The following is a 57671-nucleotide window of genomic DNA, read 5'->3' as shown; positions in this document are numbered from 1 at the left end:
GAGCGTCAGGGAGGACGTGGTTTCCCTCCCTGACGATGAGAAATTACATATCCATGTCGTCCATGCCGTGGCTGCCGCCGGGCGCGGGTGCGGCATCCTTCTTGGGGAGGTCGGCGATCATGGCCTCGGTGGTGATCATGAGCCCCGCGATCGAGGCTGCCGACTGGATGGCAATGCGCACCACCTTGGCCGGATCGATCACGCCGCGCGCCACCAGATCGGCATATTCATCGGTCTGGGCATCGTAACCGAAGTTGCCCGAGCCGTTCTCGAGCACGTTGTTGATCACCACCGACCCCTCACGACCGGCGTTTTCGGCGATGATGCGGGTCGGTTCCTCGAGGGCGCGACGCACGATGCGCACCCCCACATCCTGATCCGCGTTGGCGAGTTTGAGGCTCTCCAGGGCCTTGGCCGAGCGCAGCAGCGCCACGCCACCACCGGGCACGATCCCCTCCTCGACGGCGGCACGGGTGGCGTGCAGGGCGTCGTCCACCAGATCCTTGCGCTCCTTCACCTCGATTTCGGTGGCTCCGCCCACATTGAGCACGGCGACGCCGCCCGACAGCTTGGCCATTCGCTCCTGGAGTTTTTCGCGGTCGTAATCCGAGGTGGTCTCCTCGATCTGACGTCGGATCTGGGCGATGCGGGCATTGATCTGCGTCTTGACGCCCTGGCCATCGACGATGGTGGTTTCGTCCTTGCCCACCACCACCGATTTGGCCCGACCGAGCATGTCCAGGGTAGTGTTTTCGAGCTTGAGGCCCAAGGCCTCGGAGACCACCGTGCCACCGGTCAGCACCGCCACATCTTCCAGGATCGCCTTTTGGCGGTCGCCGAAACCGGGGGCCTTGATGGCGCAGATCTTGAGGCCGGCGCGCAGTTTGTTGACGATCAGGGTGGCCAATGCCTCGCCTTCGACATCCTCGGCCACGATCAGCAGGGAGGATCCGGAGCGGACCACACCTTCGAGAATTGGGATCATCTGCTGGAGATTGCTGATTTTCTTCTCCACCAGCAGGATGTAGGGGTCTTTGAGTTCGCACACCATCTTTTCGGGATGGGTGACGAAGTAGGAGGAGAGATAGCCGCGATCGAACTGCATCCCCTCGACCACATCCAGGGAGTTGGCCAACACCTTGGCCTCCTCCACGGTGATCACCCCCTCCTTGCCCACCTTGTCCATCGCCTCGGCGATCATCCGGCCAATCTCCTGGTCACCGTTGGCGGAGATGGTGCCGACCTGCGAGATTTCCTCGGACTTGGTGACCGGACGGGCCCGTTTTTTGAGTTCATCCACCACCACCTGGGTGGCGGCGTCGATGCCGCGACGCAGATCCATGGGGTTCATGCCGGCGGCCACCGCCTTGAGACCCTCGCGGGCGATCGCCTGGGCCAGCACGGTGGCGGTGGTGGTGCCGTCACCCGCCGCGTCGGCGGTCTTGGATGCCACCTCGCGCACCATTTGCGCGCCCATGTTTTCGAATTTATCCTCCAACTCGATCTCCTTGGCCACGGAGACCCCATCCTTGGTGACGCGCGGCGCGCCCCAGGATTTGTTCAACACCGCGTTGCGCCCTTTCGGACCCAACGTCACCTTGACGGCATTGGCCAGGGTGTTCAGCCCCTTGATCATGGACGCGCGCGCGTCCAATCCGAATTTGATCTCCTTGGCAGCCATGTTCAACGCTCTCCCTCGATGCTCGATCCCGAAGGATCCTTGATATGGATGATGTTATCCGATCACGCCCATGACGTCGGTTTCCCGCAGGATGACATATTCATTGCCCTGCAATTTCACATCGGTTCCGCCGTATTTTCCGAACAGGATGCGGTCGCCAACCTTGACCTCCAGGGGACGGATGGTGCCATCGTCGTGCACCGCGCCACGGCCCACGGCCAGCACTTCGCCCTGGAGCGGTTTCTCCTTGGCCGTGTCCGGGAGGAGGATGCCGCCGGTGGTTTTCTCCTGTTGTTCGACCCGCTTGACCAGAATGCGATCATGCAGGGGTTGGAATGGAATGGTCATGAGGTTTTTCTCCTTGAAATCAATCTTGATTTGTGATGCCTGAACCGCGGGTGCCGTGCCTTGGGCGCCGGTTCAACCGGCGTGACGCGCGAGTGCCCTTTGATGATTTTTCGTAACAGATGGATACGAGTCCGCCATTGTGCAAGAGGGGAGATCGGGAAATTTTCCCTTCCTCGATTGTTAATGTTTGTTTACGATTCGGCGAGATTTGCGAGATGAGACATTGAAAGTCAGCTTCTTTGGTGTATGATAGGTCCAGGTGGCAATTTTTTGCATGATGGGGGAACGCCCCTTCATCCCCACCGTGAATCTCCCCTTGGAGCGTCGCACGGGAAAACAGGGATGTTCGAGTCGAATCAAAGGCCGCTAAGAGTCCATGCTTGAATGGGGAGGTCGTGACCATGGTCATCGCGAATCTAGCCGATGTGATCCGGGAAGCCATCGACGAGACGGTGGTTGCTTTTTTCACCACCGACATCGGCATCAAGGCCGGTCCGTCGGTTTCCACGACTGCGGATGAGACCTATGTGCCACCGCAGGCCGATGTCACGGCGGTCATCTCCTTCAACGGCGCCATGGAGGGAGGGGTGCATGTTTCGGCGCCGTTCCACTGCGCGGTGGGACTGGCCGCCGCCTTCTCCGGCGATGAGCTTGAAACCTTCAACAACACGGCCAAGGACGCCATCGGCGAATTGGCCAACATCATCGCGGGCGCCGTCAAGAGTCGCATCTGCGAGGACATGATCAATCTCACCCCACCCCAGGTGATCGTCGGACGGGATCACCAGATCGGCTACACCAAGCCCCTGGGCAGCACCAAGTGCTATTTCCGCACCGACAACGGTCCGTTTTTCGTCGAGGTGTTCTACCGCGCCTGAACATCGGTCGTTTCAGCTCAACGGAGTGTTCGCGTCTTCTCCATGGCGCGCATGACGTGTGCCTGGGCGGCGTTGAGTTGCGCCCGCACGGCGGCGGGGTCGGCGAACTCCCCGCGATCGTTTCTGGCCAGCCGTTCCAGGGCGTCCAGGGCCTGTCTGGCCTTGGTGGCTTGATCCAGAATCTCTTCCGTCAGCTTTCCCGCGATTTTCGGCATCGTTTTCTCGCTCCTCTCTTCCGGCGCATCGGTTGTTCCAGGGGATTCGGATTGTCAAGGTCGCGCGGAGATGGCGTGGTTGCAGCTCTCGATGGAACCGTTCTCTTCCTGGCATTTTTTCTGTTCAAAGGCCCGGTAGACCGAACGTCCCACCTCCTGGGAGGTGCATGCGGGAAGCGTGGCGACAAGCAGGAGCAGGACGAGGATCGACGGGGACAACATGGAGCGGCGCGGAGGATGATGCCGGTTTGATGCGCACGAACGGTCTTGGCTGGGCATGGTGACTTTCCACGGGCGGTTCGGGTGATGGAGCGGGGGAGGGCGTCGTCACGCCCGGCCTGGTCGGGGATCCCGGATCGATCCCGCGACCAGCCGGCGGTTTGACGCACGAGGAGATGATACGACTTCAAGCCCCGTTTGGGAACCGCTTTCTCCCGCCCTCCCGATCACCCGCCCGTCACTTCAAGCTCCGTTTGGGAACGGTGTCTTTTCCGGCCACCTCCTCATCACCCGCCCATCATGCGGGTGCGCATGTATTCGGCCATCACCGAAAAGCCCGTTCCCACCACCCCACCGCCGATCATGCCGTTGACCGCCGCCTTGCGTTCCACGCGTCGCAGACGATCATCGAGTCTGGCCATCCAGTCGGTCTGGTGCTCCTGTTGTTGCTGGATCGCCTCAAGACTGCCCTGCACCTTGCCCATGCTCAACAGCAGATCATGCAGCAGGGCATCGAAAGGGTTGCCGGTGCCGTTCATGGGCGGGTATCCCCGGTCAATACGCCGATCAACCCCGATACCCCGGCGCCCACGGCCACCACGTCGTTCACGGTGTCCGGCGAGATCGAAATCCCGAACGCGGTCATCAGCATCACCACCCCGCGCCAGGTCGAGGGTTCGCGAAAACGTTCGATCCAGAGAGTGTTCATACCTTCTCCTCCACATGGAGATGCCAGTTGTGAATGAATTCCGCTTCGGTTCCGGCTCCGAGCGGGGTGTTGTAATGTTTTTTCCAGTAGCGGGCCAGGCCGGGCAGATCCTCGGCGGCGGGCAGGGGTTCGCGTACCCGCCGATAGTGGATCCGACACATGACCGCAGCCAGCATCAGGTCGGTGATCATGCGTTCGGGAAGGGGCGGGGTGGGCCACCATCCGCGCATCCGCTGGAGCATCGCCGGTTGATGGTCGAGAAAATTCTCCCAGATATCCCGATAGGTGGCGGGTTCCATCTGGAATACCCCGAGGGCCGGTCCTCCGCCCACCTGTTTGAGGTGGCGTCCCATGCCCGACTCTTGCGCCGCCGTGCCCATCAAAAGCGCCTCCGCCGCCGGCGACTCCATGGCGACGAGGGCCAGGGCGGGTCGAACGACCTGCTCCCGGAACTGTTTGGCTTGCATGCTCATGATTCTCTCCTTGTGATTTTTCATTCACATCCGTGGGGTCTGAATGGCTGTTTCATATCTCACATTAAATTATTAAAATTGTCATGATGTTGAACTTCATCAAATTGTTTCGTAAGTGTATATTATTTTAAGAATATTGTAGTCTCTTGAATATAAAGATGTTACATCTTAAATTATTCGTATGAATAATTTTTTCGTGATAAAAAATGCCACTGCAAAGGAAAAAAAAATCATTGAAACTTTACATGGAATCTGTAACATCTTGGCCAGAAAGGAATTCAACTTTGATTCAACATCAGATTCACCCATGAGTCGTGAATGCTTGCTCACATTCTTGACTGATTCGTGAAATTTGGTTTGAATTCCACTTCAACTTGCACTACGGAGACTTTTTGATGCCAGAGCTATACTTTCAGGTCCGCGGCGAACGAGGGGTTCCCCTGGAAATCGTTGTCCGCAAAACCGGGAAAAACCTCACCGCCACCTGCTCCTGCTCCGCGGGAGTCGATGACATCTGCCAACACCGGATCACCCTGCTCTCCGGTTCCAGCAAGGATGTCATCAGCAACAATCCCGAGGATGTCAAAAAGGTGGTCTCCTGGATCGCGGGCACCGATGTCGGCAGGGCGCTCCAAGACATGGTTGACGCGATCAAGCAGCTCGAGAATGCCCGAGAGGATTTTGCCGACGCGCGCAAACGGCTGATCAAGGCCCTGAAAGATTGATCAACGCCACGCCATGGAACTCCCGAGGAGCTTTTCATGGCGATAGGGGGTGACGAGGATTCACTCCCGACATACCCGCTGGCCCCATTTCATGGAAATCTGAGGATCTCATCCGCATGGAAACTTATTTATGGTTGAAACTGTTCCTGATTCTGCTTCTGATCATCGGGAATGCCTACTTCGTCGGTTCTGAAGTCGCGATCACCGGCGCACGACGCAGCAAAATCCGTCATTTGGCCGAAAACGGCAACAAGGCTGCGCAACGGGTGCAAGAGCTTCATCAGGAGCCGGAGCGGTTCTATTCGGTCACCCAGATCGGCATCACCATCGTCTCCCTGGCGCTGGGCGCCATCGGCATGGATACCCTGGCCCTGATCATGGATCCCTGGTTCCAGGGCATCTTCGGTATTTTCGGCTCCAGTGAGGAGTTGGCCAAGACCGCCAGCTTCACCGCCTACATCATCGCCTTCATCATCATCTCCTTCCTGCATGTCGTGGGTGGCGAGCTGGCCCCCAAGATCCTCGCCTTCCACAAGGCCGAGGCCGTGGCCATGGCGGTCTCCTGGTCGGTGAATTTCCAGTACACCATCTGGACCCCGGTGATCTGGGCCATGAAGCACGCTTCCAATTTTCTGCTCTGGACCTGGGGTCAGGGGGATCTGATCGGTTCCCATGGCGAACATTTCACCATGACCCAGGATGAAATTCGCACCATCATCACCGCCAGCGAAGGTGCCGGCGTCCTCAAACCCGAAGACACCCGGATGATCCACGGCATCATCGACATGGGTGAGCGTACGGTTCGTTCGGCCATGGTGCCGCGTACCGACATCCTTGCCTTCAGCAAGGAGACCACCCTCATGGATGCCCTCACCCGGTTCCGCGACGTGCCGCATGCCCGTTACCTGGTGTATGAAAGCAACCTGGACAACATCCTCGGTTACGTGGCCATGAAGGAGCTTTTGAGCGTGATGGCCGAATCCAAGGAGTCCCAGATCGACCGTCCCATCGCCGAATATGTGCATCCGTGCTACATCGTGCCCAACAGCAAGCGGTTGCGGGATCTTCTCAAGGAGTTCAAGGCCAACCGTCAGCAACTGGCGGTGGTGATCGACGAGTATGGCGGGACCGAGGGGATCATCACCCTCGAGGATATCCTCGAAGAGATCGTCGGCGATTACGAGGACGAATTCACCCAGGGCACGCGGCGCGTGAAAAAACTGGATTCCGGTCAGTTTGTGATCGATGCTTCGATGCGCATCTCGGACCTGCGCACGGTCTTGAACTACAACTTCCCGGAAGTGGACGAATACCGGACCATCGGTGGTCTGATCTATCACGAACTCGGTCATGTCCCGAGTGCCGAGGATGCCGTCAATCTGGATGATGTCAAGATTTCGGTATTGGAGATGGACAATCACCGCATCACCAAGGTAAAATTCGAACGCATCGTCAAGCCGGTCAAGGCGGAAGGCGAGGAGGCTTCGGGCACGGAAGCGGCTTCCACCCACGCCCACTGATCCGTCAGTTTGCAGGTTCCACCACGCCCGGCGATGCGTCGCCGGGCGTTTTTATCTGGATTGTCAAACCATTCATGCAGGATCCCTGCATTTTAAAATCAAGGACGAAACCGCGGAGGCGCTGCCTCCGCACTTAAGCCGGGGGACCTTGCGGTCCTTGGACCCCTGCAACGATGGGGGTTCTGAACAACCAATCAGGTATCATTGACTTCGACCAACCCACCATGTCCAGATCCCATTCGCTCCCGTTTTATGACACCCTGAAAACCTATCAACTCTCCTGGTTGCGTTACGATCTCGTTGCCGGACTCACCGCCTGCGTGGTCATGATTCCCTCGGTGATCGCCTATGCCGAATTGGTACACATGCCGCCCATTTCCGGGGTTTACGCGGCACTGGCCGCGTCGGTCGGCTACGCCTTGTTCGCCTCTTCCCGGCATGTGATCGCCGGTCCGGATGCGGCCATCGGCCTTCTGGCCGGCACGGCCATCCTGCCGCTCGCCGCCGGAGATCCGTCGCGGATTCCGGCCCTGGCCGCGCTGCTGGCCCTGCTCTCCGGCACCATCCTGGTCTTCGCGGCCCACTTGCGCATCGGCACCATCGCCGATTTCCTCTCCCGACCGGTTCTGGTCGGCTATCTGAACGGCGCCTCGTTGATCCTGGTCTCGACCCAGCTGGGCAAGCTGTTCGCCATCAAGACCAGCGGCGAGGATTTTTTTCCCCTGCTCTGGCAGATCGCCACGCAGATCCATCAGACCCACGCGCCCACCCTGATCTTCGGCATCGCCACGATCCTGACCCTGATCGTCATCGCCCGACATCTGCCCTGGCTGCCCGGCGCGCTGGTGGTGTCGGTATTGGGGATCCTGGCGGCCCGCTACCTCGGATTGGGCGAAATGGGGGTGATCCTGGTGGGTGCAGTTCCGGCTGGCGCCCCGGCACTGGCCATGCCGGTCATCCACTGGTCCGATCTGCCCGCGCTGGTACCCGCCGCCCTGGCGATCGCCTTTCTGGCCTTTTCCGATGGCATTCTGCTGGCCCAGGTGTTCGCGGACAAAAACCGCTACCAGATCAATCCAAACCAGGAGTTGAGCGCCCTGGGCATGGCCAACATCGGCGCCAGTCTGCTGAGTGGCTTCCCGGTCTCCGCCAGTCAATCCCGCACCTCGATCGTCGATTCCACCGGAGGCAAGTCACAGATGGCGCAACTGGTCGCCGCCGCCGGGTTGTTGCTGTTCCTCTTCTTTTTGACCGATCTGCTCGCCTTCCTTCCCAAGGTGACCCTGGGGGCGATTCTGATCGTCACCGGTTTGGGAATGCTGGAGATTGCCCCCTTGAGGGAACTCCTGCGCCAGGATCGTTTCGAATTCTCCATCTCCATGGCCGTGACCCTGGGGATCCTGATCTCCGGGGTGGTGCCGGGCATCATCCTGGGACTTCTGATCGCCCTCATCGGGCTGATCGTCGAGGTCTCCCGCCCTGGCGATGCGGTGCTCCGTCGGCCTGGACCAGGACGAAAATTCCGCGACTTCGGCGTCAACTCCGTGGAGGGCGAAACCATCGACGGGTTGTTGGTCTACCGGCTCTATGCCCCGTTGATCTATGCCAATGCCCGCCATGTGACCAACCGGCTTCGGCAGTTGATCACCTCGTCCACCGTGCCGATCCAGTGGTTGATCATCGACGCCCAGGCGATCACCGACATGGATATCACCGCCGCGCAACGGTTCGCCGAATTCCTGCGCGAGGTCAACGCCATGGGGATCGAGGTAAAAATCGCCGACACCACCTATCCGTTCCGCCGGCAACTCGAACGTATGGGACTGACCAAGAATCTCGAGCCTGGATACCTGTTCCCAACCGTCAAGAAGGCGGTGGAGGCCTACGAGGCGCTGCTCAGTCCGATCCAGGAGCTGGAGTTGCTCGCCCAGGAGCCGGATTCGGAACCGTTCACCATTCTGTTGCGGCGCGAGGGGTCCAATCTGACGGTTTCGTGTACCTGTGGCGGAAACGACGAGGAGCGGACCTGCGACCATCGACTGGCGGTGTTGCGCGGGGATCTTTCCGCGCTGAATCTGCTCAATACCGAGGAACATGAGATCCGCAACCTCACCCGGATGATCGAGGGCACGGACGTTGAACTGGCCTGGAGTCGTCTGTCCACCACGGAGAAGTTGATGCAGGAGATCCAGAAGGATTATCAGCAGGCCAAGGATGAGATCATCAAGGCGATGAACGATTGATGGGACACGGGGTTCGGATCTCTCCGGCGTGGCGGGATCCGGACCGGAGCGGTTCATGACGGCTGGAAACGGGGCCTGATCGAGGCTATGCTTGCGTGGACCATCTGGGAGAGGGGGCATCCATTCCCGGGATCGGACCCAGCCGCTCTCACCCATTCAGCCTTTGCAGGGAGGGGCCATACCCATGATCAGCGTGGAATGGAAACCGGAGTACGAGATCGGCAATGCCGAGATCGATGGACAGCATCGTTTTTTGTTTGACATCGCCAATCGTATTTTTCAGATCCTGGGCACCGAGGAGCAGATTTTGGTCCTGAGCGAACTGTTCGATGAACTGTTCGAGTACACCCGTCGGCATTTTCGGGACGAAGAGGTGATCTGGCGTCCGCTTGGCGAGGAGATATTCCAGGCGCATCGGAACAAGCATCTTCTGCTTCGAACCCAGCTCGAGGCGATCTGGTTGAGCGATTCGATCTTCAATCGGGACAAGACCGCCCAATCGCTGTATGAATGGGTGAGCGCGCTGCTCCATCACGTCTTGAATTTCGATCGGGGCATGAATCGGAAACTTCTGGAATCGTAACGGTTCGGGCCCCCACGATTGCAGGGGGCTGAATCGTTGCGAAGCTTCACTTCATGAGCCGGTTTTGCCGCGCGCGCGGTCTTCTGCCCGACGCGAACACGCCGGGTTCACGCCAGAACGGAAAGATTCCCTTCCGCATACTCCCCATCCAGATCGGTCAACACCTCGTAGCCGGTCTCGGTGACCAGGATGGTGTGCTCGAACTGGGCCGAGAGCGAATGGTCCTTGGTGACCACGGTCCAGCGGTCCGGAAGGACGCGAATCTCCGCGCCGCCGAGGTTGACCATCGGCTCCACGGTGAAGATCATGCCAGGTTTGAGTTCCGCGCCGGGAGGAAGCTTGCGACCGCTCTTGTCCGTGATGTAATGAAGCACGGCAGGCTCCTCGTGGAACTCCCGACCGATGCCGTGTCCGCAATACTCCCGCACCACCGAACATTGATTCTTCAGGGCCAGCACCTCGATGGCCGCGCCGATGTCGCCGAAATGGCCCTTGGGACGGATCACCCGAATGCCGGCGTCCAGACACTTCTTGGCCACCTGGACCAGACGGACCGCCTTGGGGATGGGGGTGCCGACGTGAAAGGTCTTGTTGGTGTCGCCGTGAAAGCCGTTCAGGTGGGCGGTGACATCGATGTTGATGATGTCACCGTCACGCAGGGTGCGCGGACCGGGGATGCCGTGGCAAACCTGCTGGTTGATGGAGGTGCAGATCGATTTCGGAAAGCCCCGATAGTTGAGCGGCGAGGGGCGGGCGTTGTTGTTCACCAGGAACGCGTGACAGAGGTCGTTGAGTTGCTGGGTGGAAACGCCGGGCTGGACGTGCGGCTCGATCATTTTCAAGGTGAGCGCGGCCAGCTGGCAGGAGGCGCGCATCAGCTCGATCTCTTCGGCGGTCTTTATTTTGATGGCTGGCATGATGGTTCCCGGTTCCTCGGTGACTCGTGATCCGCGTGATCTCGCGGCGCGATGTGGTATGAGGCGCGCCGTTATTGCGCAAAATATTTTTCTATTGCGCAAGAAGAACTTTGCACAATCATGAGACTGCCCGGATCACGGTGGATCCGCGGGGGGGGCGGCCAGTTGGGCCTGAGTGTCGATCAACTGCCCCTTGCGGTGGATGGTCATCTCCACCAGATCGCCGGGCTTGAAGCCGCGCAGCACCCGGGCCATGGCGCGCGGCGAGCCGATCGATTGACCGTTCACGGAGATGATCTGATCCCCGATTTTCAAACCCGCCCGTTCGCCGGGGCCGCCAGGAGCCACGCGGGCGACCGCGACCCCGTTGGGGGCCAGCTCCGGAGCCACCCCCAGCCAGACGGTGGCCGGTGGTTCGGCAGGGTCGGCGGGCATCTCCCGCGCCTGGGGTGGCGCCATCTCTTCCAGGGGAGGCATCCCTTCCGGGGGCATGGCATACGCATCCGGGAGTTGACGGGCCATCTCCGGGGAGAGGGATGGCTGACCCGGCCAGGCTTCGGCGCGGGGGCGCTCGCGCGATGGCTGTGGGCCGCGCGGCTCCTCGTTTCGTCCGTCCGGGGCGATGGAGGGGTGATCGCGGCTGTCGTCCGGAGTGATCTTGATCTCCTTTTCTTCGCCCTTGCGCTGCACGAGCAGGGTCAACTCCTTGCCGGGCTGGGCCGAGGCCAGCGTGGCGAGAAAATCCCGCGTCGAGACGATTCCCTTGCCATCCACCTTCAACACGATGTCGTTGCGGGTCAGTCCCGCCTTGTCCGCCGGTCCATCCTTGAAGATCTCGCCGACCCGTACACCTTCCGGGGGTTGCACCGTGATCCCCAGCCAGCCGCCGGCCATGGCCGGAGAGGCGAGAAGCGAAACGAGCGCGGTCATGGTCAAGACGCGGCGGGTACGGGTCGCGGACATGCGGTCTGCCTCCGAAAGAAAATTAAGGGTCGCGAAGCGCCATCCAATCCGGCATAATGGATCAAGAAACTCCCCAGGTTGGCGTGCCCGTGGCAGGGAGGTGCGAGGTTCCCGCCATCATGCCAGGTTACGAGAAAGCATAGAGGGATTTTTGCGGCGCGTCCACCTGCGTTGACTTTCGGAACACGTCGGGAGTATAAATGGGGATTGATCCGGGTGCCGTGGGGGCCGACCGAAGTTTCACGGTACGGAAAAACGCGGGCATGCCGCGCTCCCTCTTCCCCAGGGAGGCTGGCCCGGATCATGGCATGGGAATTACTCGACGATAAGGATGGTCGCATGGCGAACGATAACGGGCGGGCCGTGCTGGTGCTGGAGGACGGGACGCGCTTCGATGGCTTATCCTTCGGCGCGGGCGGTGAGCAGGTGGGCGAAGTCTGTTTCAACAGCTCCATGACCGGCTATCAGGAGATCATCACCGATCCCTCCTACGCGGGTCAGATCGTCACCATGACCGCGCCGCAGATCGGCAACGTGGGGGTCAACCCCGAGGACATGGAGTCCGAACGACCCCGCATCCGCGGCTTCGTGGTCAAGGAGAACTCCCGGATCGTCTCCAACTGGCGAGCCCGCGAGTCGCTGCCGGAGTTTCTCAAACGGTACGACGTGCCGGCCATCGAAGGGATCGACACCCGGCGACTGGTCAACCACTTGCGCGAAAACGGCGCGCTGCGCGGCGTGCTCTCCACCCTCGACTTCGATACCGCCTCCCTGGTCGCCAAGGCGCGCGCCTGGCCCGGCCTGGCCGGCATGGACCTCACCCCCGAGGTGACCTGCGACACCCCGCACGACTGGACCGATGGCCCGATCCCCTGGAAAAAGGAGATCTGGAGCGCCAGCGATCGCGACGAGTCGGAACGCACCTTTTCCGGCAAACGGGTCGTGGCCCTGGATTTCGGCATCAAACGCAACATCCTGCGCGGTCTGGTCTCCGTGGGGTGCCACGTGAAGGTGCTGCCCCGCGCCGCCACCCTGGACGACATCCTCTCCCGCAAACCGGACGGGGTTTTCCTCTCCAACGGTCCCGGTGATCCGGAGGCGGTCCACCACGCCATCGCCGTGATCCGCCAACTGCTCGAAACCGATCTGCCGATCTTCGGGATCTGTCTGGGCCACCAGATGCTCTCCCTGGCCCTGGGCGCCAAAACCCGAAAACTGAAATTCGGCCATCGCGGCGGCAACCATCCGGTCAAGAATCTCCTGACCGGCCAGGTCGAGGTCACCTCCCAGAACCACGGCTTCGTGGTCGAACCCGACGGCATGCCGAATGACCTCGAGGTGACCCATCTCTCTTTGTTCGATGGCACCGTCGAGGGGGTGCGGTTGAAATCCCGACCGGTCTTCTCGGTGCAGTACCATCCCGAAGCCAGTCCGGGGCCCCACGACGCCCATTATCTGTTCCGTCAATTCGCGTCGCTGATGGTGTGACATGCCAAAACGCACGGACATCCAAAGCATTCTCATCATCGGCGCCGGCCCGATCATCATCGGTCAGGCCTGCGAGTTCGACTACTCCGGGGTGCAGGCCTGCAAGGCCCTGAAAGAAGAAGGGTACAAGGTCATCCTGGTCAACTCCAATCCGGCCACCATCATGACCGATCCGGAGTTGGCCGACCGCACCTACGTCGAACCCCTGACCGTCGATTCCCTCACCTGCATCATCCGCCAGGAGCGCCCCGACGCGCTTCTGCCCACCATGGGTGGCCAGACCGCCCTGAATCTCGCCATGGCCTTGGCCAAGGCCGGGGTGCTCGACGAGTTCGGGGTGGAGCTGATCGGAGCCTCGAGCCAGGCGATCGCCAAGGCCGAGGACCGCATGCAGTTCAAGGAGGCGATGCACCGCATCGGCCTGGGACTGCCGCGCTCGGGGTTTGCCCATTCGCTGGAAGAGGCCCTCGAGGTGCTCGATGAGGTGGGGTTTCCGGCCATTCTGCGCCCGAGCTTCACGCTGGGCGGCACCGGCGGCGGCGTGGCCTACAACCGCGAGGAGTACGTGGAGCTGATCCGTTTCGGCCTGGCCGCCTCTCCGACCCGCGAAGTGCTGGTCGAGGAGTCGCTGTTGGGCTGGAAGGAGTTCGAGATGGAGGTGGTGCGCGATCGCGCCGACAACGCCATCATCGTCTGCTCCATCGAAAACCTCGACCCCATGGGGATCCACACCGGCGACTCGATCACCGTGGCCCCGGCCATGACCCTGACCGACAAGGAGTTGCAGGAGTTGCGCGACGCCTCGATCGCGGTGTTGCGCGAGATCGGCGTGGATACCGGCGGTTCCAACGTGCAGTTCGCCATCCAGCCCCAGACCGGGCGGATGATCATCATCGAGATGAACCCGCGGGTGTCGCGCTCCTCGGCCCTGGCCTCGAAGGCGACCGGTTTTCCGATCGCCAAGGTGGCCGCCAAGCTGGCGGTCGGGTATCTGCTGCCCGAGATCATGAACGACATCACCGGAGTCACCCCGGCCTCGTTCGAGCCCTCCATCGACTACGTGGTCACCAAGATCCCGCGCTTCACCTTCGAAAAATTTCCCCAGGCCGAAGCGATCCTTACCACGCAGATGAAATCGGTCGGCGAGGCGATGTCCATCGGACGCACCTTCAAGGAGTCTCTCCAGAAGGCGTTGCGCTCCATGGAGACCGGCCTGAGCGGATTCGATCCGGTGTTCGACCCGTCGGGCTTCGCCAATACTTCCGACATGGAGGCGGAGCTGGCCTGGCGGTTGAGCCATCCGGGTCCGGACCGGGTGTTGTTGCTGGCCGATGCCCTGCGCATAGGCAAGAGCGCTCAGTGGCTTCACGAGACCACGGTCATCGACCCCTGGTTTCTGGATCAGATCGCCCAGATCGTCGAGGCCGAACAGTCCCTGGCCGGGTTGGATCTCGCCGCGCTCCCCGCCGAGCGGTTGCGCGGCCTCAAGGCCATGGGCTTCTCCGATCAGAGGCTCGGTGCATTGCTGGGGTGTTCCGCCGCCGATGTACGCTCGGAACGACTGGCTAGGGAAATTCGACCGGTCTTCAAGCGGGTCGATACCTGCGCCGCCGAATTCGCCTCCCAGACCACCTACCTCTATTCGAGCTACGATCAGGCGTGCGAGGCCCGTCCGAGCGACCGGCGCAAGATCATGATCCTGGGCGGCGGTCCCAACCGCATCGGCCAGGGGATCGAGTTCGACTACTGCTGCGTCCACGCCGCCTTCGCGTTGAAGGAGGCCGGCTTCGAGACCATCATGGTCAACTGCAACCCGGAGACGGTCTCCACCGACTACGACACCTCGGACCGGCTCTATTTCGAGCCGTTGACCCTCGAGGACGTGTTGGCCATCGTCGATACGGAGAAACCCGAGGGGATCATCGTGCAGTTCGGCGGACAGACTCCCCTCAAGCTCGCCAAATCCCTGGAGGCCGCCGGCGCGCCGATCATCGGCACCTCGCCCGATGCCATCGACATCGCCGAGGATCGCGAACGGTTCCAGGTGTTGCTGCAACGGTTGGATCTGAAGCAACCCGAAAACGGTCTGGCCCGCTCTCCGGAAGAGGCGCGCCTCGTCGCCGAGAGGGTCGGCTACCCGGTGGTGGTGCGCCCCTCGTATGTCCTCGGCGGACGGGCCATGGAGATCGTCCACGACGCGGAAAATCTGGAACGCTACATGGTCACCGCGGTACGCGCCTCCCCGGACCATCCGGTGTTGATCGACCACTTCTTGAACGATGCCATCGAAATCGATGTCGATTGCGTCTCCGACGGCAAGGAGGCGGTGATCGGCGGCATCATGGAGCATATCGAGGAGGCGGGGGTCCACTCCGGGGATTCGGCCTGCTCGCTGCCCCCCTATTCGGTGGGCGAGGCCCTGCTGGAAGAGATCGAGCGTCAGACGCTCCAGTTGGCGGATGCGTTGGGCGTGGTCGGCCTGATGAACGTGCAGTTCGCCATCAAGGACGACGTGATCTATCTGCTGGAGGTCAATCCGCGTGCCTCGCGCACCGTGCCGTTCGTCTCCAAGGCCACCGGCGTGGCCCTGGCCAAGGCGGCGGCGCGGGTCATGGCCGGCGCCACCCTGGATGAGGTGGGGATGCGCCACTATCCCAAACTCGATCACGTCGCGGTCAAGGAGGTGGTCTTCCCGTTCCAGAAGTTCCCGGGCGTGGACACCGTGCTTGGTCCGGAGATGAAATCCACCGGCGAGGTGATGGGGCTGGCCGGCGATTTCGGACGCGCTTTCGCCAAGGCCCAGGAAGGGGCCGGCACGATCCTGCCACGTCTGCCGGCGGATGGCGGGATGGTGTTCATCTCGGTCAAGGATGCCGACAAGCAGGCGGTGATCGCACCCGCGCGCGGACTGTTGGAGCTGGGCTTCAAGCTCTGCGCCACCCGCGGCACGGCCAGCCACCTGATCCGCGAAGGGGTGGCCGTCAAGGTGGTCAACAAGGTCCAGGAGGGGCGTCCCGACATCGTGGACATGATGAAAAACGGCGAGGTGGCCATGGTCTTCAACACCACCCAGGGCAAACGGGCCCTGGCGGCCTCGTTCTCGCTGCGGCGCACGGCACTGATGACCGGCATACCCTATTTCACCACCGTGGCCGGGATGCGCGCCGCGGTTGAGGCCATGACCGCCGTGCGCGCGTGCGAACTTCAATGCAAGGCGTTGCAGGATTATCACGCTTGAGGGGGCTTGAGAAAAAAACATGAACAAGAAAGTACCGATGACCCTCCAAGGGGCGGAAAAACTCAAGGCCGAACTCAAACGCCGCAAGACCGAGGAGCGTTCCCGCATCGTCGAGGCGATCTCCGTGGCCCGCGATCACGGCGACCTCTCCGAAAACGCCGAGTATCACGCCGCCAAGGAGCAGCAATCCTTCAACGAGGGGCGCATCCAGGAGATCGAATCGATGCTGGCCCTCGCCGAGATCATCGATACCAGCCGCATCCGCTCCAACAAGGTGGTGTTCGGCGCCAAGGTGACGGTGGTGGACGAAAAGACCGATACCGAGTCCGTTTACCGCATCGTCGGCGAGGACGAGGCCGATCTGGAGCAGGGTATGATCTCCATCACCTCGCCCATGGCGCGCGGCATGATCGGGAAAGAGGTGGGCGATACCATCGAGGTGCGCGCGCCGAGCGGCGTGCTGCGTTACGAAATCCTCGCCATTCAGTTCTAGGTCGTCCTGTCCCATGGCCAACCGTCGCCCATCCAGCGCCCGTTGGCTGGAAGAACATCGCAACGATCCCTATGTGGCCGCCGCCAGACGCGACGGGTATCGCTCCCGCGCGGCCTACAAGCTCATCGAGATCGATGCCGCCCTGGCCTCCCGCTCCCAGGGACGGGGACTGTTTCGTCCCGGCGACGTGGTGGTGGAACTCGGCGCCGCGCCCGGTGGCTGGACCCAGGTGGCCGCCAGTCGCGTCGGCGATCAGGGCCGCGTGGTGGCCATGGATCTGCTGCCCATGGATCCGGTGCCAGGCGCGCTGATTCTCCAGGGGGATTTTTTGGACGCAACCATCCTGGAACCTTTGCGCGCCGGCATGGGTCCAACAGGTCAGGCGGATGTGCTGTTGTCCGACATGGCCCCGAACATGACCGGATTCAAGGTGGCCGATCAGGGACGCGGTTCGCTGCTGGTCGAGGCGGCCCTCGACTTTGCCGTCGAGGTGTTGCGCCCAGGCGGTCGCATCGTGATGAAACTCTTCCAGGGCCCCGATTTCCACGCACTGGTCCGCTTGACCCGCTTGCATTTTTCCTCCGTCAAGGTGGAAAAACCACCCGCGAGTCGCGATCGCAGCGCGGAGCTTTATCTCATCGGTTCCGGTTTCAAGGGGCGATCCGACCTTTTCAAGGAAAATGACGATTGATTCGGGTTGCGTCAAGAAAACTCGAGTCTCAGGGTATTGTGTAGACATCTCCAGCGTGAGGCATGCCATGCGCGTTATCAAACAGGCTTTGACATTCGACGATGTACTGCTCGTCCCGGCCTACTCGGAGGTGCTGCCGACCACGGTGGATATCTCCACCCGCCTGACCAGAAAAATCCGCCTCAACATCCCCCTGGTCTCCGCGGCCATGGATACGGTCACCGAGGCGCGCGCCGCCATCGCCATGGCCCAGGAAGGGGGCATCGGCATCATCCACAAAAACATGACCATCAAGGAACAGGCCACCGAGGTGCGCATCGTCAAACGGTTCGTCACCGGCCTGGTGCTCGATCCCTGGACCGTCACCCCGGAGGCCACCCTGCAAACCGCCATCGACCTCATGCGGGAAAAAAACATCTCCGGCATTCCGGTCACCGCCGAGGATGGTCAACTGCATGGCATCCTCACCAACCGCGACGTCCGGTTCGCCACCGATCTCACCCAGCCGGTCAAGGGGTTGATGACCCCGAAATCCAAACTGGTGACCGTGCAGCAGGGTGTGGCGATGAGCGAAGCCAAACGATTGCTGCACAAGCACCGCATCGAGAAATTGCTGGTGGTGGATGACACCTTCCGCTGCGTGGGATTGATCACGGTCAAGGATATCGAGAAATCCCAGACCAACCCCAATGCCTGCAAGGATGAAACCGGTCGGTTGCGGGTCGGCGCGGCGGTGGGCACCGGTCGGGATGGTCGTCGTCGCGTCGAGGCGCTGGTGGAGGCCGATGTGGATGTGGTGGTGGTCGATACCGCCCATGGCCACTCCAGGGGGGTGCTGGAGATCGTTTCCTGGATCAAGAATCGCTATCCCCAGGTGGAGGTGATCGCCGGCAACGTGGCCACCGCCGAGGCGACCCGTGCCCTGATCGATGCCGGAGCCGACGCGGTGAAGGTGGGGATCGGTCCGGGATCGATCTGCACCACCCGCATCGTCGCCGGCGTGGGGATCCCGCAGATCACCGCCATCTCCGACTGTTCCGAGGAGGCCGACAAGAGCGACGTGCCGATCATCGCGGATGGCGGCATCAAATATTCCGGCGAGATCGGCAAGGCGATCGCCGCCGGCGCCTCGACGGTGATGATGGGCTCGATGTTCGCCGGCGCGGACGAATCACCGGGCGAGGTGTTCCTTTACCAGGGGCGCAGCTACAAGACCTATCGCGGCATGGGATCCCTGGGGGCCATGGCCAAGGGATCGAAGGACCGCTATTTTCAGTCCGGGGTCGAAACCCGCAAACTGGTGCCCGAGGGGATCGAAGGGCGCGTGCCTTACAAGGGGCCGCTTTCGCTGTTGATCCACCAGATGGTGGGCGGACTGCGCGCGGCCATGGGGTACGTCGGCTGCGCGGATATCCTCTCCATGCGCACCAGGCCGGTCTTTGTCCAGATCACCAGCGCCGGACTCAAGGAGTCCCACGTTCATGACGTGACCATCACCAAGGAAGCGCCCAACTATCAATCGGGATTACTGTAGATGGATGACCTGTTGCACGCCCAGAAGATCCTGGTCCTCGATTATGGCTCGCAGTATACGCAATTGATCGCCCGTCGGGTGCGGGAGTCCGGGGCCTATTGCGAGATCCACCCCTGGAGCATGGAGGCCGAAGAGATTCAAGCCTTCGCGCCCAAGGGGATCATTCTCTCCGGCGGTCATCACTCGGTGTACGACGACGGCGCGCCGGGCATGAACGAGGCTGCGCTGGCCCAACAGGTGCCGATTCTGGGGATCTGCTACGGCATGCATCTGTTGGCCCGTCACTTCGGCGGCGAGGTCTCCCCCTCGGCGACCCGTGAGTATGGCCATGCGCTGTTGCGCGCCACCAGCAAGGGGCGGGAGTTTCCGGGTGGATTCCTCTCCCGTGGCGAGGGACGGGTGTGGATGAGCCACGGTGATCACGTCACGCGGGTGCCGTTCGGCTTCGAAACCCTGGCCATGAGCGACAACGGCATCCTGGCCGCGATGGAACATGTGGATCTGGCGATTCTGGGCGTGCAGTTCCACCCCGAGGTCAACCACACCGAGGATGGCGCCACCTTCATCCAAGGGTTCGTGCGGGATATCTGCGGCTGTTCCGGTCTGTGGACCGCCGGAAACGTGATCGAACACGAAATCGCGCGCGCACGCGAGAAGGTCGGCGCGGATCGGGTGATCCTGGGGCTTTCCGGCGGGGTGGATTCGGCGGTGACCGCGGTGTTGTTGCATCGGGCGCTGGGGGATCAATTGACCTGCGTGTTCGTGGACAACGGCCTGTTGCGCCTGAACGAGGGGGAGGAGGTGATGGCCACCTTCGCCAGCCATCTGGGCGTGAAGGTGATCCGTGTCGATGCCGAGGAGCGTTTTCTGTCGCGTCTGACCGGGGTGAGCGATCCGGAACAAAAACGCAAGATCATCGGTCACACCTTCATCGAGGTGTTCGAGGAGGAGGCCAAGAAGATCGACGGGGCCAGATGGCTCGCCCAGGGGACCATCTATCCGGACGTGATCGAATCCGCCGGAGCCAACACCAAGGCCGCCACCAACATCAAATCCCACCACAACGTCGGTGGATTGCCGGAGCGGATGGGGTTGAAGTTGCTCGAACCCCTGCGCGAACTGTTCAAGGATGAGGTGCGCTCGGTCGGACTGGAGCTGGGACTGCCGGCGCGCATGATCCTGCGCCATCCGTTTCCCGGTCCCGGACTCGGGGTGCGCATTCTGGGCGAGGTGAAGAAACCGTATGCGGATCTGTTGCGCCGCGCGGACGCGATCTATCTTGAGGAACTCTACAACACCGGCCATTACGACAAGATCTCCCAGGCCTTCGCGGTGTTTCTGCCGGTCAAGAGCGTGGGGGTGATGGGGGATGGCCGCAGCTACGACTACGTGGTGGCCCTGCGTGCGGTGGAGACCCGTGATTTCATGACCGCCAGCTGGTATCCCATGCCCCACGACATCCTTTCGCGCATCGCCAACCGCATCATCAACGAGGTCAAGGGGATCAACCGCGTGGTCTACGACATCACCTCCAAGCCCCCCGGCACCATTGAGTGGGAGTGAGGTTCAAGAAATCGTCGGTGACGAGGACGCTCGGAGATGGCCCGGTCACAGGTGTCATCGGTTGTTTCTGGGATCATTGAATCATGGAGACGCATGAAAAAGGAGGCGATGAGCCTTCTTTTTCAGTTTCTGGTCTTGGCACGGATGGGGGACAATCCGGACCATGGACCTCCGGTTCAGGAGTTTCCATAACTTGCATGATGGGGGGGAGATCCCCCCTCACCCCTCACCCCCCGGACCGTGGATCTCTCGTTCAGGAGTTCCCGTAACAAAAAAGGAGGCACGTGAGGTGCCTCCTTTTTTGTCATCGTGATGCGCTTGGTGAAAGCGGCATCACTTCATCGGCTTGAGTTCCACGCGACGGTTCTTGGCGCGGCCATCCGGGGTGGTGTTCGGCGCGACCGGCTTGTTGGCGCCGAAACCGGCGGTGGTCAGACGCTTGGCATCGATGCCCTTCTTGGACAGATACTGCTTGACCGATTCGGCGCGGGCCTTGGCGAGCTTGTCGTTGTGGGGCTTGGTGCCGGTGTTGTCGGTGTGGCCCTGGACTTCGATCTTGACGTTCGGATTGTTCTTCAAGACCGTCACCACGCTGTCGAGGAGCGGGAAGGAGATCGGCTCGATCACGGCCTTGTCGGTCTTGAAGTGCAGGTTGTCGAGCACCCAGCAGCCGACGGCATTGACCTTGGCGCCCAACGGGGTGCCGGGGCACTGATCCTTGGAGTTGAGCACGCCATCCTTGTCGTCGTCACCATCGACCGGCGCGGGAGCCGGCGCGGGGGCCGGAGCTGGCGCGGCGGGCGCGTCGCCATTGCAGAAGAAGCACTGCGTGCCGGCGGCGGCGAGTTGGTTGCTGCTCTTTTGCGGATGCCACTGGGAATAGCCGTTCTTGGCCATCCAACCTTCCTTGACGGAGGCGGGGGTACAGGCCGACAGGCCCAGGGTGACGACGCCGGCCATGGCCAACAGGGTGATATTGGTATGTTTCATGGTGTCCATCGACTCTAAGGTTGGAGGTAAGGAAAGTTGCAATCTACCAGATTCTGGTGAAGTTGTCACTCTTGAAATTTCCGAGGCCGTTTTTTTCTTGAATGCCTTGTTTGGGTGGACTTCATCGATCCTCTGATTAAAAATGAACCTTTATGAAGAAAAAATATTGACAAATTGGCAAACTTGGCAATATGGTGGCATGATATAAATATATTCTTCCATGAATAAAATGGTCAAGGAAAGATTCTCATGAAGCGAATCCGCATCGGTACCAAATTGGCCCTGGCGTTTGTTTTCATTTTGTTGGTCGTCTTCGCGGGGTTTGTGGGAACCTACTGGTCGTTGAACAGCGTCGAGGTGGCCGCGCGGCAGGTCGAGGAGGAGAGCCTTCCCTTCGCGCTTCTGGCCCACGAGATGACCGCCGGGGTGATCAATGTGCAGCAGTTTTTCAGTGATGTGGCCGCCACCCACGAGACCGATGGGCTCAAGGAGGCCGAAGAAGCGGCCAAGGTGTTCAAGGAAGGCGTGGGAAAATTTCAGCGCATGTTCCAGAATGAACAGGATCACGCTGCCCTGGAGAAACTGCGCGACATGGACCGCGCCTTTGATCTTTATTTTGTCAAGGGCGGCGAAATGGCCCATGCCTATCTGAATGAGGGATTGGAGGCCGGCAACGCACTCATGGAGGTGTTTGACGAGGCTTCCACGAACACGCAGAAGAAATTGGCCTGGTTGCGAGATGGCCAAACCATTGAAGCGATTGAGAACACAAAACATATTCGCGACCAGGTGGGCTGGGTGCGATCCATCCTGATCGGGGTGGGCATCTCCATCATGCTGTTGACGCTGGCCATCGGGATTCTGCTGACCCGTGATCTCACCCAACCGATCCGCGCATGCGAACGGAACATCCATCAACTGAGTCAGGGCGACCTCAACGTCAGCTGCACCTTGAATCGTCACGACGAATTCGGCTTGATGATCCAGAGCGTGATCGGCGTGGCGACCAGGTTGCGGGAGGTGATCGCCGGGGTTCAGGATGCCACGGATCATGTCACCTCCGGAAGCGAACAGCTCACCGCCACCGCCCAGGCGTTGGCCGAGGGTTCCACCCAGCAGGCCGCCGCCGTGGAGGAGACCTCCGCGGCCATGGAACAGATGTTGGCCAATATCCAGCAGAACACCCAAAATGCCCAGGAGACCCGCACCCTTTCGTCACGGGCCGCCAAAGACGCCAGGGAGGGGGGCGTGGCGGTGCGGGAGGCGGTGGTGGCCATGAAGGAGATCGCGCAACGGATCGCCATCATCGAGGAGATCGCCCGTCAGACCAATCTGTTGGCGTTGAATGCCGCCATCGAGGCGGCGCGGGCCGGGGAACAGGGCAAGGGATTCGCGGTGGTGGCCGCCGAGGTGCGCAAGCTCGCCGAGCGCAGCCAAGGCGCGGCAGGGGAGATCATGCATCTGGCCGACAACAGCGCGCGCACGGCGGAAAGGGCGGAAGCGATCATCCAGCGGGTGGTCCCGGACATCGAACGAACCGCCGGACGCATCGAGGAGATCGCCACGGCCACCCAGGAGCAGAACAGCGGGGTGGATCAGATCCACAAGGCCCTGCAACAGCTCGATCAGGTGATTCAGCGCAACGCCGGCTCCTCGGAGGAGATGGCCTCCACCGCCGGCGAACTCTCCCATCAGGCGCACCGTCTGGAAGGGCTGGTGGGATTCTTTCGGTTGAGTTCGGTTTCAGCCCGGCTGGGATGATTGCAGGGAACGATACCAGCCTGCTGAATGTGTTGCCGTTCATTGCGGAACGATACCCGTCCGCGCTACCCCCCCACCCGGGCCGGGAACTTCTCGTCCCACTCCTCGGCCAGCATCCGGGCGGCGGTGACCTGCTCCAGGCTCATTTCGCGGGCGATGGTGTTGCGCAGGCTGGCCGCTTCCTCGTTGCCGTAGCGGGCGGCCAGTTCCAGCCAGGCATGGGCGATCGTGAAGTCCTGGGGCACGCCGTGGGCCTTGGCGTACATGGCCCCCAGATTCAACCGCGCGCCGGCATGTCCCTGTTCGGCGGCCTTCAAATACCAGACCAGCGCCTGTTTGTCATCCTTCTGCACACCCAGGCCGTGTTCGTACATGAAGCCCAGGTTGGATTGGGCGTTGGCGTTGCCCTGGTTGGCCGCCTTGCGATACCACTCCACCGCCAGGGTGTCGTCGTGGGGCACGCCGCGACCGATGGCGTACATCACCCCGAGGTTGAACTGGGCGCCGGCATGGCCCTGATCCGCCGAACGGTGGAACCAGTAAACGGTCTGGATCAGATCCTTGGGTACCCCTTCGCCGGTCGAATATTTGATCGCCAGGTTGAACTGCGCGCCGGCGTGACCCTGCCGGGCGGCGCGCTGGAACCAGAAGGCGGCCTGTTTGGCATCCGGTCCCAGCTCCGACCAGTTGTCGCAGGCGATGCCCATGTTGAACTGGGCGATCGGATCGCCTTGTCGAGCGGCCTTGAAAAACCAGGAGATGGCCTGACGGTCATCCTTGGGCACCCCGCGTCCGCTGGCGTACATGAAGCCGAGGTTGAGCTGGGCGCGGGCATTGCCCAGATTGGCGGCCTTTTGATACCAGTGCCGGGCCTGAAGGAAATCCCGAGGCACCCCCTGGCCGTTTTCGAACATCACCCCGAGGTTGAACTGCGCTTTGGCGTGCTCCTGGGCCGCGGCCCTGGTCCAGCAGGTGATGGCCTTGATGGGATCCGTGATGAGGTCGCCGCGTCCGGTGGCGTGCAGGATGCCGAGGTTGAAGAGCGCCTTGGGGTGGCCCTGATCCGCCGCCTTGCGAAACCAGGCCGCGGCCTGACGATCGTCCTTCGGGCCGCTCCGTCCCTGTTCGTGCATCACCCCCAGGTTGTATTGCGCCTTGGCATCTCCCTTGTCGGCGGCGCGCGCAAACCAGTAGAAGGCCTGGAGATCGTCCCGCGGACCGACGCGACCTTGCTCGAACAACAGGCCGAGATTGAACTGCGCGGCCAGATGGTCCTGTTCGGCGGCCAGCCGATACCAGTTGGCGGCCTGTTCGTCGTCACGGGGCAGACCGCCGCGACCGTGTTCGTACATCACCGCCAGGTTGTACTGGGCCAGGGCATCCCCCTGATCCGCCGCGCTGCTCCACCAGAAGACCGCGTGGTCGTCGTTGGCGGTCAATCCCCCGCGTCCGGATTCGTGCATCACGCCCAAATTATACTGGGCCTTGGCAAACCCCTGACCAGCGGCGCGCGTCCACCAGAAAACCGCCTGCTCCTCGTCGATTTCGACCCCGCGACCGGTGATGTACATGCCGCCCAGGCTGTATTGGGCCTCGGCGTTCTGCTGTTCGGCGGCCAGCCGATACCAGGCCACCGCCTGGTCGTCGCTTTGCGTCAGACCTCCCCGTCCCTGGGCGTAAAGAACCCCCAGATTGAACTGGGCGTCCGGAAACCCCTGGCCCGCGGCCAGTCGATACCAGTGGGCGGCCTGTTCATCATCCTTGGGCACGCCGCGTCCCCGTTCGAACAGGATGCCCAGATTGAACCGGGCGCGGGCGTAGCCCTGTTCGGCGGCCTTTTGCCACCAACCGGCGGCCTGTTCATCATCCTGTCTCAATCCGCCGCGTCCGGCCTCGAACATCACCCCCAGGTTGAATTGCGCCTTGGCATCCCCCAGATGGGCTCCCTGGCTCCACCAATAAACCGCCTGGGAGTCGTCGTGAGCCACGCCCCGTCCATCTTCGTACAGGATGCCCAGATTGACGCAGGCGCGCCCCTCGCCCCGTTCTGCGGCCTGACGCCACCAGAAGGCGGCCTGCTCGTCGTCCTTGGGGAGGCCGCGTCCTTTTTCGTACAGAATCCCCAGATTGAATTGCGCGCCAGGATTGCCCTGAGTGGCGGCCTGGCGATACCAGAAGGCGGCCTGGGCATCGTCCTTGGGCACCCCGACCCCTTCTTCGTACATCAGCCCCAGATTCAACTGCGCGCCGTCGTGACCCTGGGTGGCGGCCTGACGGTAGCAGTGGGCCGCCTGTTCGGCATCCCTGGGAACCCCTTGACCGTTTTCGTACAGAATGCCGAGATTGAACAAGGCATCCGCATGGCCCTGCCTGGCCGCCTTGCTCCACCAGTGGGCCGCCTTCTGGTCATCCTTGGGCAGATCCCCGCCATCGTGGGAGGTGAAGCCCAAGAAAAATTGCGCCTCGGCATCCCCCTGTTCGGCCAATTCGACCATTTTTCGGAAATCGTCCACAATGGCACCTGCTCGCGAGCGTTTACACAGACTTGAAACCAAAGATGGGGAAGCCGGCCCGTGTTCCGGTTGCCGGTCTCGTTAATCACCCGTTGCATCATACAGGCAAAAGTGCCGATAAACCAGGGGGGAGGGTATACGCTCGATCATGCCGAGCGGCGAAGAGATCGGGCGGGAATTGCACCGGAGCCGCAAAAGGAGGTACCATGCAACGGTTCATTCGCGTGGTCTTTTTGGGAGTTTGTCTGGATTGTCCATTTCGCCCCATCTGAATCTTTCGTCCGAGATCGAAGCAGATCTGCGCACGCTCGCCGAGCAGACCGCCGAACCCGAGCCGGCCTTGACCCGTTTGCGCGATCTGACCGCCTCCCTGGCCTCCGAGCGACCGGATCTTCTCGAGGTGCTGCGGGATCGTCTGACCGATCCGGTCTGGCGGCGACGCCTGATGACCGCCTGGGGAAACTCCCCCTATCTGGCCCATGTGCTCGCCAAGTGGCCGGAGTTTCTCGAGGATGCGTATCACCACGAGGATCCGGTGGCCTGGAATCGCGGTCTGGTGGAGGCGGTGCTGGCCACCGAGTCGCGCAACGAGGTGGCGCGGTTGTTACGGTATCACAAGCATCGCACCTTTCTGGGCATCGGTCTGCGCGATCTGACCAACGAGGCCCCCCTCACCGAGACCACCGGTGGTCTCTCCGCGCTCGCGGATGCCGCCCTGGAGGCCGGTTATCGCTGGTTGCGGCGCCATCTCTCCACCATCCACGGTCCGCCGATGGCCGATAACGACGAGGAGGGACGTCATCCCTCCCGATTCGTGATCCTGGGCATGGGCAAACTCGGGGCGCGCGAGTTGAATTTCTCCTCGGACATCGATCTGATCTATCTGTATGACGAGGATCGCGGCGGTTGCACCGGGAACAGACCGGTGTCGATCAAGGAGTTCTTCAACCGGCTGGGACGCGAACTGATTCGCCTGCTGGGCGAGGCCACCGCCGATGGCATGGTGTTTCGCATCGATTTGCGCTTGCGTCCCGAGGGGGAGAGCGGGGATCTTACCTTGTCTCGGCGTTCGGCGGAGATCTATTACGAATCCTGGGGGCGTACCTGGGAACGGGCGGCGATGATCAAGGCCCGTCCGGTGGCCGGTGATCTGGAGTTGGGCGAACAGTTCCTGGCCAATCTGGTGCCGTTCGTCTACCGGAGGTATCTGGATTTCGCGGCCCTGGAAGCCATCCGCGACATGAAAAGGCAGATCGACTCAAAGATCAGCGCCCGTCAGGATTACCATCGCAACGTCAAGCTCGGCTATGGCGGCATCCGCGAGATCGAGTTCTTCGTGCAGTGCCAGCAACTGATCCACGGCGGCAAGAACGTGAGCTTGAGGGTTCGGCCCACCGAAAAGGTTCTGGCCCGGCTGGTCGAGGCGAACTTGTTGACCCAACCGGTGGCCGATACCCTGGTGCACCATTACCGGTTCCTGCGTACCGTCGAGCACCGCTTGCAGATCGAACGGGAGCGGCAGATCCACTCCCTGCCCGAGGACGAGGCGGGCCATCTGGCGGTGGCCAAACGGATGGGCTTTGCCGATGCCGACACCTTTCGCTGTCGCTTCGCCGCGGTGGTCGAGACCGTGCATGGCATCTACGGCCAGCTTTTCCTGGAAGGCGAAAAGGTCGATGTGGTGCGTGCCACCCCCATGGCCGGGGCGCTGCTGGCGTACCATCCGGACGAGAATAGCGCCTTGCGCGCGGTCGCCGATGCCGGTTTCGAGAACCCCCGTCAGGCCCTCGACCTGATCGCCGTGCTGCGCGACGGCCCCAATCTCTCCCGTCTGCGCGAGGAGACGCGCCAGTGGTACGGTCGCCTGGCGGTCCCGTTCCTGAACGAAATCCTCGCCGCGCCGGACCAGGACATGGCCCTGCAACACGCCGAGGGGTTCATGCGTGGCCTGGGCCACCGGGTCAACTATCTGGCCATGCTGCGCGAGACCCCGCCGGTCTTGAAACTGCTTGTGCGCCTGTTCGGCACCTCGGCCTTGCTCTCCCGGTTCCTGATTCACCATCCCGAGCTTTTGGACAATCTGGTCACCACCGATTTTCTGGGCCATTTTCGCGGCAAGAGCGAAATGGCCCAGGATCTGGATCGGGCGCTGGCCAAGGCCGGAGATCCCGAGGCGGTGTTGTTGACCCTGCGTGAGTTCAAGAACGCCGAAACGTTGCGACTCGGCATTCGCGATCTCTCCGGCCTGGCCGAACCCGAAGAGGTGATGGCCGGTCTGTCGCAACTGGCGGATGTGATCCTGCAACGGGTGCTGGCCGATGCCATGCGCGAGTTGGTGGAGCGGCATGGCCTGCCGGTGTTCCTCGACGCGGAGGGCGGCAAACAGATCGCCCCGTTCGCCATCCTGGCCATGGGCAAGCTGGGTGGCAAGGAGTTGGGGTTTTCGTCGGATCTGGACCTGATTTTCATTCACGGCAGTCGCGGCGAGGGGCAGTTCACCGAAGATCCGAACCGTTCGATCCCCAACGCGCTGTTTTTCACCCGTTTGGGCCAACGGGTCATCACCGCCATCACCAGCATGACCCGCGCCGGCAAGCTCTACGAACTGGATATGCGGCTGCGTCCCTCGGGAAAATCGGGTCCGGTGGTCACCTCGCTGGAGGCCTTTCTGCACTACCAGACCCACGAGGCGTGGATCTGGGAACATCAGGCTCTCACCCGCGCCCGTCCGATCGCCGGAGATCCGGCCTTTCTCGATGAACTGCGCCAGGCCATTGCCTCGATCTTCACCCGTGGCCACGATGCGGAAAAGGTGCGTCAGGAGGTGGCCGACATGCGCCGACGCATCGCCCAGGAGAAAACCCCGCCGGAAGGGTGGATCGACATCAAGCAGAGCCGCGGCGGGATCGTGGATGTGGAGTTTCTGGTCCAGTATCTGACCCTGGCCCATGCCGCCGGCCATCCGACGATCCTCTCCTCGAATCTCCCCAACGCCCTGCGGGGGCTGCGCCGGGCCGGGATCCTCGAGCCGGATGAGGCGCGGGTTCTCGAGGAGGCTTACGGGCTCTATCGCTTCACCGAAAACCGTTTGCGTTTGTTGCACGACCGCGCCGAAAACCGCATCGGCCCGGACGAAAAGATCCGTACCCGTCTGGAGCGGCTCTGTCACGCCCTGGAAGAGCCGATCTTCCCGGCGTTGCAGACGCGGTTCGAACGGGTGGTGCCGATCTATGGGAAATATTTGGAGCCATGAACCTGGATGATCTCTTCGTGCCGGCGGATCCGGAGGGGATGGAGCGCGAGCGTCTCAAGGCCAAGGAGCTGAAACGTTCCGCCTGGTGGAAGAGTCAGATCGGACGCGGGGTGTGTCACTACTGTGGGACTCGGGTCCATCCGTCGGCGTTGACCATGGATCATGTGGTGCCGGTGATTCGTGGCGGGCGCAGCGCGCGGGACAATCTGGTGCCCGCCTGCCAAGAGTGCAACCGGGAAAAGCGTTGTCTCAGCAGTTCCCAGTGGCGGATTCGCGTGGAGGAGAAGCGGGCAGCGGGCGCGGTGGGGCGTTCTTGAACGCCCTCATGGCCTGTTGGCCCCTGGTGGGGTCCAAGGGTGGAGCGCTTGGAAAGTTTGCCTTCGCGGCATGGATCCATCCCAGCACGGGTCCCGCGTTCACCCGTCATCCGTCGGCTTTTCCTGGCACCACAGGGCAAACCAGATCGTGCCGAGCAGGCCGAACAGCGTGGCGCACCACAGATTGACCTCGGGTCCGAATTGCCACAGCAACGCCCCGCTCAAGGCGCCCAAAGAGACCACCAGGTCGCGGGCCAGATAATAGGCCCCGAAGGCGGCGGCGCGACGGGCTGGCGGGGCCAGATCCAGGATCAACGCCTTGCGCGCCGGCTCTCCGAACTCCTTCAACCCCCGGATCACGAAGGCGACCACCAGCCATTCAAACGAATCCGCGTGCAACAACACCAGGGGAAAGGCACTGAAAAACAGAAATGTGATCACCACGAACGGTTTCTTGCCGCTCCGGTCCGCCAGCCACGCCACCGGCAGATAGACCAGCACTGCGGTGACCATCTCGATCGAGGTCAGATAGCCGAATTGCGTGGCGGAAACCGGTTCGGCGATCACCTTCATGCACCAGACCACCACGAACGCATACGGGATCTGCTCGCAAAAGCGCACCAGGATGTCCGAGACCAGCAACTGCCGCATGTTCGGGGTGAGCAGGGCCAGAACCTTCGCCGGCGAGAAGGGGGGCGGGGTGCCCGGTTTGTCCTCCGGGATGAGTCGTTGCTGGGCGAACAGCCCGATCCCGGCCAGAACCAGCGCGATGCCAAAGGCGATCCGGATCCCCTCCACCTCGCCGAACCGATCCACGCACACCCCGCCGATCACCGGTCCCAACGCCATGGGGAGTCGCTTGACCAGCGAATGCATGGTCACCCCCATGGTCCGTTTGTTGGAAGGGAGCACCTGGGCGATCAACCCCATGCTGGCCGGCAAGGAGAGTGAACTCCAGGCCAGAAACAGCACCGCCCCCACCAGAACCGCCTCCCACCTCGGCACCAGGATCACGATCAGATAGCCGCACATCGCGGTCACATTGATGATCACCAGGCTTTTGCGGATTCCCAGATGTTCGGCCAGATAGCCCCCCGGCAGGGAATAAAGGGCGCTCAACAGGTTCTGCATCGCCCCCAGGGTGCCGATCACCCACACCCCGCCTCCCAATGCCATCAGATAGATCGGCAAGAACCGCTCGGCCAGCCGTTCTCCGAGCCCGACCAGCACCACAAGCAAAAGCAGGCCCACCGTCTCGCGCTTGAGCGCCAGAAAGGACCACAGCCGGTGGGTGTGCGAAGGGATGGGTTCCATGAGGGATCCTTGATCCAGGTCAGCTCAGCCGTTGCCCCTGGCCACATCCAGCGCGCACCAGGCATACAAGGCGTCGTACAGTTCGAACTGCCGGGCGATATTGAGCCGATCATCCGGATAACGCAAACCAAAACCCGTGGCAATCGCCTCCAGCCCCTGGGCCAGAGGATCCTTGTCGTAACGGTGCGTGTCCGCGCCGTTGACCACCCTGGCCAGGCGCAACAGCGGCTTGTCGGTCAATCCATAGGCCCGGATCAACACATCGAAGGTGCACAATTCGCCGTCGTGATCATAATCCGCGCCAGACGTGTCATAGGAGATGGCCCCTTCGCGCCGGGCCACCTCCAGAACCTGGCTTTTCGGCACAAACAGGAACTGGGCCTCGGAGTCGATGAATCGGGAGATCAGCCATGGACAGGCGACCCGGTCCACATGCACATGGGAGCGGGTGATCCATTTCATGACCGCCTCTCCGCGATACAGCCAAACCAGCTCAAGTGCTCTTGGGTCATCCGCCGCATCTCGGCGGTCACCATGTTGAAACGATACTCGATGTCATCCTGAAGATGGTGAAGATACTCGTGTGCTGCCTCCTCGCCGAGACGCTCGCGCCACATGTCGGCAAACTCCAACAACCGGCTCAAGTCGTGGCGTTCTGGTTTCTTGCCCGGTTCGTCGATCCATTCGTGGACCTCGCGGTACTCCCTGCCGGTTCGGGCAAGGCTGCGTTGGGTGTGAATTTCGATACTGGCCATGGTTCACCTGGAGACAAAGAGTTTGAATTCTAAGGAATCAAAAAGGTCTGCATCAGACCCAACACCATGCAGACGCCGATCACCCGCATGATATCCTGTTTGTAACGAAACAGCGCGACAAAGGCGGCCAGGATGATTCCCGCCTGCAATCCGGCGAAACCTCCCGAAAAGGGTGAGGCCTCCGTGGCGTGGGGCCAGAGCACATGCCAAGCGAAGAAGACCGCCAGATTGACCACCACGCCCACCACGGCGGCGGTGATGGCGGTCAGGGGCGCGGTGAATTTCATGTCCCCGTGGGTGGCCTCGATCAGCGGTCCGCCGGCCAGAATGAAGAGGTAGGAGGGGAGAAAGGTGAAGATCGTGGCCACGGTCGCGCCGGCGGCACCCGCCCAGAACAGCGCGTCCGGGCCGAACAGCGCCTTGGTCCAGCCTCCCACGAATCCCACGAAGGCCACCACCATGATCAACGGTCCCGGCGTGGTTTCGCCGAGGGCCAGTCCATCGACCATCTGCGCGCCGGTCAGCCAGCCGTAGGTCTCCACTCCGCCCTGATAGACATACGGCAGCACCGCATAGGCCCCGCCAAAGGTGACCAGCGCCGCCTTGGAAAAGAACATCCCCATGTCGTGCAGGGTCGGGTTGGTCAAAAGCAGCATGATCGCCCCCCAGACCGCGAGAAAGACCGCGATCATGAAGGCCAGTCGCGCCGGTTTGAAACGGACATGCTCCGGCGGCGGGGTGTCGTCGTCGATCAGGGCCGGGCCGTAGTTTTTATCGCCACCGCCATGACCGGCGCCGCCTTTGAACAGATCCGGCCTGATCCGTCCACCGATGGCGCCGAGCATGGCGGCACCCAGCACGATGAGCGGGAAGGACAGGTGAAACAGGAAGATCGCCACGAACGAGGCGAAAGCCAACCCCATGAGCAGACGGTTTTTCAAGGCGCGCGAACCGATGCGCCAGGCGGCGAACAGCACCACCGCCACCACGGCGGGCTTGATGCCGACAAAGATCCCCTGCACCCAACGTACCTCGCCAAAGGCGATGTAGATCCAGGTCAGGGCGATGAGGATCAACAGCGAGGGGAGAACGAACAGCGTTCCCGCCACGATACCGCCCCAGGTGCGATGCAGCAGCCAGCCGATGTAGATGGTCAATTGCTGGGCCTCGGGACCGGGCAGCAGCATGCAGTAGTTCAGGGCATGCAGAAAACGGTGTTCGGAGATCCAGCGCCGCTTTTCCACCAACTCCTGGTGCATGACCGAAATCTGTCCGGCAGGTCCGCCGAAACTGATGAATCCCAGTTTCAACCAATAGAAAAACGCCTCCCAAAAGGAGGGGTGTGGCGGGCGTTGGGACGCCGGTCGGTCGTCAACCATCGAAGAGTTCCTTGTCATGGGAAAAAGAGAGATAATAATCATCCAGAACGATGATGCAGGCCGCGAACATGGCATCGTCATCCCCCGCGCGATGCCGCATCCCCTTGAGAAGCGCCTCGAACCCCACCGCCTCGGGACTGCTTCCACCCAGATCCAGGGCGTGGATCATCCGACCGATGGCCATCAGCGCGGGATCCCCCTCCAGACCGAAAGCGGCCAGCAGCACCTCGAAGGTGACCCGATTGCCGACATGCGTGAACGTCGCGCCGTCGAAATCGAATCCCAGCGACTCTTCCGGAGGGACCGATCCAGGGTCCAGCCAGACAACGCGCGCTCGATGATCGATGAAACGCCGGATCAACCAGGCCGAGGCGAGCCGATCCACCCACGGATTGGCGCGGGTGACCCAGACCCTGCCCTGAAAATCGGCGGGATCGAGTCGCGGGATCGGGGCATGACAGGCCGTGGGTTCCGAGGGGTCGATCCGGCGCGCGATGAGCGCCTCGAGGGTGGTCAGGGCGTTCAACAGTCCGGTTTGTTGGTCGCCGGGAAAAAAATCGATCCTGGCAAGATCGTTGAAACGGCGTCTGAGCAGCCGCACCGACCGCTTCAGGGGGGTGATCTCCAGGGTATCGGGATCGATGCGGGCGATTTCGTCGGTTAAGGTCAGATAATCGGCCTGCCGGTCAAAGAGGGCGCGAAAGGTGAGGTTCTGCGCTTCGGAGCGGGTCACGATGCCGACCACCTCGGCCTGACCGCCCGCCTCCTGGATGCCGCGGGCGACCTCGATGAGGGGCCGTTCTCGCCCGTTGCCGGCGGGGAGAAGATAGACCCCATCGCGCAGCACCGCCCCACCCATGCTCTTCAACGCCCGCCACGCGCGCATCCGCTCCGTGGCATTGCGCGCCGGCAGACTGAACAGCAGGGCAAGATAGGGAACCGAATTTAAAGGCATGAGCGGACCTGTGATCAAGAATTAGATCTGTCGTGATTTCTACAATATTGTAGCGATCATTGCAAATTAAATTGCAACCTGCATGAAAAAGGCATGATGCCGTCATCTGATCGCGATGCCGATCTGCGCGGATTGCTCTTGCGTCACAAGGCTCGCGGTTCGGTCATGTTTCTCATTTCGCGTGCATCCATGGGATTTCTTGACGGAAGATAACGGAACGGAGACCTTTGGCAAGGAACTAAGGATGGAGCGGGTGGGGCATACCTGCTGGCACAATCTGGTCGGGGCAACCCTGAAAGAGTTGTTGGAAGTGGCGAGTGTTCAGGCAAGGACGCCTGGAAGGCGAGGTCGTCATGCTCATGCGTCTTTTGCGGCGTCGATTGGATTGTGTCTTGGCGTGGATCGAGGCAAAAATCGTCCGTGCCGATGCCTCTCTGGTGGAAGCTGGAGTCTGCGGATTCTGGATGCGCAGACCCTGGAGGAGATGTTCGCGGATTGATGTGGATTGAACGCGTTCCAGGGCGCTCCCGGAATGGACGCCTGGCTCAGCGCTGGGGCGGGACGCCGCGCGGGTCGCGACGGGGGGCGTGAAAATGGATGGAGGATCCGGAGAAGATCTCCGCGGCCTCCATCATCGTCTCCGACAGGGTGGGATGGGGATGGACGCAATGGGCGATCCGGTCGATCGTCAAGCCGTGCTCCATGGCCAGAATTCCTTCGGCGATCAACTCCCCGGCCCCCGGTCCGGTGATGCCCACACCGAGAATTCGTCCTGAATCCGGCTCCAGGATCCATTTGGTCACCCCTTCGGTGCGCTCCAGGGTGTGGGCGCGACCCGAGGCTGCCCAGGGAAAACGAACCGCCCGCACCGGGATCCCCTGTTCGCGGGCTGAGGTTTCGGTCAGACCCGCCCAGGCCACCTCCGGATCGGTATAGGTGACGCCCGGCAGAATCGGCAGGCGTTCCGGCGGGGGGGCACCACAAAGGGTGGCGATGGCGATCCGGGCCTGGGCCGAGGCGCGATGAGCCAGCATCGGTCCGCCGGTCACATCCCCGATGGCCAGAATGGTCGGTTCGGCGGTGCGCATGGCCCCATCCACCTGAATCGCGCCGCGTCCGTCCAGTGTCACTCCGGTCCTCTCCAGGCCGGGGATGTCGCTGGCCGGAGTTCGTCCGGTGGCGATCAGCATTTGTTCAACGTCATGCACGATCGGGTTGCCCGAGCCATCGGCCAGGGTCACCCGCACCCCTTCGGGGATGGATTCGACCCGCTCGAGACGCGCGTTTACGGTGAGCGATGCCAAGGTTTTACCCAGACGCGCGGCCAGGGGACGCACCAGATCGCGATCCGCACCGGGCAGGATCCCCGTTCCCGCCTCAACGACATGCACCTGCGTACCCAAGGCGGCATGGACCGTGCCCAACTCCAGACCGATGTTGCCGGCACCCACCACCAGCAGGGAGGCGGGGATTTTTTCGAGAGACAAGGCTGTCGTGGAGTCCATGACACCGGCAAGACTGGCATCGACACCTGGCAGCGTCGCGGGTCGAGATCCGGTCGCCAGGATGATGTGTCCGGCGCGGATTTGGATGGGCTCGGAATCGGGAGGATCGATGCGCAGGTGGTTGGGATCGATCAGGCTGGCCCGACCTCGAACCAGGGTCACGCCGCGCAGTTGGCACTGCTGGGCCAGCCCCGTGGTAAGGCGGGTGACGACCGCGTTTTTCCAGGCACGCAGCCGCTCCAGGTCGATCGTGGGGGCTGGGAAGTGGATCCCCATCCGGTCCGCCTCGCGGCTTTCGGTGATCACCCGTGCCGCATGCAGGAGCGCCTTGCTCGGAATGCAGCCGCGATGCAGACAGACCCCGCCGGGTGCGGCCTCGGGATCGATCAGCACGGTGGAAAACCCCTGTCCCGCAGCCAGAAACGCGGCGCTGTAGCCACCTGGCCCGGCGCCGATCACGGCGACTTGATATTCGCTCCGCACGGATGTGCTCCTGGATGGGGGTGGCGTGGGTTCAACCGTGACGTGTACGGATGGCATGGTCCAATCAACGTCTGAAATCGTCACCCCGTGCCCCGGACGAACGGCTCACAACCGATCCAGAACGTCTTGATTGATGCGGATGTTGGCCTTGATCCACAAGCCGTTCAGATAGGCGATGAGCTGCTCTTGTCCCAGCGACTCCTCAAGTTTGGCGAGCAGTTCATGTTCCGCCTCCTTGTCGGTTTCGGCGGGGGCGTCGATGATCTTCTCCAGCCGCGCCAGACTCAAACGACCCTCGTCGTCGATGATCTCCCCGAAATGGGGCTTGTCTGGATGGAGTTTGAAAACCGCCTCGCGAATCTTGGCGCCCGGTTCCTTCTCCTTGCCTTCACGCAGGAACGGGGCAGGGGTGGAAACCCGCAATTTGTCGTTCGCGGCAGCGATCTCCTGGATCGGTTTGCCCTCGCCCAGAGCCTTGAGGGCGTTCTGCATGAGTTTGGCGGCCTCCTCGCGTCCCTTCTCCGCCCGGAAAGCGCGGGTCACCTCCTCCTTGGCCTGCTCCAGACTCTTGGGCGCCGGCTCTTGACGATCGAGCACCTCGAGGGCCAGAAACTGATGGTTGGTCAACTCCAGCAACGGTGAAACGGACCCCTTGGCAGTCGAGAAGGCCACTTCCAGGAACTTGGGATCGTTCTCCACGCCGCCGCGACCCGGTTCGTCGCGGGCGAAAAAGTCGGTCTCCTTGTAGCGCAGATTGAGATCCTTGGCGATCGTTTGCAGATTGCCGGAGGCGGACAGTTGATCCTCGAAGGTGGCGGAACGGTCGTAGACCAGATCCTTGGCCTTGTTCTCCACGATGCGCCCGCGAACCTCCAGGGTCACCTTTTCCAACGGCTTGGTCTCTGGCGCGTTGATCTTCTCCACGCGAATCAGATGCACCCCGAATTTCGTGGTCACCGGCTCCGAGAGCTTGCCGACCTCGGCGGAAAAAACCACCTTGTCGAACTCGGGAACCATCATTCCCGGTCCGAACTCGCCCAGGTCGCCCCCCTGACCGGCGGAGGCGTCGTCGGACATCTCCTTGGCCACGGTTTCGAACGGTTCGCCGGCTTTGAGACGGTCGGAGGCCTTGCGGATTTTTTCGTGGGCTGCCGCGGCATCGGTCTTTTCGTCGATGCGGGCCAGGATGTGACGTGCCTGACGGGTTTCGCCCTTGCGATACTCCCGGATGTGCTCCTCGTAGAACTCCCGCATCTCCTCATCGGTGACCTTCACCGCGTCACGCACGCTGTCGTTGTTGAGCAGGGCGTAACGGAGCTTGACCTTGGCCCTGGTCATGAACTGCGCCTGATTTTTTTTCAGGAACTCCTCGAGTTCGGCATCCGCGGGTTTGATGGAATCTTCCAGCTCCTTGGGATCGAGTGTTACAATGTTGGCGACCCGTTTTTCGTTGTTGAGACGGTAAATGTCGTTCACCAGCGCCTTGGGCAGCACGGTGGGTTGGCTGACCGCGCGACGGATCTGATCCGAGACGATATCGGCCTGGAGTTGGGATTCGAACTCCTTCGGTGAGAGCCGGTTGTTGCGCAGAACCAATTCATAGCGGCTCTTGTCGAAACGGCCATCCACCTGGAAGGCGGGCGTGGAGTCGATGCGTTGGCGCAAGGTATTGGTGGAGACGGTCAGACGCAGATCATGACCGGCGTTGAGGATCAGGTGGCGGTTGATGAGGGAGTTGAGGGTCCGGTTCTTGAGTCCCAACATTTCGGCGGTTTTCTTGTCGATGGAGCCTCCGAACCGTTCGCGCAGGGTTTGGAACTCCTGTTCGTAGGCGGCGCTGAACTCCTGGATTCCGATCTTCCATCCATCGGCCTCCACCACCGGTTTCTGTCCTCGGCTGTTGACGTAGCTGTCCACGCCCCAGACCATGAAGCTCATGGCGAGCAGGATCAAAAGCAGGCGAATGATGAAGGATTTGGCGCCGCGGCGCATGGCGTTCAACATCTGGCAAAGGCTCCGGGTTTGACGGGCGATTCTGGTGTGCAAGGATGATCGATGCGCGCTGCTGGTCGATACAGACGCCTCGCGCGCAAGATTGCAAGTAAAGCGCTCCCTCATCGAGACCGCCGGATCCGATCATGGCATATTTTCGTTATGCGCGAAAGGGCGGTCAAACGCGCGTGCGCGACGGATGGTGCGGAGTTCGCCTGTTTGAGGAACGGGTTTTGCAACTCGGATCAATTCGAATGGACAATCGGATCATCAGAGCTTGAACGTGGAAAGGGTGGTACAGAGGGTGGCCAGCATCGGCGATGGACGGATGAACATCATTCGTGGACTGCATAACCTGCCAGAACGTTTTCGCGACGCGGTTGTGGCGATCGGTAATTTCGACGGCGTTCATCTGGGACATCAGGCGCTGTTCGCGCGACTGCGGGAGTTGGCCGCCGGTCATGACGGGGTGCCGATCATGGCCGTGACCTTCGAGCCCCACCCCTTGAGTCTGCTCGATCCCCGGCGCGCCCCTCCCCGGATCACCGGAATGCGCGGCAAGGCGCGCTGGATGGAAGAGGCCGGGCTGGACGCGATGTTCGTGTTGCACTTCAATCGCCGTCTGGCCGGAACCGAACCGGAAACGTTCGTGCGCGGGATCCTGGTCGAAGGGTTGGGGGTGCGCGAGGTGGTGGTGGGTGAGAATTTCCGCTTCGGGTCGCGGGGTGCCGGATCGTTTACGGATCTGCGGCGCATGGGGGATCAACTGGGATTCAGGGTTCAGGCTCATCCGCTGGTCTTCGTGGGGGATCAGCCGATCTCCTCGACCTGGGTGCGTCGCGAGGTGGAGTCCGGGGATTTCGGTATGGCGGCGCGTTTGCTCGATCGACCGTTCGAGGTGGAGGGGCGGGTGGTGTCGGGATTCCAACGCGGACGGGATCTGGGGTTTCCCACCGCCAATCTGGCGTTAAGCGGCATGTTGCATCCGCCGGTGGGGGTTTATGTGGCCAGGGCCTGCGCGGGGGGGTGTTGGATGCCGTCGGTGGTGAACATCGGTCGCAATCCCACCTTCGGGGATGCCGAAATCCATCTGGAGACCCATGTTCTGACCGACATCCCGCTCAATCTCTACCGTCAGGTGCTGCGGGTGCAGTTCGTGAAACGCCTGCGCGCCGAGATGCGCTTTCCCCACGTCTCCGCCCTGCGCGAGCAGATCGCCCGGGATGTAGCCTCAGCCCGGGATTTCTTCAGCAGCGGGGCGGGGTGAGGGCGTTGGTTTGGGATTGGACTGTCGATAAGCCGGAAATCCAATCCTTTGCGTTGGGACCCCTCCAGCAAGACAATCTTAACAATCTCCAGAATGCTTTTGAGAGATCAGGGGCGTCGGCAAACCTGCCACTGAGCGTAACAAGTTTCTGAAAGTTTGGAAACTTTCAGAAAGGTTGGTCTCCACGTCCATGAAAGGCGATATCTTGCTGGCCAGTTGAACCTTGAACTCACCCGTTTCACATCGCCCCCGACTGCATAATGTATCAGGATCCTGGTTCAAGGCGATACGCGCCAGCAACTCCCAGGTGCCACAGGCTGGATCGTCCTGAATATAGCCATCCACCAGGGATCTTCTAAGTTGCGCTTCCGGATAGGCGTTGAACAGAGCCTTCCGGTCCCCCAGATACCAGGCCTCGAGTTCTTCAATTGCCAAACAAATCAATACATTGACATGGTTTGGTTGTTGGATGGTCCTGGTTACAAGCGTTTCCAATTGTGTGCGGAAAACAACTTCATCCTTATCATCCAAATCCACCAATACGACTACGATCGAATCACGATCCAATGTCTTTGAATAAGCTCTCAATTTTGTGGGAAGCTGACCCAGCAAGGTGTTGTCCGTGATCTTTGGCTTGGCATCGGGATTTTCGGGTAATTTTCCGATTCCTTGATGTTTTCGGATGAACCACAGGTGAGGTTGGTCACGGGGACCAAGGATCGCCGGGAGAATGTTCCACAGGGTGGTTTTGTCCGAAACCCCTTCGACGAGAATTTCGAATTTCATCTCACACCGTCCCATCATCCATGTAGTCGCTGTACCACAAGTTGCCCAACGGGATGCCCTCATTGACCATGGCCATGATGGTGGCGTTGTCACTGGCGCGTGATATGGTAGCAAATCCATTCGCCTGTTTTTCCAGAATCCATGTCTCGGCGGGCGTCAGGGCATCCACAAAAAAAGGTTGATGGGTCGTGATGAAGAGTTGCGGTTTGTATTTTCTACCCGTGGCGTGAGAGCGAAACTCCCGCGCCAAGTCAGCGAGCAACTTGTGATGCAAACCGTTTTCCGGTTCTTCGATACAGATGAATGGCGGTGGTTCCGGGTCTTCAAGCAGCAGCATATAGGCGAATAGTTTCAATGTCCCGTCAGACATTTGTGGCGCGAAGAAGGGTGTGGTGAACCCTTTGTCGTGGAATTGCAGGTAGACGTTTCGGGTTACCGGGTCCACATAAGGTGTGATTCGCCCGATGCCGGGGATTTTTTGTCCGATGCGCTCCAGGATGTTTCTGAACCGCTCCTGATCCTGGGTGGCCATGTAGTGGACTACATTGGCAATGTTTTCCCCACGCAGGTTCAAATGCCTTTCTGGTCTGAATTTCGGGGTTTGGCGGGCAGCATCAGGGGTGAAATAGCTTAGATACCATCCCTTGATGAAATTACGGAATCTGGTAATGCGGGGGTGATCCTTGATATGCTCGGCCAGAGTGGTGATGGCCAATCGTCCAGGGTCGAGAGTCACCTCCATTTTATCCCTGGTTTCGGTATCGCCTTGAACGCTTCGCTGCCCGGCCCATGCCAGGCCCACCCCGAAGTTAAGTTCCAGAAAGGGATAAGGGCGGCCATAGGTCTCCCCTTGTCGTCGTTGCCGAAGTTTTTCAGAAGTGACACAGGCTCGTCCGCTCTTGAGGTCTCGACCAATGGAGACCTCGTAGGTGATCGGGCGTTCATTTTGCGCTTCCCGATAATAGATGACAAAATCGAGGGTTGCGTGTGGGTCGTTCTGAACATCGGCGGAGAGCAGTTTTTCCAACCCACCACGCCAACCTTCGTTGCAGGCGCTCTCTACATCCATCACCATGCAATCGGCCAGAAAGCCAAAGGCATCAAAAATTGTACTCTTGCCAGCTCCATTGCGACCGATTACGGACACCAAGGGGGTCAAGGGTTCGACATCACTAAAATTGGTGTCGGTTCCGATCCGCCCCATGGTGATATCCTTGAGGGCGCGGAAATTGCGAATTCGGAATCCTTCGATCATGGCCATGGGGTGAGTCCTATCCTGTCAGAGAGGTAACGCCAAGAAACAATACAAATTTTTAATAATGAACTATTTTGTGAATAAATTGCATCAAGTCAAGAAAAAAATTTATGGTTTTTTTGAGAAGAATCATTCTTTAATTTGCGAATGATTGCGATGCATACGAAAATCAAGTAATGTGCATAAAAAATAACGCTTTATTTTTTATGCACATTACTTTCTTTGTTTGTCAACGAACTGATCTTATAGGGCAAGTTCCTATGCCAGGCTTTTTTGCAGTTGCGCGGTCAGGCGTTTGGCCGAGACTGGCATCGCGGTGCCGAGTTCCTGGGCGAACAACGACACCCGCCACTCCTCGATCATCCAGCGCAACACGACCAACTCCGGATCGGTCAGCCCTTCCCGCGCGTGCCGCTCCGCCCGCTTGCGGTACTCCCGCCAGAAGGGGAGAATCTCGACGATGGCGCGTGAATCTTTCAATGGATCCCGCGCGCAGCGCTCCAGGCGGATCTGGATCGCCTTTAAATACGTCGGCAGACGTTCGAGCCAGGGGGAGGGCACGGTGATCAGGAAATCGGGTGGCAGAAGATGGGTCAACTGCTCCTGGATATCCGGTACCGCCTCCTTGAGCACCTGCGGGGGGGCCTGCTTGATCGCCTGACGCAGCGTGACGTACCCCTCGAGGATCCGTTGCGCCTGATTCATGCCGGCCTGGACCTCGGGGACCAACCGGGCGCGTCCGGATTGCAAACGCATCTGGAACTCGTCCGGATCGCGGATGATCGACCCTTCCGAGGGGAGGAAAAGGTCACGGATCGCCCGGTGGATGGCTTGATCGATCACCGTGACATGCGGACCGGGCTTGCCCATGGTCAGGGTGAGAAAGGCCATCGACGCCTCCCTGGAGAGCGGATGGTGACGCCGGATCCCCTGGAGCGCCGAAGCCAGATGGAGCATGAACAGCCGCGCCAGTCCGCCGCGCGTGGTCTGGATGGCCCGCATCGGGTCGTTCATCAAACGCAACGAGACCGAATCCCCATCGTCTTGCAACACCGGCGTGCCGTGCAGCCGGATGCCACCGGCATCGAGAATCACCTGCTCGGGAATCGGACCGAAATCCCAACGGATGATGCCGGTGCGCTCCCACTCCGCCTTGGGTTGCTTGACGAGTCGTTCGCGGGCATCCGCGCACAGCTCGCTTCTCAACGCCTCCAGATCCCGTCCGCGTCCGAGGATGCGGGTGCCCGATTCATCGACGATCAGGAAGTTCATGCGCAGGTGATCGGGCAGGGAGTCCTCCCGGAAGCTGTCCAGGGGGATGTCGAGGGGGGTTCTGGATTTCAATAATTGAATTAACGTAACCTTTAATGAAGAATTACCGTAACTCAAACGCCCCATGCACCACTCAACCGTCTGCGGCAACGGGACCAAGGGCTTGCGCAACCCCTTGGGCAAGGATTTAAGCAAAGCCAGAATCTTGTCCGGCAGCACCCCCGGCACCAGCCACTCGAAAGGCAGGGGGGAGAGGAGATTCAACAGAGAAAGCGGAATGCGCACGTTCACCCCGTCGTTGTGACCGCCGGGATCAAAGGTGTACTCCAACGGATACTCGCGCCCGTCGATGATCAAATGACCCGGAAAACGTTCCCCCTGGATCGATCCGTCGTCGCGACGCAGCACATGTTCGCGCTCGAAATGGAGAATCCGGGGGCTTTTCTTGCGTGCTTCGGCATACCATTCGTGAAAGCGGCGCGAGGCGTGCAACGAGGCTGGAATCCGTTCGTCGTAGAAGGCATACCGTTCCGGATCCGGGGTCAACAGATCCCGACGCCGGGTTTTGTGCTCCAGTTCCCGCACTTCGGCGATCAGCGCCTGATTGTGGACGAAAAAAGGGGCGCTCGAATTGAACTCTCCCTCGACCAGGGCCGACTGGATGAAGATCTGCCGCGCCTCGACCGGGTTGAGCGGCCCGAAATGGACCTTGCGATTGGCCAACAGCACCAGGCCGAACAGAGTCACCCGCTCCTGGGCCATCACCTGACCGAGCTGTTTCTCCCAGTGGGCGTTCAGATAGGCGCGCCGACACAACGGACCCGCCGCGGCCTCGATCCACTCCGGTTCCACCCGCGCACAGATGCGGGCGTAAAGACGGGTGGTCTCGACCAGTTCGGCGGCCACCACCCAGGTGGGCGCCTTGCGATGCAACGTCGAGCCGGGATGAATCCAGAAACGGCTGTCGCGGGCGCCGGCGAACTCCCGATGGTCCAGCTTGAAACCGATGTTGCCGAGCAGTCCCGGCAGCAGCGCCTGATGGATCTCCGCGTAGGTAGCCTCGGTCTCGTTGGGTTTGAGTCCCAGTTCCAGACACATCTCTTCAAGCTGGGTGTGGATCTCCAGCCACTCCCGCACACGGACACGAGATAAATAGTTTTCCTTCAAGAATCTTCGAAAACCATTATTGCTATGGTGGTCGAGACGACCCTGCCCGATGAAACGCCAGAGGTTCAGCAGCGCGGAAAAATCGGAGTTGGGATCCTTGTGACGGGCATGGGCCTGACGTGCCGCGTCGCGGCGTTCCAGAGGCTCCTCGCGGGGATCCGGAATGCAAAGCGCGGACACCAGTACCAGGATCTCCTTCAACCGTCCGCGCTTGCCCCCTTCCAGAAGGATCCGCCCCAAACCGGGCGGCACCGGCAGTTGGGCCAACTGCTTGCCGATGGCGGTGAGATGACCGTCGTCGTCCAGGGCTCCGATCTCTTCCAAAAAGCGCATCCCCTGACTGATCGACCGGTTCGGAGGTGGATCGACGAAGGGAAAGGCATCGATCTCGCCGATGCGCATCGCCTTCATTTGCAGGATCACCGCATCGAGCGGGGTGCGCAGGATCTCCGGATCGGTGAAATGGGGACGGGCGAGATAATCCTCCTCGGAATAGAGCCTGATGCAGATGCCGTCCGCGACCCGTCCGCAGCGTCCCTGACGTTGATCCGCCGAAGCGCGGGAGGTTTTTTCCACCGGAAGACGCTGGATGCGGCTTCGTTCGCTGATGCGGCTGATGCGCACCAGACCGGAGTCGATCACATAGCGCACGCCGGGTACGGTGATCGAGGTTTCGGCCACGTTGGTGGCCAGGATGATCCGGCGTTGCGAGCCGGCCTGGAAGATGCGCTGCTGATCCGCGCCCGGCAGGCGCGCGAACAGAGGCAGGATTTCGGTGCCCAGGGGAAGCGTTTTGTCCAGCACCTCGCCGATCTCGCGAATCTGCTGCTCGCCGGGCAGAAACACCAGAATATCCCCGTGCATACCGGGTCGTGACAGCTCGGCCACCGCCGCCAGGATCGCCTGTTCCAGGCTCTGCTCCTCGGCATCTTCCAGATCGTTTTCTTCGTCGGCTTCCACCACGCGAGGCCGATAGCGGGTTTCGACCGGATAGGTGCGCCCCGATACGTCGATGATTGGCGCATCCCCGAAATGGCGCGAAAATTTCTCCGCGTCCAGGGTGGCGGAGCTGATGATCAGCTTGAATTCCGGACGTTTGGGCAGGATCTGTTTCAACAGGCCCAACAAGAAGTCGATGTTGAGACTCCGTTCGTGGGCCTCGTCCACGATGATCGCCTCGTAGCGGCTGAGCAGACGATCCCCCTGGATCTCGGCGAGCAGAATCCCGTCGGTCATGATCTTGACCAGGGTATCCGGATTGGTGTGATCGTTGAAACGCACCTTGTGGCCGATCAGCCGATCCGGATCGTTGAGATCCTGACGCAGAAACTCCGCGATCGAGCGGGCCGCGATGCGACGCGGTTGGGTGACTCCGATCATGCCGGCGCTTCCCAGTCCCATCGCCAGACAGATCTTCGGCAGTTGGGTGGTCTTGCCCGACCCGGTGGCGCCACGGACGATGGTCACCGGATGTTTGCCGAGCGCGGCCAGGATGTCGTCGCGCCGGACGGTGATCGGCAACTCCTCGGGAAAGTTCAATGCCGGAATCGAGGCCCGTCGGCGCGCAAACACCTCCCGCGAACGTTTGAGCCGTTCGCGCAGCTCTTCCAGCCGCCTGGGATCCGGGCATGCCCCCTCCCGCGCCTGGCGGGAAAGCTCTCCATGCAGCTTGCGCAACGGGTGGCGGTCACGGATCAGGCAGTGCCGCAACGAACCAAGGTGGGGCAGGGAGTCGTCAGAGATGGAGGATCCGACCGGCGTACTCCGGGCTGGCTGTCCGTTCGGTCCGGGCGGCGCGTTCCGGGCTTGCTCCAGGTCCGATGCGAGCGGTGGATCGGCGCTCGGGGAGACGGCAGACTCAAGAGGAGAGGCAAGCCTTCGGGGAGGGTGTCGTTCCGGTTGATGATCGGGCATGGCTGGCCTTCAAGCGCGTCTGCGGGGATCGTCGAGACGCACGCTGTGCTCCTCGCCCAGGTGGCTGCCGGATTGCATCCGCGGAGGGGATGGTTGAAGCGTTTCACGAGACACCATGGTTCATCCTTATTCGATGACAAGATCAAGGAGGGCCTCCTTGATGATGGAGATCACGGCGGCCATGCCGGCCTGATCGACCGGCGGCCAGGAGCGAAGGATCAGGACCCCACCGGCTGCCGCCGCCAGCAGCAGGACCGCGACACGGGTGCGTCCCGCGTCGAGCCAGCGTTCGAACGGACCGGCGCTCCAGAGCCCGAGGAGCACCGCGGGCATCAACTCCAGCCCCCGGATCGATTTCGCCATGTCCAGTTGCACGGAGTGGGGCAACACAAACAACGAGATCGTGCCAATCACCAGGAAATAGAGGGCCAGGGTCGCACGAAACCGGTTGCCGGGCAGGGCTTGCAGGGCCAGCACCACCGGTGGCCCTCCCATGGTGGTGGTGATGTTCATGAGGCCCGAAAAGAAGCCGGCGCCGATCAACACTCCGGCGGTGGCGTGTTTGGCGCCATGCAGGCGCGACATCCCCACCGCCGAGAGTACCAGCACACCGAACAGCATGTCCGCCTGACGAGGGGTCAACCAGTCGTAGGAGAGGACACCCAGCCACAGGCCCGGCAGGGATCCCATCACCATCCATGCCAGGGGGCCTTTTTCCGCCGCCTTCAACCCCCGCGCGCCCATGGCCACATTGAGCAGCATGCCGGCCACCATCAGCGGACCGGGGAGCAGATCGGGATCGATCAGCTTGAGCAGCGGCGCGGAGATCAACGCGAACCCGAACCCCAGGGAGGCCTGGACCACCGTGCCAAGATAGACCAGGAGCAGATCCAGGGCAAATGTCGGACTGATGGCGGGGAGCCATTCGGGCAGATGTGAGGCGATGTCGATGGTGGTCTCCTGGAATGGTCGAGAGCGGGCATCGATCCCATGGGGCTCTCCTGCCAAGATGCCAGGTTGCCGTGGAACTCCCGAAGGGGGGCCACGGTCGGGGAGAGGGGGAATCGAACCCGCATCTTCCCCGGCTCACCTCAAGGGAGGTCCACGGTCGGGGGGAGGGAGGCTATCCTTTCATGACGACCGACCCACCAAGAATGGGAGGTCCACGGTTGGGGGGAGGGAGGCTCCCCCCGTCATGCACATGTGAAACCACGTCTATTTTGAAAGGCGTCGTTTCCCGCAATGTTGCGCTGCGGCGCCTTTTTCGCAAAAAACGCGAAAAAGGCTTCTTTGAGAAAAGCGCGCTCAAGTCGAAAGCTAAAGCCCCAAGGGCTTTGTCCTTGGATCCCACCAGGGGGATAATCTCCCTGGACCCCTGATCAGGGAACGACGCATCCCGTGATGGGTACGGTTTACAACAGCACTTTTTCCAGTCCACCGCGACGCATGCGTTCCAAAAAGGCCGTCCGCCACCCGGGTCCGAGCAGGGAACGGGTCAACTCCACCACCAGGTAGTCGGCGCTGGTGTTTTCCAGTCGGGACAATCCCTGGAAACACGAGGGGCAGGAGGTTAGGATGCGGGCCGTTTCGCCGGGTTCGCGGTTGCGGTTGACCTCCTCGTCCTTGCGGAAGCGCACCTGGGCGGCGATGTCCGGACGGGAGACCGAAAAGGTGCCGGCCTCGCCGCAACAGCGGTCCGCCAGCACCGCCGGACGTCCCAGCAGCCTGGAGGCGACCATCAGCGGCGGATGGACCTTCATCGGCGAGTGGCAGGGGTCGTGGAACAGGATCGGTTCGCGGGAGCGCGAATGGATTCCGACCCCTTTCTCCATCAAGAATTCATGCACATCCAGCAACCTGGAGCCGGGAAAGATGGTCTCGAAGTGGTACTTTTCCAACTGGTCCATGCAGGTGCCGCAAGAGACGATGACGGTCTTGATCTCCAGGTGGCTCAAGGCATGGGCCACCCGGTGGAACAGCACCCGGTTGCGCATGGTGATCTGGCGTCCCAGGGTTTCCAATCCCGAGGCGCTCTGGGGAAACCCGCAGCAGATCGCGCCGGGCGGCAGCACCACCTGGGCGCCGATGTGGACCATCATGGCGATCGAGGCCAGGGCCACGTCGGAAAAGAGTCGTTCGCAGCCGCAACCCGGAAAATAGAAGACGCTTTCGAATTTGGGTTCCGAGCGATCGGCATCCCGCAGCACCGGGATCACCGAAGGATCTTCGATATCCAGATAGCCGCGCGCCGAGCGACTCGGCAGACCGACGGGCAGGGGACGCTCCAGCAGGGGAACGAACTGTTCCACCAGATTGGGGGCGCGTCCGGCGGCGGCCTTGGGCGGTTCGTCGCCGTGCCGGTGCGGACGGGTGAGTTGCTTCCACAGGCGATGGGCCAAGCGCTGTCCCGCGTAACCGCCGAGAATGAAGAACTGGCGGGCCAGACGGATCAGGCGCGGGTCGGTGGCGGTGAGAAAACCGAGGGCCAGGCGGTGGCCGATGCGTCCGGAGCGGCGCGCGCGACTCTTGAGCATCTCGCGCATGCGCATGGTGACCGCAGCGAAGTCGATGTTCACCGGGCACGGGGTGGCGCAGCGCCGGCAGACCGCGCAGTGGTCGGCCAGATCGGTCAGGGCGTTGAAGTGGCTCAGGGAGACTTTGCGCCGCGCCTGCTCCTCATACAAGAACGCCTCGATGATCAGGCCCGTGGCCAGGATCTTGTCGCGCGGGGAGTAGAAGAGATTGGCGCGCGGCACATGGGTGGAACAGACTTTCTTGCATTTGCCGCAGCGCAGACAGTTGCGCACGTCGTCATTCAGATCGCCCATGGCGGTCTCGCGCAGGATGATCGCCTCCTGCTGCACCAGGCGCAACGACGGGGTGTAGGCGCGCTCCAGACCCGAGCCGGGCATCAGCTTGCCCGGATTGAAGCGTCCTTCCGGATCGACCGTCATTTTGTAATCGACGAAGGCGTCGATGATCTCGGGATCCAGATAGCGGAATTTGGTGAGCCCGATGCCGTGTTCGCCGGAGACCCGTCCATCCAGGGAGACGGCCAGCTCCATGATCCGATCCACGATCCGTTCCGCCTCCTGGAGCATCTCGTAGTCGTTGGAGTTGACCGGGATGTTGGTGTGGACGTTGCCATCGCCGGCATGCATGTGCAGGGCCACGAACAGCCGTCGGGAGCGCTCCGCCCCATGCAGCGCGTCGATCTCCCGGCGCGCGGCGTCCCACAGTTCGCCGGCGAAGGCGTTGTGGAGTGGACGCAGCACCTCCTGACGCAGGGAGATACGCATTTCGCGGCGCAACAGCAGATCGATCAACCGGATGTCGGCACGGGCCTGGGCCGGGGAGTCGAGCAGATCGGGATGATCCGTGGCCCAGGCATCGAGGGCGGCGAAAATCCTCTGCCACCGCTGGCGCACCCTGGCCAACAGGGCCAATCCCGCCTCGCGCTTGGCGGCCACCGAAGTCAGGCTTTCGTCGCTGTTCGGATAGCCGGCGGGCAGAGAGAGCGCCAACCCCTCTCCGTCCAGAAACCGCTCCATGACCACCAGGGTTTGGATCTTGTTCTTGAGCGACTGCTCGATGTTGATCCGTTCGATGCCGGTGTTGTATTCGGCCAGCCGCTCCAGGGGGATGACCACGTCCTCGTTGATCTTGAAGGCGTTGGTGTGGGCGGCGATCGCGGCGGTGCGGGAGCGGTCCGCCCAGTAGCGGGCCCGCTCCTCCTCGCTGACCGCGATGAACCCCTCGCCATCCCGCGCCTGCGCCAGTTCGGTGACATGCAGGGCCGCCTCGCGTACCCGGTTTTCGTCATCGCCGATGATGTCGGCCAGAATGGCCATTTTCGGGTGTTCGCCGCGCGAGGCCTTGACGTTGTAGCCCACCGCGCGCAGATAGCGCTCGTCCAGGTGTTCCAGACCCGCGCAGGCCACGCCCGGAGTCTCTTCCAGGTAGCGTTTGGTCTCGACGATGGCCGGCACGGCTTGCGCCAGATCCGCGCCGAAGAACTCCAGACAGACGGTGCGGGTGAATTTTGGCTTGGGATAGAGCACGAACACGGCGCTGGTGATCAGACCGTCGCACCCCTCTTTCTGGATGCCGGGCAGTCCCATGAGGGCCTTGTTGGTGACATCCTTGCCCAGTCCGGGCTTGCGGAACTGTTCCGAGGGGATGGTCAGGGTGACCGGTTCGCCCACGGGGATCTGGCCGTCGCCGCCGAAGCGGGTGACGCGGAAATGGGCCTCGGGCAGGGCATGGATCTTGCCCAGGTTGTGATCGAGTCGTTCCACCTCCATCCAGCCGCCATCCGGGGTGGCCATGCGCCAGGAGAGGAGGTTGTCCAGGGTGGTGCCCCACAGCACCGCCTTCTTGCCGCCGGCGTTCATGGCGATGTTGCCGCCGATGGTCGAGGCGTTTTTGGAGGTGGGATCGACCGCGAAGATCCAGCCGGACCTGGCGGCGGTCTCTTCCACCCGCGCGGTGATCGCGCCGGCGCCCACCCGGATCGTGGGTACGGAATCGATGGCCGTGGAACTCCCGTCGGGGAGGTCCGCAGTCGGGGAGTGCGGGGGTTCTCCCCCTTTCATGCACGTCAGGCCCGGCGGCACGATCCGTTCGATGGGGGCGATGAAATCGATTTTTTCGGTATTGATGATCACCGTGTCGGGATGAAGGGGCACGCCGGAGCCGGTATAGCCGGTCCCGCCGCCGCGCGGAATGACCGGAAGACCCAGTTCGCCGCACACCGCCACCAACGCCGCCACCTCCTCCTCGCGGTCCGGTTTCAACACGCAAGCCGGACACTCGACGCGCCAGTCGGTGGCATCGGTGATGTGGGCCACCCGCCCCATGGGGGTGAAGTCGATGTTTTCCGCACGGGTGACGCGCGCGAAGGCGTGTCGGGCCCGCTTGCGCAGCGATTCGCGTTGCGGAAACCACGCCCCAAAGGCCTTGACCGCCTCCCGCAGGTTTTCGATCAGTTCGAACACCTCGGCATTGCCCTTGGCACGATCCACGATCAACTGGATGCGCTGACCGATGTTCTCCAGAAGGGCATCAAGGCGTCGGGGGTGTTCGAGCAGATCCTCCTGCAGGTAGGGGTTGCGGGAGATCACCCAGAGATCGCCGAGAATCTCGAAGAGCACCCGGGCCGAACGTCCGGTCTCCCGTTTTCCGCGCAGGCTCTCCAGATACTCCCAGGCCCGCTGACCGAGAAAACGGAGCACGACCTCCCGATCGGAAAACGAGGTGTAGTTGAAGGGAATTTCCCGATTTTTCGCGCTTTGGGTCACCTTGAGGCTTCCTGATTCACATCGGGACGGATCCCGACGGGGGTTGGTGTGGCACACCCGATGCAGGCGCCACGCGGGGGGGAGCGATGGGGAACTCCCCCCATCCGGCCCGTTACTCCTTCCACTTGATGCTGCACCCCATGGCGGCATTTTGCGGTTCCGGGACCGCCCGATCCTCGAGCAGCGCCAGAATCGCCTCCTTCATCTCCTCGCGGCGCACCGCCGCCGGATTGCGCGGACTGTCGTCCAGTCGACCGCGATAGCGCAGCGTGCGCGCCCGATCGTAGACGAAAAAGTCCGGGGTGCAGACCGCGCCGTAATCCCGGGCGGTCCGCTGGTTCCCGTCGTACAGATAATCGAAGGAATAGCCTTTTTTGTTGGCCCGAAGGCGCATGTTTTCGAAGCTGTCTTCCGGATAGCTGGTCGGATCGTTGCTGCTGATGCCGACAAACGCCACCCCTCTGGGTTGCAGTTCCCGCGCCAGGACGATCAGACGCTCCTCGATCGCCTGCACATACGGGCAGTGGTTGCAGATGAACATCACCACCAGCACCGGACTCGACTGGTAACTCTCCAGGGTGTGCGTCTTGCCATCCACGCCGGGCAAGGCAAACTCCGGGGCGAACGCGCCCAGTTCTCCGGGGGGTGAGTGCAACAGAACCATGCGGGGATCTCCTCTTAATGGCCGTGACCGATCTGTGGAAAAATGCAAATCGGTGGGATCGATGCAATTTTCATGCACGATCCTCGGGAAAGGCCACCACTTCGGCCAGTCGCACCGCGCCCATGGCCAGCATCACCAGTCGATCCACCCCCAACGCCGCACCCGCCGTCTTGGGCATCCCGACTCGCAAGGCGTCAAGAAAGTTCCCATCAATCGGCAATTTCGATTTTCCGGCCTCGGTTCGTTTGGCGTTGGCCTCCAGCAGACGCGCCTCCTGTTGGTCCGGATCGGTCAATTCCTGGTAGCCGTTGACCAGTTCCACCCCGCGCGCATACAACTCGAAACGGAGCGCGGTGGCCGGCGGGCCGGAATCGATGATCGCCATGGCCGCCCGCTCCGCCGGGAATCGGGTCAGCACCACCACGCCGTCCAGGGCGGCGAAGGCCGGTTCCACCCGTTCGGTCAGCAGCAGATCCAGAAGTTCCAGACGCTCCAGCCCCTCGGGGAGCGGGCCGGGAAGGGCGTTGCGGAGCGTGGCCCAATCGTCCGCGAAGGGGTCGATGCCGGCGAATCGGGTGAACGCCTCGGCAAAGGTGAATTCGTGACGCCCGGTCGTTCCCAGCGCTTCGAGCACCAGCGCCACGCTCTCATCGATGAGTTCGCGCCAGCTCCAGCCGGGACGATACCACTCCAGCATGGTGAACTCGGGATTGTGCAGAGGTCCGGACTCCCCGGCGCGAAACGCGCGGGTGATCTGATAGATCGGACCTGATCCCGCCACCACCAGCCGTTTCATCGCCGTCTCCGGCGAGGTGGAGAGATAGCCCATCTCGCAGCCGATCGGATCCAGCGACGCGTCGGGGGCCGTGAAACGGCTCAAGATCGGGGTTTCGACCTCCAACACGCCACGGGCGAAGAAGAACTCCCGGATCTGTCGCAACACCCGCGCCCGCGCGGCCCAACCGTCCGGAGAGGCCGCGGGTCGCCAGATTTCCGGATCAATCCTTGGCACGTTCGACGTATTGGCCGGTACGGGTATCGACACGGATTCGCTCGCCCTCGTTGATGAACAGCGGCACCTTGACCTCGGCGCCGGTCTCCAGGGTGGCCGGTTTGGTGGCCCCGGAGACCGTATCGCCCTTGATGCCCGGATCGCATTTGGTGATGGTGAGGATGACGAAGGAGGGGGGCATCACCGCGATGGCGCGATTCTTCCAAAGCGTCACCAGATAGGTCTCCTGCTCCTTGAGCCAGAAGCGGGTTTCACCAACCTGGGTTTCGTCGAGGGCGGACTGTTCGTAGCTGGCCGGATCCATGAAATGCCAGTACTCTCCGTCGTTGTACAGAAACTGCATGTCCCGATCGACGACATCGGCCTTGATGACGTTTTCGCTCGACTTGAAGGTGCGCTCGATCACCCGGCCATCGATCAGGTTCTTGATCTTGATCTTGGTGAAGGCCTGGCCCTTGCCCGGCTTGACGAACTGGGCATCGACGATGATCCATGGCAACTCGTCGATCTCGACGCGGGTGCCCTGGCGCAGTTGGTTGTGGTTGAGCATGTCACTCATGATGAATACGATTTCCTTGGCAATGGGTTCACGAAAGGTCCAACGATGACATCCGCTCCCCAGTATACCGCAACCGAGGCCGCAGATCACCCCGCCATGAATCATTCGGTCGAAATCCCGACAAATTTCCCCGCCGGAGCCAGAAAGGCGGCAGAGACGTTCCCGTTTCTGGTGCCGCCGGCCCTGGCCGCGCGACTGATGGCCGAGCGGGGCGAGGGCCCTTTGTCGCGGCAGTTCCTCCCCACCGTCGAGGAGTTGCAGGAGGTTCCGGGATACACCACCGATCCGTTGAACGAATCCTGCACGCAAAAAATCCCTGGACTGATCGCCAAATATCCGGGACGCGTGCTGCTTAAGGTGACCACGGGATGCGCTGTGCATTGTCGTTTCTGTTTCCGGCGTCATGACCGCGCCACGCCGTCTCCCATGCACCCGCGAGCGTTTCAACCCGCCCTGGAGGCGATCGCGGCGGATTCGTCCCTCCGCGAGGTGATCCTTTCGGGCGGCGATCCGCTCACTCTGTCGGATCGTCGCCTGGAACGCCTCGCGGCACGCCTGGCCGACATCCCGCATCTCAAACGGTTGCGCATCCATACCCGCGTGCCGGTTTTTCTCCCCAAACGAATCACCCCGCGATTGATCCGGATCCTCACCGGCAGTCGCCTGACCCCCATCGTGGTGGTGCATGTCAACCACGCCGACGAACTCGACGCGCCGGCGCGGGCAGGCCTGGCCAGGATGGTGGATGCGGGCATTCCGCTTCTGAATCAATCGGTCCTGTTGAAAGGGATCAACGACGACGGGGAGAGCCTGGCCGCCTTGTGCGAGGCGCTGATCGATGCGCGGGTCATGCCGTATTACCTGCATCTGCTCGACGCGGTGGCCGGCGCGGCCCATTTCGAGGTTCCCGAAGCCCGCGGACGGGAGTTGATGACCGCCCTGCGCGCGCGTCTTCCGGGCTATGCCGTCCCGCGGTTGGTGCGGGAGGTGGTGGGACTGAGTTCAAAACAAGAAATCTTATACATCTGATGTTTCCGTCTCCACCGAAACGGTTGCGCATGATCCGACATTGTTTTCCGTGTCGGTCGTCGCGCCCGCCTCTTGCGAGGCCTCCTTGCGGCGTCGGGTGCGGGCCCGTTGACGGTTGCGCAACCTGCGCACCTGGTTGCGCAAGGCATACAGGGTGTGGATCATTTTATCCAACTCCCCTTCCACAAAGCCCAGTTGCGTGCTGGTCCCCCCGGTGATCGCCCCCTCCTCGGAGTCCGCCTCGATCCCCTTGTCCTGAAAAGGCAGCATTTCGCCAACACCGGTCTCCAGCCACACCGGATTGACCCGACAGGCCATGGCAATCGCCACCGTTTTGCGAGAACTGCCGAACTGCCCGGACTCGAGTTTGTGGATCGCGGCCTGACTGACGCCCACCTGTCCCGCCAACTCCTGCTGGGTCAGATCGGCATGCAGACGGGCCGACTTGAATCGTTGGGCAAAAGAGGGATTTTTGGATTCGTTGCTGTGATTCATGCTGACTCCATACCGGCGCATCGTTTTGATAAAGATTCTGTTCATGATAACATCATACAACTTGCTGAATCAACAGTTCTCGTGTATATTGACACGAAGTAATAATTTTTGCGGTCTGTGGCCACAATAATTCCGAACAATACGAAAAATGATGCAAAAATCCACAAGCATGATTAGCTTGCGATTGCGGGCGATCCGACGGGAACTCGACTTGACCCAACAGGAGCTTTCCGAACGGATCGGCGTGAGTCGCGCCTACATTGCGGATGTCGAGGCGGGACGCAAGGAACCGTCGCGCAATTTCATCGTCAAGTTGACCGATCAGGTACACATCTCCGGCGATTGGTTGCTCTCCGGCAGCGGAGAGATGTTTCTGGAAGGGACCAAGGGGACGGTCCGCGACCGACTGGTGCGCATGCTGGCCACCACCGAGCGGGATGTGGAGGGGTGGTTGAACGGGTTGGGCGTGACCAATCGGAGTTCCGCCGCGCTGGAGGTGAATGGCGGAATCTGGAATCAGGCGTTCCTGAACCGGGTGAGTCGTCTGGAAGGGGTGCGCGGCGAATGGTTGCTGCATGGGGATGGCTCGCCGTTTCCGGGTGGTCGCATGCGCGGGGACGAAGAGGCGGTGCAACGTTTGCGCGAGTTGTTGTCCCTGGAGGAGCGCGGCTGGCATCTCTATCTGGTGACCGATCGGGAGTTGTTCTGCGTGGTGCTGGTCGCGCCGGCCTGGAGTGAACAACCGAACGGTCAGACGGATGAGTACACGCTGATGGAGGTGATCGGCGGCGCGGTGGGACGGCGCACCTTGAGCGCGGTGCGGGCGCTGCTCGGCACGTTGGCGATCTATGTGCTGGTGGTGACCTCCGAGAATCTGCGCCGATTGGTGAACGGCTGGCTTGGGGTTCGGGAGTTCATGGGTTCGGGACGGATCACGGGGATCATCGATGGGGCGATCCGCGTCGAACGGGAGACCCAGGTAGGGGAGTATATCCCCGAACCCCTGGCTCAGATCGACGCGGATCTGCTGGAGAGCGCCTGCAAGTCTGCAGGCGAGGAGCAGCGCGCCGCCCGGATTCTCTACTGGCTGGCCACCTGGTTGCCAAATGCGGGTCATGACGAACGGATTTTTCTGGAAGGTCTGCTGCGCCGCAACTTCCCGGAGTTCGGGGAGCAGAGCTGGGAAAACGGGGGGTGAGGCCACACGCCGACCGCGCCTCGGCATGACTCGCGAGAGATCGACCAGGCCCATTCCGCGAGCGACGACCTTGGGTCGTTGATGTTGGTCTGCACGTTTTTCACCCGCCGGAGATCCCTGGCACCTCGATCGACTCTTTATGGCACGGGTCAAATCGGATAGAATGGGGGGTTGTCGTTGTGGAGGGGAAAGAATCCCCTCACCCCCGACCGTGCCCCTCTGACGGGAATTCCACGGAAAAACGGGGTTGCTTCGTTCCCTTGTGTTTCGTCCCGTCAGCGAGGATCACGCGGTTCATGAGCGCCATTTCCCATGAGGTCGGCAGACGCCGCACCTTTGCCATCATCTCCCACCCGGACGCGGGCAAGACCACCCTCACCGAAAAGCTCCTCCTGTTCGGAGGCGCCATCCAGGAGGCCGGACGGGTGCGGGCGCGCGGCGAACAACGCCGGGCCCGCTCCGACTGGATGAAGGTGGAACGCGAACGGGGCATTTCGGTCACCGCCTCGGTGATGACCTTCGAGTTCGACGGTCACGTCATCAACCTGTTGGATACGCCGGGGCACGCCGACTTCTCCGAAGACACCTTCCGCACCCTGACCGCCGTCGATTCGGCGGTGATGGTGTTGGACGCGGCCAAGGGGATCGAGACGCAAACCTTGAAACTCTTCGAGGTGTGCCGTCTGCGCAACGTGCCCATCATCACCTTCATCAACAAGATGGACCGGGATGGTCTGGATCCCTTCACCCTGATGGACCAGATCGCCGATCAACTGGCCCTGGAGGTGACGCCGCTCAACTGGCCGGTGGGGATGGGCGGGGAGTTTCAGGGGTGCTATGACCTGCTGAAACCACGTCTGTCCTGCATGGAACGGGTCCGCCCGGAACAGGTTCCCCCGGAGGGGTTGCCCCTTTCCGGCGTGGACGATGCCCAGCTCGACGGACTGCTCTCGCCGCGTTTTCTCAACCCGCTGCGCGAAGAGGTGGAGATGGCCCACGGCCTCTGCCCGACCTTCGATCTGGAGAGCTATCGCGAGGGCCATTTGACCCCGGTCTTCTTTGGCAGCGCCATGTACGATTTCGGCGTGCGCGAGCTGTTGCGCGCCCTGCTCGATCTGGCCCCCGCGCCACGCCCCCAGCAGGCGGAACAACGCCTGGTGGAGCCGGACGAGGAGAAGGTCTCCGGCTTTGTGTTCAAGATCCAGGCGAACATGGATCCCAACCATCGCGACCGCATCGCCTTTTTCCGGCTGGTCTCGGGCCAGTTCCGACGCGGCATGAAACTCAAACACGCGGTGACCGGCAAGATTCTTTCGGTCCACAATCCGTTGCTGTTCATGGCCCGCGAACGGGATCTGGCCGAGGAGGCCTGGGCCGGCGACGTGATCGGCATCCCCAATCACGGGGTGTTGCGCATCGGCGACACCTTGACCGAGGGGGAGAGCCTGAAATTCACCGGGGTGCCGAGTTTCGCGCCGGAGATTCTGCGTCGCGTCCGGCCCGAGGATCCGATGCGGGTCAAACATCTGGAGAACGCCCTGCGCCAGTTGGGCGAGGAGGGTGTGGCCCGCGCCTTCAAGACCCATCTGGGCTCCCAATGGATCGTCGGCGTGCTGGGCGCCTTGCAGTTCGAGGTGCTCGCCGAGCGGATTCGTGGCGAATACGATGTTCCGGTGCGCTTCGAGGATGCAGGCTACATCACCGCCCGCTGGCTGGAGTCGGACGACCACCGCCTGTTGAAAAAGTTCGTGGATGCCTGCCAGGCGGAGATGGCCGAGGATTACGACGGCGCGCCGGTCTTTCTGGCCCGCAACACCTGGCGTCTGAACGATGCCATAAAGGAGTGGTCCGGGGTTCGTTTTCAGAAGGTACGCGAGGGTACGGCTTGAGGAGAGCCGTATCCCGACTCATCCGCCTCATCTTTCTGGCCGAGAGGGAACGGTGTGGCGCAAGCCGGTATGCGATAGACCTGGCGAGAGAAGGGCTGCCCCGCCCGCCGAACCGCACGCTCGATGGTGCGGCGGATCAGGCCGTGGCCGAGGTCAAGGATTCTCG

Annotated in this window: 45 protein-coding genes; 18 read left to right on the top strand and 27 right to left on the bottom strand. The window is 61.6% G+C overall.

Annotation, left to right across the window (positions count from 1 at the left end; translation table 11 throughout):
- Positions 1 to 43 precede the first annotated feature (43 nt).
- Positions 44 to 1681: a chaperonin GroEL gene (gene groL / locus ACV4UY_RS08195; protein ID WP_491607112.1), complete on the bottom strand. Its 1638-nt coding sequence runs from the start codon at positions 1679 to 1681 to the stop codon at positions 44 to 46.
- Between the two features lie 54 nt (positions 1682 to 1735).
- Entirely contained in the window at positions 1736 to 2023 is a 288-nt protein-coding gene (gene groES / locus ACV4UY_RS08190) for a co-chaperone GroES (protein ID WP_491607119.1), read from the bottom strand.
- Between the two features lie 407 nt (positions 2024 to 2430).
- Here groES and ACV4UY_RS08185 point away from each other — a divergent pair, with 407 nt between their 5' ends.
- Positions 2431 to 2907, top strand: coding sequence for a chemotaxis protein CheX (locus tag ACV4UY_RS08185; RefSeq protein ID WP_491607111.1), 477 nt, complete (start codon positions 2431 to 2433; stop codon positions 2905 to 2907).
- Between the two features lie 17 nt (positions 2908 to 2924).
- Here the strand turns inward: ACV4UY_RS08185 and ACV4UY_RS08180 are convergent, their stop codons facing one another.
- The 5 genes from ACV4UY_RS08180 to ACV4UY_RS08160 form a co-directional block, all read right to left on the bottom strand.
- Complete coding sequence (locus tag ACV4UY_RS08180; RefSeq protein ID WP_491607110.1) at positions 2925 to 3122, bottom strand: hypothetical protein; 198 nt, start codon at positions 3120 to 3122, stop codon at positions 2925 to 2927.
- A 54-nt stretch (positions 3123 to 3176) separates the two neighbouring features.
- The gene (locus ACV4UY_RS08175) at positions 3177 to 3401 is read right to left on the bottom strand and encodes a hypothetical protein (protein WP_491607109.1); all 225 of its coding nucleotides are present in this window, start codon (positions 3399 to 3401) and stop codon (positions 3177 to 3179) included.
- Between the two features lie 227 nt (positions 3402 to 3628).
- On the bottom strand, positions 3629 to 3880 hold the full coding sequence (locus ACV4UY_RS08170) for a hypothetical protein (RefSeq protein ID WP_491607108.1): 252 nt from the start codon (positions 3878 to 3880) through the stop codon (positions 3629 to 3631).
- A complete protein-coding gene (locus ACV4UY_RS08165; RefSeq protein WP_491607107.1) occupies positions 3877 to 4050 on the bottom strand; it encodes a hypothetical protein in 174 nt (57 codons plus the stop codon). The genes ACV4UY_RS08170 and ACV4UY_RS08165 overlap by 4 nt, the downstream gene beginning before the upstream one ends.
- Entirely contained in the window at positions 4047 to 4523 is a 477-nt protein-coding gene (locus tag ACV4UY_RS08160) for a hypothetical protein (RefSeq protein ID WP_491607106.1), read from the bottom strand. The genes ACV4UY_RS08165 and ACV4UY_RS08160 overlap by 4 nt, the downstream gene beginning before the upstream one ends.
- Before the next feature lie 395 nt (positions 4524 to 4918).
- Here ACV4UY_RS08160 and ACV4UY_RS08155 point away from each other — a divergent pair, with 395 nt between their 5' ends.
- The 4 genes from ACV4UY_RS08155 (at position 4919) to ACV4UY_RS08140 (ending at position 9594) form a co-directional block, all read left to right on the top strand.
- Complete coding sequence (locus ACV4UY_RS08155) at positions 4919 to 5248, top strand: hypothetical protein (protein WP_491607105.1); 330 nt, start codon at positions 4919 to 4921, stop codon at positions 5246 to 5248.
- Between the two features lie 116 nt (positions 5249 to 5364).
- Positions 5365 to 6768 (top strand): hemolysin family protein, encoded by a 1404-nt coding sequence (locus ACV4UY_RS08150; RefSeq protein ID WP_491607104.1) that lies wholly within the window; start codon positions 5365 to 5367, stop codon positions 6766 to 6768.
- A 224-nt stretch (positions 6769 to 6992) separates the two neighbouring features.
- On the top strand, positions 6993 to 9011 hold the full coding sequence (locus ACV4UY_RS08145; protein WP_491607103.1) for a SulP family inorganic anion transporter: 2019 nt from the start codon (positions 6993 to 6995) through the stop codon (positions 9009 to 9011).
- 184 nt (positions 9012 to 9195) lie between these two features.
- Positions 9196 to 9594 (top strand): bacteriohemerythrin, encoded by a 399-nt coding sequence (locus tag ACV4UY_RS08140; RefSeq protein WP_491607102.1) that lies wholly within the window; start codon positions 9196 to 9198, stop codon positions 9592 to 9594.
- Between the two features lie 107 nt (positions 9595 to 9701).
- Here the strand turns inward: ACV4UY_RS08140 and map are convergent, their stop codons facing one another.
- Together map and ACV4UY_RS08130 are read right to left on the bottom strand one after the other, a co-directional pair.
- Complete coding sequence (map, locus tag ACV4UY_RS08135) at positions 9702 to 10511, bottom strand: type I methionyl aminopeptidase (protein WP_491607101.1); 810 nt, start codon at positions 10509 to 10511, stop codon at positions 9702 to 9704.
- 135 nt (positions 10512 to 10646) lie between these two features.
- Positions 10647 to 11474: a PDZ domain-containing protein gene (locus tag ACV4UY_RS08130; protein WP_491607100.1), complete on the bottom strand. Its 828-nt coding sequence runs from the start codon at positions 11472 to 11474 to the stop codon at positions 10647 to 10649.
- Between the two features lie 339 nt (positions 11475 to 11813).
- Between ACV4UY_RS08130 and carA the strand changes: the two genes are divergently transcribed.
- The 6 genes from carA (at position 11814) to guaA (ending at position 20481) form a co-directional block, all read left to right on the top strand.
- A complete protein-coding gene (gene carA / locus ACV4UY_RS08125) occupies positions 11814 to 12962 on the top strand; it encodes a glutamine-hydrolyzing carbamoyl-phosphate synthase small subunit (RefSeq protein ID WP_491607099.1) in 1149 nt (382 codons plus the stop codon).
- Between the two features lies 1 nt (position 12963).
- The gene (carB, locus tag ACV4UY_RS08120; RefSeq protein WP_491607098.1) at positions 12964 to 16200 is read left to right on the top strand and encodes a carbamoyl-phosphate synthase large subunit; all 3237 of its coding nucleotides are present in this window, start codon (positions 12964 to 12966) and stop codon (positions 16198 to 16200) included.
- 19 nt (positions 16201 to 16219) lie between these two features.
- Entirely contained in the window at positions 16220 to 16693 is a 474-nt protein-coding gene (gene greA / locus ACV4UY_RS08115) for a transcription elongation factor GreA (RefSeq protein WP_491607097.1), read from the top strand.
- 13 nt (positions 16694 to 16706) lie between these two features.
- Positions 16707 to 17384 (top strand): RlmE family RNA methyltransferase, encoded by a 678-nt coding sequence (locus tag ACV4UY_RS08110; RefSeq protein ID WP_491607096.1) that lies wholly within the window; start codon positions 16707 to 16709, stop codon positions 17382 to 17384.
- Between the two features lie 67 nt (positions 17385 to 17451).
- Positions 17452 to 18918 (top strand): IMP dehydrogenase, encoded by a 1467-nt coding sequence (guaB, locus tag ACV4UY_RS08105; protein ID WP_491607095.1) that lies wholly within the window; start codon positions 17452 to 17454, stop codon positions 18916 to 18918.
- Positions 18919 to 20481 (top strand): glutamine-hydrolyzing GMP synthase, encoded by a 1563-nt coding sequence (gene guaA, locus ACV4UY_RS08100; RefSeq protein WP_491607094.1) that lies wholly within the window; start codon positions 18919 to 18921, stop codon positions 20479 to 20481. It begins immediately after the preceding gene.
- Between the two features lie 333 nt (positions 20482 to 20814).
- On the opposite strand, the gene ACV4UY_RS08095 is transcribed toward guaA, so the two are convergent.
- The gene (locus ACV4UY_RS08095) at positions 20815 to 21471 is read right to left on the bottom strand and encodes an OmpA family protein (protein ID WP_491607093.1); all 657 of its coding nucleotides are present in this window, start codon (positions 21469 to 21471) and stop codon (positions 20815 to 20817) included.
- A gap of 249 nt (positions 21472 to 21720) precedes the next feature.
- On the opposite strand from ACV4UY_RS08095, the gene ACV4UY_RS08090 reads away from it, so the two are divergent.
- Positions 21721 to 23232: a methyl-accepting chemotaxis protein gene (locus ACV4UY_RS08090; protein ID WP_491607092.1), complete on the top strand. Its 1512-nt coding sequence runs from the start codon at positions 21721 to 21723 to the stop codon at positions 23230 to 23232.
- 65 nt (positions 23233 to 23297) lie between these two features.
- Here ACV4UY_RS08090 and ACV4UY_RS08085 read toward each other — a convergent pair whose 3' ends face one another.
- Positions 23298 to 25727, bottom strand: coding sequence for an SEL1-like repeat protein (locus ACV4UY_RS08085; protein ID WP_491607091.1), 2430 nt, complete (start codon positions 25725 to 25727; stop codon positions 23298 to 23300).
- A 268-nt stretch (positions 25728 to 25995) separates the two neighbouring features.
- Between ACV4UY_RS08085 and glnE the strand changes: the two genes are divergently transcribed.
- Together glnE and ACV4UY_RS08075 are read left to right on the top strand one after the other, a co-directional pair.
- Positions 25996 to 28998 carry a bifunctional [glutamate--ammonia ligase]-adenylyl-L-tyrosine phosphorylase/[glutamate--ammonia-ligase] adenylyltransferase gene (gene glnE, locus ACV4UY_RS08080; protein ID WP_491607090.1) on the top strand — a complete coding sequence of 1001 codons (3003 nt, stop codon included), beginning with the start codon at positions 25996 to 25998 and terminating at the stop codon, positions 28996 to 28998.
- Entirely contained in the window at positions 28995 to 29315 is a 321-nt protein-coding gene (locus tag ACV4UY_RS08075) for an HNH endonuclease (RefSeq protein ID WP_491607089.1), read from the top strand. Before glnE ends, ACV4UY_RS08075 begins: the two co-directional genes overlap by 4 nt.
- Before the next feature lie 99 nt (positions 29316 to 29414).
- Here ACV4UY_RS08075 and ACV4UY_RS08070 read toward each other — a convergent pair whose 3' ends face one another.
- The 7 genes from ACV4UY_RS08070 to ACV4UY_RS08040 all read right to left on the bottom strand — a co-directional run bounded on the left by ACV4UY_RS08070 (position 29415) and on the right by ACV4UY_RS08040 (position 37710).
- Positions 29415 to 30629, bottom strand: coding sequence for an MFS transporter (locus ACV4UY_RS08070; protein ID WP_491607088.1), 1215 nt, complete (start codon positions 30627 to 30629; stop codon positions 29415 to 29417).
- Between the two features lie 24 nt (positions 30630 to 30653).
- Positions 30654 to 31091 carry a chromate resistance protein ChrB domain-containing protein gene (locus ACV4UY_RS08065; RefSeq protein ID WP_491607087.1) on the bottom strand — a complete coding sequence of 146 codons (438 nt, stop codon included), beginning with the start codon at positions 31089 to 31091 and terminating at the stop codon, positions 30654 to 30656.
- The gene (locus tag ACV4UY_RS08060) at positions 31088 to 31384 is read right to left on the bottom strand and encodes a hypothetical protein (protein ID WP_491607086.1); all 297 of its coding nucleotides are present in this window, start codon (positions 31382 to 31384) and stop codon (positions 31088 to 31090) included. The genes ACV4UY_RS08065 and ACV4UY_RS08060 overlap by 4 nt, the downstream gene beginning before the upstream one ends.
- 29 nt (positions 31385 to 31413) lie before the next feature.
- Complete coding sequence (gene chrA / locus ACV4UY_RS08055) at positions 31414 to 32763, bottom strand: chromate efflux transporter (protein ID WP_491607085.1); 1350 nt, start codon at positions 32761 to 32763, stop codon at positions 31414 to 31416.
- Positions 32756 to 33718 (bottom strand): chromate resistance protein ChrB domain-containing protein, encoded by a 963-nt coding sequence (locus ACV4UY_RS08050; RefSeq protein ID WP_491607084.1) that lies wholly within the window; start codon positions 33716 to 33718, stop codon positions 32756 to 32758. The genes chrA and ACV4UY_RS08050 overlap by 8 nt, the downstream gene beginning before the upstream one ends.
- 545 nt (positions 33719 to 34263) lie before the next feature.
- Positions 34264 to 35706 carry a dihydrolipoyl dehydrogenase gene (lpdA, locus tag ACV4UY_RS08045; RefSeq protein ID WP_491607083.1) on the bottom strand — a complete coding sequence of 481 codons (1443 nt, stop codon included), beginning with the start codon at positions 35704 to 35706 and terminating at the stop codon, positions 34264 to 34266.
- Between the two features lie 105 nt (positions 35707 to 35811).
- Positions 35812 to 37710, bottom strand: a complete 1899-nt coding sequence (locus ACV4UY_RS08040; protein WP_491607082.1) for a SurA N-terminal domain-containing protein — start codon at positions 37708 to 37710, stop codon at positions 35812 to 35814.
- A gap of 271 nt (positions 37711 to 37981) precedes the next feature.
- On the opposite strand from ACV4UY_RS08040, the gene ribF reads away from it, so the two are divergent.
- Positions 37982 to 38965 (top strand): riboflavin biosynthesis protein RibF, encoded by a 984-nt coding sequence (ribF, locus tag ACV4UY_RS08035; RefSeq protein ID WP_491607118.1) that lies wholly within the window; start codon positions 37982 to 37984, stop codon positions 38963 to 38965.
- Between the two features lie 78 nt (positions 38966 to 39043).
- Here the strand turns inward: ribF and ACV4UY_RS08030 are convergent, their stop codons facing one another.
- From ACV4UY_RS08030 to efp, 8 genes are all read right to left on the bottom strand, one after another.
- Positions 39044 to 39751, bottom strand: coding sequence for a DUF4276 family protein (locus ACV4UY_RS08030; protein ID WP_491607081.1), 708 nt, complete (start codon positions 39749 to 39751; stop codon positions 39044 to 39046).
- A 1-nt stretch (position 39752) separates the two neighbouring features.
- Positions 39753 to 41012 (bottom strand): AAA family ATPase, encoded by a 1260-nt coding sequence (locus tag ACV4UY_RS08025; RefSeq protein ID WP_491607080.1) that lies wholly within the window; start codon positions 41010 to 41012, stop codon positions 39753 to 39755.
- A gap of 252 nt (positions 41013 to 41264) precedes the next feature.
- Positions 41265 to 45359, bottom strand: a complete 4095-nt coding sequence (gene hrpA, locus ACV4UY_RS08020) for an ATP-dependent RNA helicase HrpA (RefSeq protein ID WP_491607079.1) — start codon at positions 45357 to 45359, stop codon at positions 41265 to 41267.
- 126 nt (positions 45360 to 45485) lie between these two features.
- Positions 45486 to 46367, bottom strand: coding sequence for a sulfite exporter TauE/SafE family protein (locus ACV4UY_RS08015; RefSeq protein ID WP_491607078.1), 882 nt, complete (start codon positions 46365 to 46367; stop codon positions 45486 to 45488).
- A gap of 404 nt (positions 46368 to 46771) precedes the next feature.
- Positions 46772 to 50659 carry a DUF3683 domain-containing protein gene (locus ACV4UY_RS08010; protein ID WP_491607077.1) on the bottom strand — a complete coding sequence of 1296 codons (3888 nt, stop codon included), beginning with the start codon at positions 50657 to 50659 and terminating at the stop codon, positions 46772 to 46774.
- 112 nt (positions 50660 to 50771) lie between these two features.
- Positions 50772 to 51323, bottom strand: coding sequence for a thioredoxin family protein (locus ACV4UY_RS08005; RefSeq protein ID WP_491607076.1), 552 nt, complete (start codon positions 51321 to 51323; stop codon positions 50772 to 50774).
- A 70-nt stretch (positions 51324 to 51393) separates the two neighbouring features.
- Positions 51394 to 52368 (bottom strand): EF-P lysine aminoacylase EpmA, encoded by a 975-nt coding sequence (gene epmA, locus ACV4UY_RS08000; protein ID WP_491607075.1) that lies wholly within the window; start codon positions 52366 to 52368, stop codon positions 51394 to 51396.
- Positions 52322 to 52885: an elongation factor P gene (gene efp / locus ACV4UY_RS07995; protein WP_491607117.1), complete on the bottom strand. Its 564-nt coding sequence runs from the start codon at positions 52883 to 52885 to the stop codon at positions 52322 to 52324. The genes epmA and efp overlap by 47 nt, the downstream gene beginning before the upstream one ends.
- 105 nt (positions 52886 to 52990) lie before the next feature.
- On the opposite strand from efp, the gene ACV4UY_RS07990 reads away from it, so the two are divergent.
- Positions 52991 to 53923, top strand: a complete 933-nt coding sequence (locus tag ACV4UY_RS07990) for a KamA family radical SAM protein (RefSeq protein ID WP_491607074.1) — start codon at positions 52991 to 52993, stop codon at positions 53921 to 53923.
- Here the strand turns inward: ACV4UY_RS07990 and ACV4UY_RS07985 are convergent.
- A complete protein-coding gene (locus ACV4UY_RS07985; RefSeq protein ID WP_491607073.1) occupies positions 53912 to 54418 on the bottom strand; it encodes a helix-turn-helix domain-containing protein in 507 nt (168 codons plus the stop codon). The two genes, ACV4UY_RS07990 and ACV4UY_RS07985, sit on opposite strands and share 12 nt — an antisense overlap.
- Positions 54419 to 54587: 169 nt before the next feature.
- On the opposite strand from ACV4UY_RS07985, the gene ACV4UY_RS07980 reads away from it, so the two are divergent.
- Together ACV4UY_RS07980 and ACV4UY_RS07975 are read left to right on the top strand one after the other, a co-directional pair.
- Entirely contained in the window at positions 54588 to 55616 is a 1029-nt protein-coding gene (locus tag ACV4UY_RS07980; protein ID WP_491607072.1) for a helix-turn-helix domain-containing protein, read from the top strand.
- A 296-nt stretch (positions 55617 to 55912) separates the two neighbouring features.
- A complete protein-coding gene (locus tag ACV4UY_RS07975) occupies positions 55913 to 57505 on the top strand; it encodes a peptide chain release factor 3 (RefSeq protein WP_491607071.1) in 1593 nt (530 codons plus the stop codon).
- Positions 57506 to 57671 lie beyond the last annotated feature (166 nt).

The sequence above is a fragment of the Candidatus Magnetaquiglobus sp. genome, assembly GCF_058402785.1.
The sequence above is the reverse complement of the archived record's forward strand: the minus strand, read 5'-3'. Positions and strand labels throughout refer to the sequence as shown.

What these genes read in the sequence shown, in the direction of transcription:
- groL (WP_491607112.1), bottom strand. Translation starts at nt 1,681, where the DNA reads ATGGCTGCCAAGGAGATCAAATTCGGATTGGACGCGCGCGCGTCCATG.
- ACV4UY_RS08185 (WP_491607111.1), top strand. Translation starts at nt 2,431, where the DNA reads ATGGTCATCGCGAATCTAGCCGATGTGATCCGGGAAGCCATCGACGAG.
- ACV4UY_RS08180 (WP_491607110.1), bottom strand. Translation starts at nt 3,122, where the DNA reads ATGCCGAAAATCGCGGGAAAGCTGACGGAAGAGATTCTGGATCAAGCC.
- ACV4UY_RS08175 (WP_491607109.1), bottom strand. Translation starts at nt 3,401, where the DNA reads ATGCCCAGCCAAGACCGTTCGTGCGCATCAAACCGGCATCATCCTCCG.
- ACV4UY_RS08170 (WP_491607108.1), bottom strand. Translation starts at nt 3,880, where the DNA reads ATGAACGGCACCGGCAACCCTTTCGATGCCCTGCTGCATGATCTGCTG.
- ACV4UY_RS08165 (WP_491607107.1), bottom strand. Translation starts at nt 4,050, where the DNA reads ATGAACACTCTCTGGATCGAACGTTTTCGCGAACCCTCGACCTGGCGC.
- ACV4UY_RS08160 (WP_491607106.1), bottom strand. Translation starts at nt 4,523, where the DNA reads ATGAGCATGCAAGCCAAACAGTTCCGGGAGCAGGTCGTTCGACCCGCC.
- ACV4UY_RS08155 (WP_491607105.1), top strand. Translation starts at nt 4,919, where the DNA reads ATGCCAGAGCTATACTTTCAGGTCCGCGGCGAACGAGGGGTTCCCCTG.
- ACV4UY_RS08150 (WP_491607104.1), top strand. Translation starts at nt 5,365, where the DNA reads ATGGAAACTTATTTATGGTTGAAACTGTTCCTGATTCTGCTTCTGATC.
- ACV4UY_RS08145 (WP_491607103.1), top strand. Translation starts at nt 6,993, where the DNA reads ATGTCCAGATCCCATTCGCTCCCGTTTTATGACACCCTGAAAACCTAT.
- ACV4UY_RS08140 (WP_491607102.1), top strand. Translation starts at nt 9,196, where the DNA reads ATGATCAGCGTGGAATGGAAACCGGAGTACGAGATCGGCAATGCCGAG.
- map (WP_491607101.1), bottom strand. Translation starts at nt 10,511, where the DNA reads ATGCCAGCCATCAAAATAAAGACCGCCGAAGAGATCGAGCTGATGCGC.
- ACV4UY_RS08130 (WP_491607100.1), bottom strand. Translation starts at nt 11,474, where the DNA reads ATGTCCGCGACCCGTACCCGCCGCGTCTTGACCATGACCGCGCTCGTT.
- carA (WP_491607099.1), top strand. Translation starts at nt 11,814, where the DNA reads ATGGCGAACGATAACGGGCGGGCCGTGCTGGTGCTGGAGGACGGGACG.
- carB (WP_491607098.1), top strand. Translation starts at nt 12,964, where the DNA reads ATGCCAAAACGCACGGACATCCAAAGCATTCTCATCATCGGCGCCGGC.
- greA (WP_491607097.1), top strand. Translation starts at nt 16,220, where the DNA reads ATGAACAAGAAAGTACCGATGACCCTCCAAGGGGCGGAAAAACTCAAG.
- ACV4UY_RS08110 (WP_491607096.1), top strand. Translation starts at nt 16,707, where the DNA reads ATGGCCAACCGTCGCCCATCCAGCGCCCGTTGGCTGGAAGAACATCGC.
- guaB (WP_491607095.1), top strand. Translation starts at nt 17,452, where the DNA reads ATGCGCGTTATCAAACAGGCTTTGACATTCGACGATGTACTGCTCGTC.
- guaA (WP_491607094.1), top strand. Translation starts at nt 18,919, where the DNA reads ATGGATGACCTGTTGCACGCCCAGAAGATCCTGGTCCTCGATTATGGC.
- ACV4UY_RS08095 (WP_491607093.1), bottom strand. Translation starts at nt 21,471, where the DNA reads ATGAAACATACCAATATCACCCTGTTGGCCATGGCCGGCGTCGTCACC.
- ACV4UY_RS08090 (WP_491607092.1), top strand. Translation starts at nt 21,721, where the DNA reads ATGAAGCGAATCCGCATCGGTACCAAATTGGCCCTGGCGTTTGTTTTC.
- ACV4UY_RS08085 (WP_491607091.1), bottom strand. Translation starts at nt 25,727, where the DNA reads ATGGTCGAATTGGCCGAACAGGGGGATGCCGAGGCGCAATTTTTCTTG.
- ACV4UY_RS08075 (WP_491607089.1), top strand. Translation starts at nt 28,995, where the DNA reads ATGAACCTGGATGATCTCTTCGTGCCGGCGGATCCGGAGGGGATGGAG.
- ACV4UY_RS08070 (WP_491607088.1), bottom strand. Translation starts at nt 30,629, where the DNA reads ATGGAACCCATCCCTTCGCACACCCACCGGCTGTGGTCCTTTCTGGCG.
- ACV4UY_RS08065 (WP_491607087.1), bottom strand. Translation starts at nt 31,091, where the DNA reads ATGAAATGGATCACCCGCTCCCATGTGCATGTGGACCGGGTCGCCTGT.
- ACV4UY_RS08060 (WP_491607086.1), bottom strand. Translation starts at nt 31,384, where the DNA reads ATGGCCAGTATCGAAATTCACACCCAACGCAGCCTTGCCCGAACCGGC.
- chrA (WP_491607085.1), bottom strand. Translation starts at nt 32,763, where the DNA reads ATGGTTGACGACCGACCGGCGTCCCAACGCCCGCCACACCCCTCCTTT.
- ACV4UY_RS08050 (WP_491607084.1), bottom strand. Translation starts at nt 33,718, where the DNA reads ATGCCTTTAAATTCGGTTCCCTATCTTGCCCTGCTGTTCAGTCTGCCG.
- ACV4UY_RS08040 (WP_491607082.1), bottom strand. Translation starts at nt 37,710, where the DNA reads ATGTTGAACGCCATGCGCCGCGGCGCCAAATCCTTCATCATTCGCCTG.
- ACV4UY_RS08030 (WP_491607081.1), bottom strand. Translation starts at nt 39,751, where the DNA reads ATGAAATTCGAAATTCTCGTCGAAGGGGTTTCGGACAAAACCACCCTG.
- ACV4UY_RS08025 (WP_491607080.1), bottom strand. Translation starts at nt 41,012, where the DNA reads ATGGCCATGATCGAAGGATTCCGAATTCGCAATTTCCGCGCCCTCAAG.
- hrpA (WP_491607079.1), bottom strand. Translation starts at nt 45,359, where the DNA reads ATGCCCGATCATCAACCGGAACGACACCCTCCCCGAAGGCTTGCCTCT.
- ACV4UY_RS08005 (WP_491607076.1), bottom strand. Translation starts at nt 51,323, where the DNA reads ATGGTTCTGTTGCACTCACCCCCCGGAGAACTGGGCGCGTTCGCCCCG.
- efp (WP_491607117.1), bottom strand. Translation starts at nt 52,885, where the DNA reads ATGCTCAACCACAACCAACTGCGCCAGGGCACCCGCGTCGAGATCGAC.
- ACV4UY_RS07990 (WP_491607074.1), top strand. Translation starts at nt 52,991, where the DNA reads ATGAATCATTCGGTCGAAATCCCGACAAATTTCCCCGCCGGAGCCAGA.
- ACV4UY_RS07985 (WP_491607073.1), bottom strand. Translation starts at nt 54,418, where the DNA reads ATGAATCACAGCAACGAATCCAAAAATCCCTCTTTTGCCCAACGATTC.
- ACV4UY_RS07980 (WP_491607072.1), top strand. Translation starts at nt 54,588, where the DNA reads ATGATTAGCTTGCGATTGCGGGCGATCCGACGGGAACTCGACTTGACC.
- ACV4UY_RS07975 (WP_491607071.1), top strand. Translation starts at nt 55,913, where the DNA reads ATGAGCGCCATTTCCCATGAGGTCGGCAGACGCCGCACCTTTGCCATC.